Source organism: Kitasatospora sp. SC0581, from assembly GCF_048159585.1.
Taxonomy (GTDB): Bacteria; Actinomycetota; Actinomycetes; order Streptomycetales; family Streptomycetaceae; genus Kitasatospora.
The window spans coordinates 1-57,240 of sequence record NZ_JBLRWA010000013.1 but is presented as its reverse complement, the minus strand read 5'-3'; the positions used below and the strand labels follow the sequence as shown (position 1 = coordinate 57,240).

48 protein-coding genes (1 of these 48 only partly in view) are annotated in these 57,240 nt (G+C 72.8%); 33 read left to right on the top strand and 15 right to left on the bottom strand.

Going from position 1 to position 57,240, the window contains the following annotated elements; genetic code table 11:
* Nucleotides 1-2,990, top strand: partial view of an SdrD B-like domain-containing protein gene (locus ACLWS4_RS20925; RefSeq protein ID WP_416874889.1) — the 3' portion only. It extends 367 nt beyond the left edge of the window; 2,990 of the gene's 3,357 nt are visible here — the last part of the coding sequence; its start codon lies beyond the left edge, outside the window; the stop codon is at nt 2,988-2,990.
* Between the two features lie 98 nt (nt 2,991-3,088).
* Here ACLWS4_RS20925 and ACLWS4_RS20920 read toward each other — a convergent pair whose 3' ends face one another.
* A complete protein-coding gene (locus ACLWS4_RS20920) occupies nt 3,089-4,297 on the bottom strand; it encodes an MFS transporter (protein WP_416874888.1) in 1,209 nt (402 codons plus the stop codon).
* A gap of 486 nt (nt 4,298-4,783) precedes the next feature.
* On the opposite strand from ACLWS4_RS20920, the gene ACLWS4_RS20915 reads away from it, so the two are divergent.
* Complete coding sequence (locus ACLWS4_RS20915) at nt 4,784-6,130, top strand: dicarboxylate/amino acid:cation symporter (RefSeq protein WP_049655677.1); 1,347 nt, start codon at nt 4,784-4,786, stop codon at nt 6,128-6,130.
* Nucleotides 6,131-6,476: 346 nt separating this feature from the next.
* On the opposite strand, the gene ACLWS4_RS20910 is transcribed toward ACLWS4_RS20915, so the two are convergent.
* Entirely contained in the window at nt 6,477-6,680 is a 204-nt protein-coding gene (locus ACLWS4_RS20910; protein ID WP_045692393.1) for a cold-shock protein, read from the bottom strand.
* A 486-nt stretch (nt 6,681-7,166) separates the two neighbouring features.
* On the opposite strand from ACLWS4_RS20910, the gene ACLWS4_RS20905 reads away from it, so the two are divergent.
* The 7 genes from ACLWS4_RS20905 (at nt 7,167) to ACLWS4_RS20875 (ending at nt 15,481) form a co-directional block, all read left to right on the top strand.
* Entirely contained in the window at nt 7,167-8,087 is a 921-nt protein-coding gene (locus ACLWS4_RS20905; RefSeq protein ID WP_416874887.1) for a menaquinone biosynthetic enzyme MqnA/MqnD family protein, read from the top strand.
* Between the two features lie 274 nt (nt 8,088-8,361).
* Nucleotides 8,362-10,107, top strand: coding sequence for a protein kinase domain-containing protein (locus ACLWS4_RS20900; RefSeq protein ID WP_416874886.1), 1,746 nt, complete (start codon nt 8,362-8,364; stop codon nt 10,105-10,107).
* Between the two features lie 137 nt (nt 10,108-10,244).
* On the top strand, nt 10,245-11,465 hold the full coding sequence (mqnC, locus tag ACLWS4_RS20895) for a cyclic dehypoxanthinyl futalosine synthase (RefSeq protein ID WP_049651178.1): 1,221 nt from the start codon (nt 10,245-10,247) through the stop codon (nt 11,463-11,465).
* Between the two features lie 121 nt (nt 11,466-11,586).
* Nucleotides 11,587-12,300, top strand: coding sequence for an imidazolonepropionase-like domain-containing protein (locus ACLWS4_RS20890; RefSeq protein ID WP_416874885.1), 714 nt, complete (start codon nt 11,587-11,589; stop codon nt 12,298-12,300).
* Nucleotides 12,301-12,554: 254 nt separating this feature from the next.
* Nucleotides 12,555-13,142: a hypothetical protein gene (locus ACLWS4_RS20885; protein ID WP_074005515.1), complete on the top strand. Its 588-nt coding sequence runs from the start codon at nt 12,555-12,557 to the stop codon at nt 13,140-13,142.
* Between the two features lie 112 nt (nt 13,143-13,254).
* On the top strand, nt 13,255-13,950 hold the full coding sequence (locus tag ACLWS4_RS20880; protein ID WP_049651181.1) for a demethylmenaquinone methyltransferase: 696 nt from the start codon (nt 13,255-13,257) through the stop codon (nt 13,948-13,950).
* Nucleotides 13,951-14,191: 241 nt separating this feature from the next.
* Nucleotides 14,192-15,481 carry a geranylgeranyl reductase family protein gene (locus tag ACLWS4_RS20875; protein WP_049651180.1) on the top strand — a complete coding sequence of 430 codons (1,290 nt, stop codon included), beginning with the start codon at nt 14,192-14,194 and terminating at the stop codon, nt 15,479-15,481.
* 139 nt (nt 15,482-15,620) lie between these two features.
* Here the strand turns inward: ACLWS4_RS20875 and ACLWS4_RS20870 are convergent, their stop codons facing one another.
* From ACLWS4_RS20870 to ACLWS4_RS20860, 3 genes are all read right to left on the bottom strand, one after another.
* Entirely contained in the window at nt 15,621-15,977 is a 357-nt protein-coding gene (locus ACLWS4_RS20870; RefSeq protein WP_074005516.1) for a MazG-like family protein, read from the bottom strand.
* 108 nt (nt 15,978-16,085) lie between these two features.
* Entirely contained in the window at nt 16,086-16,793 is a 708-nt protein-coding gene (locus ACLWS4_RS20865; protein WP_416874884.1) for a peptidylprolyl isomerase, read from the bottom strand.
* 84 nt (nt 16,794-16,877) lie between these two features.
* Nucleotides 16,878-17,528: a TetR/AcrR family transcriptional regulator gene (locus ACLWS4_RS20860; protein WP_074005518.1), complete on the bottom strand. Its 651-nt coding sequence runs from the start codon at nt 17,526-17,528 to the stop codon at nt 16,878-16,880.
* A 94-nt stretch (nt 17,529-17,622) separates the two neighbouring features.
* Here ACLWS4_RS20860 and ACLWS4_RS20855 point away from each other — a divergent pair, with 94 nt between their 5' ends.
* Both ACLWS4_RS20855 and ACLWS4_RS20850 read left to right on the top strand, forming a co-directional pair.
* Complete coding sequence (locus ACLWS4_RS20855; protein ID WP_416874883.1) at nt 17,623-18,288, top strand: CatB-related O-acetyltransferase; 666 nt, start codon at nt 17,623-17,625, stop codon at nt 18,286-18,288.
* A 176-nt stretch (nt 18,289-18,464) separates the two neighbouring features.
* Nucleotides 18,465-19,481, top strand: coding sequence for a DMT family transporter (locus ACLWS4_RS20850; protein WP_375876372.1), 1,017 nt, complete (start codon nt 18,465-18,467; stop codon nt 19,479-19,481).
* 13 nt (nt 19,482-19,494) lie between these two features.
* On the opposite strand, the gene ACLWS4_RS20845 is transcribed toward ACLWS4_RS20850, so the two are convergent.
* Nucleotides 19,495-20,070 carry a hypothetical protein gene (locus tag ACLWS4_RS20845; RefSeq protein WP_416874882.1) on the bottom strand — a complete coding sequence of 192 codons (576 nt, stop codon included), beginning with the start codon at nt 20,068-20,070 and terminating at the stop codon, nt 19,495-19,497.
* Nucleotides 20,071-20,273: 203 nt separating this feature from the next.
* Between ACLWS4_RS20845 and ACLWS4_RS20840 the strand changes: the two genes are divergently transcribed.
* The 20 genes from ACLWS4_RS20840 (at nt 20,274) to ACLWS4_RS20745 (ending at nt 44,428) form a co-directional block, all read left to right on the top strand.
* On the top strand, nt 20,274-21,347 hold the full coding sequence (locus ACLWS4_RS20840) for a sensor histidine kinase (protein ID WP_416874881.1): 1,074 nt from the start codon (nt 20,274-20,276) through the stop codon (nt 21,345-21,347).
* A gap of 44 nt (nt 21,348-21,391) precedes the next feature.
* Complete coding sequence (locus ACLWS4_RS20835; protein ID WP_416874880.1) at nt 21,392-22,102, top strand: response regulator; 711 nt, start codon at nt 21,392-21,394, stop codon at nt 22,100-22,102.
* Between the two features lie 535 nt (nt 22,103-22,637).
* The gene (locus tag ACLWS4_RS20830) at nt 22,638-22,997 is read left to right on the top strand and encodes an NADH-quinone oxidoreductase subunit A (protein WP_416874879.1); all 360 of its coding nucleotides are present in this window, start codon (nt 22,638-22,640) and stop codon (nt 22,995-22,997) included.
* Nucleotides 22,998-23,124: 127 nt separating this feature from the next.
* A complete protein-coding gene (locus ACLWS4_RS20825; protein ID WP_074005520.1) occupies nt 23,125-23,679 on the top strand; it encodes a NuoB/complex I 20 kDa subunit family protein in 555 nt (184 codons plus the stop codon).
* On the top strand, nt 23,676-24,389 hold the full coding sequence (locus ACLWS4_RS20820) for an NADH-quinone oxidoreductase subunit C (RefSeq protein WP_074005521.1): 714 nt from the start codon (nt 23,676-23,678) through the stop codon (nt 24,387-24,389). Before ACLWS4_RS20825 ends, ACLWS4_RS20820 begins: the two co-directional genes overlap by 4 nt.
* Nucleotides 24,389-25,729, top strand: a complete 1,341-nt coding sequence (locus ACLWS4_RS20815) for an NADH-quinone oxidoreductase subunit D (RefSeq protein ID WP_049651167.1) — start codon at nt 24,389-24,391, stop codon at nt 25,727-25,729. Before ACLWS4_RS20820 ends, ACLWS4_RS20815 begins: the two co-directional genes overlap by 1 nt.
* Complete coding sequence (gene nuoE / locus ACLWS4_RS20810) at nt 25,726-26,571, top strand: NADH-quinone oxidoreductase subunit NuoE (protein ID WP_416874878.1); 846 nt, start codon at nt 25,726-25,728, stop codon at nt 26,569-26,571. The genes ACLWS4_RS20815 and nuoE overlap by 4 nt, the downstream gene beginning before the upstream one ends.
* Nucleotides 26,571-27,932: an NADH-quinone oxidoreductase subunit NuoF gene (nuoF, locus tag ACLWS4_RS20805; protein ID WP_049651165.1), complete on the top strand. Its 1,362-nt coding sequence runs from the start codon at nt 26,571-26,573 to the stop codon at nt 27,930-27,932. Before nuoE ends, nuoF begins: the two co-directional genes overlap by 1 nt.
* The gene (locus ACLWS4_RS20800) at nt 27,929-30,490 is read left to right on the top strand and encodes an NADH-quinone oxidoreductase subunit G (protein ID WP_416874877.1); all 2,562 of its coding nucleotides are present in this window, start codon (nt 27,929-27,931) and stop codon (nt 30,488-30,490) included. The genes nuoF and ACLWS4_RS20800 overlap by 4 nt, the downstream gene beginning before the upstream one ends.
* A complete protein-coding gene (gene nuoH / locus ACLWS4_RS20795; RefSeq protein ID WP_375876368.1) occupies nt 30,487-31,842 on the top strand; it encodes an NADH-quinone oxidoreductase subunit NuoH in 1,356 nt (451 codons plus the stop codon). The genes ACLWS4_RS20800 and nuoH overlap by 4 nt, the downstream gene beginning before the upstream one ends.
* Before the next feature lie 6 nt (nt 31,843-31,848).
* Nucleotides 31,849-32,457, top strand: coding sequence for an NADH-quinone oxidoreductase subunit NuoI (gene nuoI, locus ACLWS4_RS20790; RefSeq protein ID WP_387972607.1), 609 nt, complete (start codon nt 31,849-31,851; stop codon nt 32,455-32,457).
* Entirely contained in the window at nt 32,457-33,440 is a 984-nt protein-coding gene (locus ACLWS4_RS20785) for an NADH-quinone oxidoreductase subunit J (RefSeq protein WP_079272762.1), read from the top strand. Before nuoI ends, ACLWS4_RS20785 begins: the two co-directional genes overlap by 1 nt.
* A complete protein-coding gene (gene nuoK, locus ACLWS4_RS20780) occupies nt 33,437-33,736 on the top strand; it encodes an NADH-quinone oxidoreductase subunit NuoK (RefSeq protein WP_049652557.1) in 300 nt (99 codons plus the stop codon). Before ACLWS4_RS20785 ends, nuoK begins: the two co-directional genes overlap by 4 nt.
* A gap of 14 nt (nt 33,737-33,750) precedes the next feature.
* Entirely contained in the window at nt 33,751-35,646 is a 1,896-nt protein-coding gene (gene nuoL, locus ACLWS4_RS20775; protein ID WP_416874876.1) for an NADH-quinone oxidoreductase subunit L, read from the top strand.
* Nucleotides 35,647-35,680: 34 nt separating this feature from the next.
* The gene (locus ACLWS4_RS20770) at nt 35,681-37,300 is read left to right on the top strand and encodes an NADH-quinone oxidoreductase subunit M (protein ID WP_074005526.1); all 1,620 of its coding nucleotides are present in this window, start codon (nt 35,681-35,683) and stop codon (nt 37,298-37,300) included.
* Nucleotides 37,297-38,934, top strand: coding sequence for an NADH-quinone oxidoreductase subunit NuoN (nuoN, locus tag ACLWS4_RS20765; RefSeq protein WP_049652549.1), 1,638 nt, complete (start codon nt 37,297-37,299; stop codon nt 38,932-38,934). The genes ACLWS4_RS20770 and nuoN overlap by 4 nt, the downstream gene beginning before the upstream one ends.
* A 311-nt stretch (nt 38,935-39,245) precedes the next feature.
* Nucleotides 39,246-40,256 (top strand): polyprenyl synthetase family protein, encoded by a 1,011-nt coding sequence (locus tag ACLWS4_RS20760; RefSeq protein WP_049652569.1) that lies wholly within the window; start codon nt 39,246-39,248, stop codon nt 40,254-40,256.
* 182 nt (nt 40,257-40,438) lie between these two features.
* Nucleotides 40,439-41,101: a response regulator transcription factor gene (locus ACLWS4_RS20755; protein ID WP_049652547.1), complete on the top strand. Its 663-nt coding sequence runs from the start codon at nt 40,439-40,441 to the stop codon at nt 41,099-41,101.
* Nucleotides 41,102-41,378: 277 nt separating this feature from the next.
* A complete protein-coding gene (locus ACLWS4_RS20750) occupies nt 41,379-43,376 on the top strand; it encodes a 2-oxoacid:acceptor oxidoreductase subunit alpha (RefSeq protein WP_380718634.1) in 1,998 nt (665 codons plus the stop codon).
* Nucleotides 43,373-44,428, top strand: a complete 1,056-nt coding sequence (locus ACLWS4_RS20745) for a 2-oxoacid:ferredoxin oxidoreductase subunit beta (RefSeq protein WP_416874875.1) — start codon at nt 43,373-43,375, stop codon at nt 44,426-44,428. The genes ACLWS4_RS20750 and ACLWS4_RS20745 overlap by 4 nt, the downstream gene beginning before the upstream one ends.
* A gap of 71 nt (nt 44,429-44,499) precedes the next feature.
* Here ACLWS4_RS20745 and ACLWS4_RS20740 read toward each other — a convergent pair whose 3' ends face one another.
* From ACLWS4_RS20740 to ACLWS4_RS20730, 3 genes are all read right to left on the bottom strand, one after another.
* Complete coding sequence (locus tag ACLWS4_RS20740; RefSeq protein WP_049652540.1) at nt 44,500-44,889, bottom strand: VOC family protein; 390 nt, start codon at nt 44,887-44,889, stop codon at nt 44,500-44,502.
* Between the two features lie 179 nt (nt 44,890-45,068).
* Nucleotides 45,069-46,703 carry an LCP family protein gene (locus ACLWS4_RS20735; RefSeq protein ID WP_416874874.1) on the bottom strand — a complete coding sequence of 545 codons (1,635 nt, stop codon included), beginning with the start codon at nt 46,701-46,703 and terminating at the stop codon, nt 45,069-45,071.
* Nucleotides 46,696-47,154, bottom strand: coding sequence for a DUF6542 domain-containing protein (locus ACLWS4_RS20730; protein ID WP_049656675.1), 459 nt, complete (start codon nt 47,152-47,154; stop codon nt 46,696-46,698). Before ACLWS4_RS20730 ends, ACLWS4_RS20735 begins: the two co-directional genes overlap by 8 nt.
* 325 nt (nt 47,155-47,479) lie before the next feature.
* On the opposite strand from ACLWS4_RS20730, the gene ACLWS4_RS20725 reads away from it, so the two are divergent.
* Nucleotides 47,480-48,145, top strand: a complete 666-nt coding sequence (locus tag ACLWS4_RS20725) for a TetR/AcrR family transcriptional regulator (RefSeq protein ID WP_049656674.1) — start codon at nt 47,480-47,482, stop codon at nt 48,143-48,145.
* Between the two features lie 53 nt (nt 48,146-48,198).
* On the opposite strand, the gene ACLWS4_RS20720 is transcribed toward ACLWS4_RS20725, so the two are convergent.
* The 5 genes from ACLWS4_RS20720 to ACLWS4_RS20700 all read right to left on the bottom strand — a co-directional run bounded on the left by ACLWS4_RS20720 (nt 48,199) and on the right by ACLWS4_RS20700 (nt 54,652).
* On the bottom strand, nt 48,199-48,906 hold the full coding sequence (locus ACLWS4_RS20720; protein ID WP_416874873.1) for a hypothetical protein: 708 nt from the start codon (nt 48,904-48,906) through the stop codon (nt 48,199-48,201).
* 280 nt (nt 48,907-49,186) lie between these two features.
* On the bottom strand, nt 49,187-49,753 hold the full coding sequence (locus ACLWS4_RS20715) for an RICIN domain-containing protein (RefSeq protein ID WP_049656669.1): 567 nt from the start codon (nt 49,751-49,753) through the stop codon (nt 49,187-49,189).
* 35 nt (nt 49,754-49,788) lie between these two features.
* Nucleotides 49,789-50,634, bottom strand: coding sequence for a peptidoglycan-binding protein (locus tag ACLWS4_RS20710; RefSeq protein ID WP_416874872.1), 846 nt, complete (start codon nt 50,632-50,634; stop codon nt 49,789-49,791).
* Nucleotides 50,635-50,676: 42 nt separating this feature from the next.
* Nucleotides 50,677-51,585, bottom strand: coding sequence for a CAP domain-containing protein (locus tag ACLWS4_RS20705; RefSeq protein ID WP_380743890.1), 909 nt, complete (start codon nt 51,583-51,585; stop codon nt 50,677-50,679).
* A gap of 133 nt (nt 51,586-51,718) precedes the next feature.
* Nucleotides 51,719-54,652: an AfsR/SARP family transcriptional regulator gene (locus ACLWS4_RS20700; RefSeq protein ID WP_416874871.1), complete on the bottom strand. Its 2,934-nt coding sequence runs from the start codon at nt 54,650-54,652 to the stop codon at nt 51,719-51,721.
* A 118-nt stretch (nt 54,653-54,770) separates the two neighbouring features.
* Between ACLWS4_RS20700 and ACLWS4_RS20695 the strand changes: the two genes are divergently transcribed.
* Nucleotides 54,771-56,249 (top strand): BTAD domain-containing putative transcriptional regulator, encoded by a 1,479-nt coding sequence (locus ACLWS4_RS20695; protein WP_416874870.1) that lies wholly within the window; start codon nt 54,771-54,773, stop codon nt 56,247-56,249.
* Between the two features lie 65 nt (nt 56,250-56,314).
* On the opposite strand, the gene ACLWS4_RS20690 is transcribed toward ACLWS4_RS20695, so the two are convergent.
* Nucleotides 56,315-56,815, bottom strand: a complete 501-nt coding sequence (locus ACLWS4_RS20690) for a hypothetical protein (RefSeq protein ID WP_388049283.1) — start codon at nt 56,813-56,815, stop codon at nt 56,315-56,317.
* Nucleotides 56,816-57,240 lie beyond the last annotated feature (425 nt).

Here is a 57,240-nt window from a genome sequence, read left to right as displayed (position 1 = left end):
CCACCCCCAACGGCACCAAGGCCGTCAACTCGGCCACCCTGACCGCCGACGGCGAGCCCGAGCAGTCCGGCTCCGCCACCACCGGCGCCGTCGTCCAGCCCGACTACAAGGTCACCAAGGGCGTCCAGACCAGCAGCCAGGACGGCCGCTCGGTCACCTACCAGTTCAGCGCCTGCTCCACCAGCGGCGTCCCCAACGTCGACCTGGACGCGAGCCGGCTGGTCGACACCCTGCCGCCCGGCGCCGTCGTCGACACCGGCCGCTCGCCCGGCTGGACCCAGGACCCGGGCAACCCCGACCGCTGGGTGTTCGACATCGGCGCCTTCCGGGCCGGCAACGGCCAGGCCGGCTGCCGCAACCCCGGCGTCCTGGTCGTCAACTACCCCGACCCGGCGTTCCCCAGCGGCACCACCTCCACCAACTCGGTGGTCCTGCAGGGCGACCCGCTCGGCCCCGAGGGCATGCGCGACCTGTCCGACGCCACCGCCGTGTCCCCGGTCTTCAAGCCGCCGACCACCGGCATCCAGGTCACCGCCTCCAAGGTCTGGCAGGACCAGGTGGTCTCCGGCGACATCGCCTCCTTCAGCCTCCACGCCGTCAACACCGCCGGCCCCGTCACCCGCCTGGTGATGACCGACCCGGGCGGCGGCACCACCACCGGCCTCTACAACTGGCTGATCCCCCAGTCCATCCAGCTGGAGGCCTGGAACCCCGCCACCATCGGCCTCACCCTCCAGTACCGGCTCGACGGCGACCCGACCTGGCGGACCTTCACCCCCGGCAAGCCGTTCGACGGTTCGGGCAGCCGCCGGATCACCTTCGCCGAAGGCGCCGGGAACCCGGCGAACGACGTGCTCGGCCTCCCGGCCGGCCGCCGGCTCGACGGGCTGCGCTTCGAGTGGAACGGCCCCGTCCCCACCGGCTGGAGCCCCGGCAACGCCGTCCAGGTGCTCTCCCAGGTGGTCACCCCCGGCCACGACGGCCGCACCGCCCCCGGCCCGCTGCACAACTGCGTGGACGTGACCGGCACCGACGCGGCCGGCGCCACCGCCTCGGCGAACGCCTGCGCCGACACCACCGTCTCCGCCGCCACCAACCTGGGCGCCGCCAAGACCACCGTCTCCGGCGAGGTCCTCGCCCCCGGCGGCATCGCGACCTTCCAGCTCACCCCGTACAACCGCACCGGCCGCACCCTGGGCACCCCGCTGGTGATGTACGACCTGCTGCCGCCGGGCCTCGTCTACCAGGACGGCAGCGCCCGGCGCGACCCCGGCTACCCGGAGTCCGTCGCCCCGAGCTCCGTCCAGGTGCTGCCCGGACCGGACGGCCGCCAGTTGCTCAAGCTGACCTGGCCGGCCGGCGCGCCCGACATGACCTACCTCGACGACCACCGGGCCTACCGCACCCTGATCGACGTCCAGGTGGCCGGCAGCGCCAGGCCCGGGACCCTCACCAACGACGCGTACGTCACCACCGAGGGCGCCGGGGAACCCGTCGCCTGCTCCTACTTCGGCACCGACAGCGGTGTCCCGGACACCCACGACCTCGACGGCGACGGCAACACCACCGAGACCATGTGCCACGCCTCCTCCCGGGTCGAGGTGCAGGTCCCGGCCGTGCTGCGCTCCTTCAAGGAGGTCAAGGGCGACCTCGACCAGGACTACGCCACCACCGGCACCACCACGCCCGGCGGCGGCCTCTCCTACCGGCTGACCGTCCGCAACGACTCGCCGGACCCGGTCACCGACTTCGTCGCGTACGACAAGCTGCCCACCCCCGGCGACTCCTACCTGCTGCGCCCGGACGTCCCGCGCGGCTCCGCCTGGACGCCCTCGCTCACCCGGCCGCTGACCTCCAGCGACCCGACCGTGGCGATCGAGTACACCACCTCGCCGAACCCCTGCCCGACCGGGCCGATCACCGTGCCCGGGCCGTGCGACGCGAACGCGAAGTGGAGCACCGACTTCCCCGGGCCGGGCAACACCACCTGGTTCAAGGTCAGCCGGCCGGGCACCCTGCCGTCCGGTGGACTGTTCACCCTGACCTGGCCGATGGTCGCCTCGGTGGACGCCGGCAACGCCGACTTCGCGTGGAACAGCTTCGCCTACACCGCCACCGACTCCACCGGCAGCCCGCTGCTGCCGGCCGAGCCCGCCAAGGTCGGCGTCGGCGTCCAGGCGCCCGCGCCGCCGGACAACGCGCTCGGCGACCACGTCTGGGCCGACCGCGACGGCAACGGCGTCCAGGACCCCGGCGAGAACGGGGTCCCCGGCGTCCGGGTCGAGCTGCTGGACGGGACCGGACAGCCGGTCCGGGACAAGCTGGGCAAGCCGGTCACCACGGTGACGGACGCGGACGGGAACTACCTGTTCGACAAGCTGCCGGACGGGGAGTACGCGGTGCGCTTCGACCTGACGACCGCTCCGGCGGGCGCCAGGGCCACCACGCGGCACGCGGGGAAGGACCCGGCGCGGGACTCGGACGCCGACCCGGCCACCGGGACCACCCAGACCGTACGGCTGTCGGGCGGGGCCCGGGACCTGAGCCTGGACCTGGGGCTGGTGCCGGCGGACGAGCCGACGCCGACGCCTACTCCGACTGCGACGGGTTCGCCGACGCCGACCGGTTCCCCGTCTCCGACCTCGTCGCCGACTCCGACGAACTCGCCGTCCCCCACGGGTTCGCCGACGCCGACCGGTTCGCCCACGGGTACGCCCACGAGTACGCCCACCGGTTCGCCGGCACCGACGGACTCGACCTCGCCGTCGGACGGCCCCTCGAACGGCCCGTCGTCGAGCGAGCCCCCGAGCACGGGTGAGCCCGGCGCGCCGTCGCAGGATCCGCAGCGGCCGTCCCCGGACCGGGGCGGCGGCGAGCTGCCGCACACCGGTGGGCCCGGTCTGCTGCCGGCCGCTCTCGGCGCCGCTGCCCTGGGCCTCGGCGTGCTGTTCACGGTGGTCGCCCGGCGCCGTCGGGGCCGCCACAGCTGATCGCGCGTGGCTGATCACCCGTAGGTGAAGGACAGGAAGGACAAAGACCGCGCCCGCCGGCCAGACCACCGGCGGGCGCGGTCGTTCGTGGGGGCGGGTCAGCCCACCGGGACGGGCTGCTCGGCGGGGGCGGCCGGCGCCGGGTGGAACCAGCGCCGGGCGCCGAACAGCAGCAGCCCGCCGAGCGCGATGCCGCCCACCGCGCACAGGGCCACCGGGCGCAGCGAGTCCTCGGCGAGCTTGCCGGAGACGGCGTAGCCGAGCGAGTTGCCGGTGGCGAACAGCGTCACCAGCCAGGCGAAGGCCTCGGTGACGGTGCCGGTCGGCGCCAGTTCGGCGACCAGCACGAACGCCGCCGCCAGCAGCGGGGCCAGCATGATCCCGGAGAGGAAGGCCAGCGCGGCCATCGGGTACGGCCCGGGCAGGGTGATCAGCGGCAGGTAGGAGGCGGCCATCGCGAGGGCCATCATCCAGGTGCGGGTGGCCGTGGTCTGCCGCCAGCTGACGGCGCCGTAGGCGAGTGCGCCGAGCAGGCCGCCGAGCGCCGCCAGGGCGAGCAGAGTGCCTCCGCCGCCGGGCAGCGCGCCGACGTTCCGCTCGGCGTAGGCGATGAACAGCACGTTCTGCGCGCCGACGGCCCAGCCGGCCCCGGCCAGTCCGACCAGCAGCAGCACCAGCCCGGGGGAGCGCAGCGGTCCGAGCAGTCCGGCGGACTGTTCCCGGGCCGGGGCGCGCCAGGACCGGGCGGGTCCGGTGGTGGCCACGATCAGCGCGCCGGCCAGTCCGAGTCCGGCGGCCACCCAGAGCGCGGCGACCGGGCTGAACAGTCCGGAGATGGCGGCGACGGCCAGCGGGCCGGCCACGTAGAGGATCTGCTGGGAGGCGGAGTCGAAGGCGTACGCGGTGTCGAGCTGCTTCTCCTCGACCACGTCCGGCCAGAGCGAGCGCAGGCAGGGTTCCAGCGGGGGCATGGCGAGGCCGGCGATCGCGGCCCCGACCGGCGCGCCGACCGCGGAGCCGGGGGCGAGGGCGAGCAGCGCGTACCCGCCGCCGGCCACCACGGCGGAGGCGAGCAGGACGCGCGGCTGTCCGGTGCGGTCGATGATCCGGCCGAGCACCGGCCCGCCGACGGCGGCGGCGATCGCGTAGCAGGAGGTGGCCAGTCCGACCCGGCCGTACGCCACTCCGGCGTCGCGCAGCGCGAGGGCGATGACGAGGGCGGTCATGCCGGCGGGCAGGCGGCCGAGCAGGGTGCCGAATAGCAGGCGGGTGACGTGCGGGGCACGGAGCAGGGCGAGGTAGCCCATCGGCGTCCTCTCCGGGTGGGCAGGCAGGGGCGGGGACGCCGCCAAAGTTATACGTATAACCGCTCAGCGGTCAATCGGACTACCGAGTCGATCTGATGGGGCGTCAGCTTCGTTCGTGTCCGGAGCGCGGGTTCGCGGCGGGGTTCGGGTGGGCAGGAACTCTCCGTGACCTCAAACAAGTACTTTGAACATCTCAAACCTTTGCTGCTAACGTATCGGCCATGACAGCCTCAGACGCACTGCGGATGCACGGCCCGGGCCCGCTGCCCGGCGCCGCCCGCCCGTGTGCTCTGACCGGTGCTGTGGACAGTCCGCGCCGTTGTCGCGCCATGGGCCGTTGCCGCGCCATGCGCTGTACCGCCCCGAGCTGTACCGCGGCGGCACGCCCCTGACCGGGGGCCGACCCCTTCGTCCGGCCCCGCGCCGTGCCGCCTGCTCCGCCCCCACCTCACCGTCAGCAACGCCCTCCCCCGGAGACGCTCCCCCATGTCCACAGCGCCCGAGGCGACCTCGTCGCCGTCCGTGCTCGCCCGCATCCGCAAGACGCCCTTCTGGGTGCAGATCGTCGCCGGCCTCGTGCTCGGCGTCGGCCTCGGCTACCTGGCCCGCGCCGCCGACATCTCCTGGCTGGCCACCACCCTGGAGACGATCGGCAAGATCTTCGTCCAGCTGCTCAAGGTCGCCGTCCCGCCGCTGGTGTTCACCGCGATCGTGGTGAGCGTCGCCAACCTGCGCAACGTCACCAACGCGGCCCGCCTGGCCACCCGCACGCTGCTCTGGTTCATGATCACCTCGCTGATCTCGGTCGGCATCGGCATCGGCCTGGGCCTGCTGACCAACCCGGGCGAGGGCACCAACCTGAAGACCGAGGGCCTCAAGGCGCTCGACTCCAAGGGCACCTGGATCGACTTCCTGACCGGGATCTTCCCGACCAACATCGTCGACTCGTTCGCCAAGGTGAACGTGCTCCAGATCGTCTTCCTGGCGGTCGTGGTCGGCGCGGCGATCATCAAGCTCGGCGCCAAGGCCGAGCCGGTCCTCAAGCTCAGCGAGTCCGTGCTGGAGCTGACCCAGACCGCCCTGTGGTGGGTCATCCGGCTCTCCCCGCTCGGCACCCTCGGCCTGATCGGCAAGTCCGTCGCCAAGTACGGCTGGGACCTGCTCAAGCCCTTCGCCACGCTGACCCTGGACATCTACCTCGGCTGCGCGCTGGTGCTGTTCGTCGTCTACTCGCTGGTGCTGCGCTTCGCCGCCGGGCTCAACCCGCTGCACTTCTTCAAGGGCGCCTGGCCCGCCATCCAGCTGGCCTTCGTCTCCCGCTCCTCGGTCGGCACCCTGCCGGTCACCCGCCGCGTCACCGAGCGCCTCGGCGTCCCGAGCGAGTACGCGTCCTTCTCCGTGCCGTTCGGCGCCACGACCAAGATGGACGGCTGCGCCTCGATCTACCCGGCCGTCGCCGCGATCTTCGTCGCCCAGGTCTTCAACATCGAGCTGGGCATCAAGGACTACATCCTGATCGCCTTCGTCTCGGTGGTCGGCTCGGCCGCCACCGCGGGCCTCACCGGCGCGATCATCATGCTGACGCTGACCCTGTCCACCCTGGGCCTGCCGCTGGAGGGCGTCGGCCTGCTGCTCGCCATCGACCCGATCCTGGACATGATGCGCACCGCGACCAACGTCGCCGGCCAGGTCGTCGTGCCGATCGTGGTCGCCGCCCGGGAGAAGATCCTGGACGTCGCCGCGTACAACAACCCGTCCGGGGACCTGTACGAGGAGGACGCCAAGCCGGCCGTCGTCGCCGCCCAGGGCGGAGCGGCCACGGCCGCGGCCTGAGGCTCGTTCGGCCTCCGGTCCGGCCGCTCAGCCGGGGGCCGAATGCCCGATCGGACGCCAGAGGGGACGTCCGATCGACCGGACGGAAAGGGCCCTCTCCCGGTGACGGGGGAGGGCCCTTTCCGCATTCCTTTTCTCCGCACCCGAACTTCCCGGCCCGAACCGCCCGTTCGATGTTCGAGTGACGTTCGAGTGGAGTTCGGCCGGAAGGCGTTCGAAAAAAGGCAGGGGGCCCGCCGGACGGGCGGGCCCCCTTGGGTACTGCTCTTGTGCTCATGGTGGCGGCTGTCGGGAGCCGCCGGCGGACCCGTCGGGGTCCACGAGCGATCAGATCATCAGAGGATGGTCAGACAGCGGTGACGTTCTCCGCCTGCGGGCCCTTCGGGCCCTGGGTGACGTCGAAGGTGACCGCCTGGTTCTCCTCCAGCGAACGGAAGCCGTTCGCGTTGATGGCGGAGTAGTGGACGAAGACGTCCGGGCCGCCGCCCTCCTGGGCGATGAAGCCGAAGCCCTTCTCAGCGTTGAACCACTTGACGGTTCCCGTGGCCATGCCGTTCTCCTTGCGAGGCGTGTCGGGGGCCACACCGTGTGGCACCCGGTCCGCTGCGCTGATCGCCCTGCCTCCGGACGTGTCCGAAATTTTTCGATATTGCTGAAAAACTACAAAAAGCCTGCGGTTACATGCTCCGCAGGCTTCAAGTACTGCAAGGGGAATCAAACTGCAACTGAGGGCAACGCTAGCATGCGGCCGCTGTGACGACCAGAGGTCACTTACGGCGTGGAAGGCGCGTGTCGTAGGGCGGTCCTGAGGCGCTCACAGGGGCCGGGCGCAAGGCTGTTGCGGGTGTTCGCCGGGTCGGTTGCCGGGTGGCCGTCGGCCGGTCGGGAGGGTGTGCGTCAGGCCGTTCGTCAGGGTGGGGGCGGGCGCGGAAAGGCCCGCCGGCGGCGCGTGAGGGCGTGTCGGGTGGCCGGTGCGAGCCACCGCCGACAGCAGGCATACGCTGCGGGGAGGCACGAACAGCAAGGGAGCGGCGCAGTGGCAGCACCGGAAGCACGAACACCGGACGCGCGGACGCGGGAGCCCCGGCAGGACACCCCGGTCAGGCCGCGGGTCGGCCACATCCAGTTCCTGAACTGCGTCCCCCTCTACTGGGGGCTCGCCAGGACCGGCAACCTGCTCGATCTGGATCTCACCAAGGACACCCCGGAGAAGCTGAGCGACCAGCTCGTCGACGGAGCCCTCGACATCGGCCCCATCACCTGCGTGGAGTACCTGCGCAACGCGGACGACCTGCTCGTCCTGCCGGACATCGCGGTCGGCAGCGACGGCCCGGTGATGTCCTGCCTGATCGTGAGCAAGGTGCCGCTCGCCGACCTCGACGGCCGCCGGGTCGCCCTCGGCTCCACCAGCCGCACCTCCGTACGGCTCGCCCGGCTGCTCCTGGAGGAGCGCGAGGGCGTGCGCCCGGACTACTTCAGCTGCCCGCCGGACCTCAGCTCCATGCTCGCCGAGGCCGACGCCGCCGTCCTGATCGGCGACCCGGCCCTGCGCGCCTACCTCGGGCAGGCCGCCGACCTCGGGCTGACCGTCCACGACCTCGGCGAGATGTGGAAGGAGTGGACCGGACTGCCCTTCGTCTTCGCGGTCTGGGCGGTGCGGCGCGAGTTCGCCGAGCGCGCCCCGGAGATGACCGCCGCGGTGCACCGGGCCTTCCTGGAGTCCCGCGACCTGTCGCTGGTGGAGGCCACCAAGGTCGCCGAGCAGGCCGCCCGCTGGGAGACCATCGGGGCGGACGTGCTGGAGCGGTACTTCAGCGAGGCGCTCGACTTCTCGCTCGGCGAGCGGCAGCTGGCCGGGGTCACGGAGTTCGCCCGGCGGGTCGCGCACGACAGCGGGTTCGCCCCGGACGTCGCGGTGCGGCTGCTGGAGCCGGCGGCGCTGCCGCTGGGGTCGTAGGGCCCGTCCTCGCCCCCGCCCGCGGGGCGACGGGAGTGTGACGACGGCCCCCAGGGGCGCGCGGTCCGGCTCCTGGCCCCGTTCCGGTCCGCGGGCCGGGCGGGGCCCGGCCGGGCCCGGTACGGTCTGCACCCGAGGCGCGTCCGGCTGACGGTCGGTCGGCTGGCCGACCGGACGGCCGACCCGGGTGGTCGGCCGGCCGGGTGGCCGCTCGGCCCCCGGCGGTCGGCGGTCGGCGGCGCGCGTGGCCGAGCGGGCGAGGGAGCGTACGGGGATGCGGGCACTGGGGTCGGACGATCCGCGCCAGGTGGGCGGCTACCGGCTGCTGCGGCGGCTCGGCGCGGGCGGGATGGGCCGGGTCTACCTCGGCCGGACGGCCGGCGGGCGCACCGTCGCCGTCAAGGTGGTGCGGTCGGAACTCGCGGACGACGCCGAGTTCCGCGCCCGGTTCCGGCAGGAGGTGGCCGCCGCCCGGCGGGTCGGCGGCGCGTGGACCGCGCCGGTCCTGGACGCCGACACCGAGGGCGGGCAGCCCTGGGTCGCCACCGGCTACGTGGCGGGCCCCGCGCTCGGCGAGGCCGTCCGGACGTACGGGCCGCTGCCCGAGCCGGCCGTGCGCTCGCTCGGCGTCGGACTCACCGGGGCGCTGGCCCACGTCCACGGGCTCGGCCTGGTGCACCGGGACGTCAAACCCTCCAACGTGCTGCTCACCTTGGACGGGCCCCGGCTGATCGACTTCGGGATCGCCCGGGCACTGGACGCCGCCGGCGGCCTCACCCGTTCCGGTTACGTGGTCGGTTCGCCCGGCTTCATGTCACCCGAGCAGGCGAACGGGCAGGCGGTCGGGCCGGCCGGGGACGTCTTCTCGCTCGGCGCCGTCCTCGCCTTCGCCGGGACCGGCGTGCACCCCTTCGGAGAGGGGGTCAGCGCGGCCGTGCTGCTCTACCGGGTGCTGCACGAGGAACCGGACGTGGCCGGACTGCCCGAGCCGCTGCGGGGGACCGTCCTCGCCTGCCTGGCCAAGGACCCGGCCGCCCGCCCCACTCCGCGGCAGCTCCACGACCGGCTGGACCCGGACGGCACGGCCGCCACCCGGCTGTCGCACGGCGGCTGGCTGCCGGCGGAGCTGGCGGCGGGGGTGGGGCGCAGTGCGGTGGGGCTGCTGGACCTGGACCTTGACTTGGACCCGGACTCGGACCCGGAGGGGATTCCGGGGGCTTCGGGGGAGCCGGTTTCGGGTGGGGCGGCTCCGGAGGCGGGTGCTCTCGGGGTGGTGCGGGCTCCGACCGTCGCATCCGGGGGCGGGCCGGAGGGCGAGGGGGATCGGCAGCCGCTGTGCTCGGGTGTCTGGGACGAGCCGGCGGGGGCGCGGCCGCGGCGGGTCCGGACCAGGGTGGCGGTCGCGGTGGCCGTGGCGGCGCTCGCGGTGCTCGGGGGCGGCGGGTACGGGCTGTACGAGTGGCTGCACCGGGCCGAACCGGCGGCCTCGGGGCCGTCGCCGACGGTGGGGCCGCTGCCGGAGGTGTCGGTCGATCCGAGCCAGGCCGTCCTGCCGAGTGGGGCCTTCGGCTCCGGGGTGGCGTCGGCCCCCGGTGCTCCGGGGAGCGCGACGCCGTCCGCCCCGGGCGCGGTGCCGCCGGGGACGGGCGGGCCGAGCGTGGTGCCCGCCGCCTTCCTGGGCACCTGGAGCGGGGACATGGTCACCGACAAGGGGCTGCCCGCCGGGACCACCACGCTCACCGTCCGTCCGGCGGCGATCGGTCAGGAGAGCACCACCAGCCGCAACGCGGCCTCCGGGCTGATCTCGATCAGCTGCGAGGGCGCCTGGACGCTCAGGTCGGCCTCCGCCACCGCGCTGGTGTTCCAGTCCCGGCTGGTCCGCTCCTCGATCCCCGGCGCCTGCACCGGCGGCTCCAACGCGGAGACGCTCACCCTCCAGTCCGACGGGACGGTCCGGTTCACCTCCGCCGACCCGCCGGCCGGGAACCCGGCGGGCACGATGCGCAGGGCGAACGGCTGAGACGTGGTCCGAGCTGCTCGGGTCTGGTCCGGGGTGCTCCACGCGCTGTTCAGCGGGCTGACGCGGGCGGCGGAATGTGCTGGCGTAGGCTGGTTCGGCCGTACCCGAGTAGCACTTGAGAGAGAGAAGGCCGCCAGGTGACCGAGCTCGCAGCGACCACCCTCGATGCGTCCAGCACCGACCTGAAGGCCGTGCTCGACCGGGCCGCCGCCGGCGGCCGGATCACCCCGGAGGAGGCGCTGGAGCTCTACCGCTCAGCGCCGCTGCACGCGCTCGGCTCCGCCGCCGACGCGGTGCGCCGCCGCCGCTACGCGGGTACCGAGCACATCGCGACGTACATCATCGAGCGCAACATCAACTACACCAACGTCTGCGTGACGGCGTGCAAGTTCTGCGCCTTCTACGTGCCGCCGAAGAGCGACAAGGGCTGGTCCCGCGAGCTCGACGAGATCCTGCGCCGCTGCGCCGAGACGGTCGAGCTGGGCGGCACCCAGATCATGTTCCAGGGCGGCCACCACCCGGACTACGGCGTGGAGTACTACGAGCGCGCGTTCTCGGCGATCAAGGCCGACTTCCCGCAGCTGGTGATCCACTCGCTGGGCGCCTCCGAGGTCGAGCACATGGCGCGGATCTCGGGCGTCTCCGTCGAGGAGGCCATCACCCGGATCCACAAGGCGGGCCTGGACTCCTTCGCCGGCGCCGGCGCCGAGCTGCTGCCGGAGCGGCCGCGCAAGGCGATCGCCCCGCTGAAGGAGTCCGGCGAGCGCTGGCTGGAGATCATGGAGATCGCCCACGGCCTCGGCGTGGAGTCCACCTCCACCATGCTGATGGGCACCGGCGAGACCAACGCCGAGCGGATCGAGCACCTGCGGATGATCCGCGACGTGCAGGACCGCACCGGCGGCTTCCGGGCCTTCATCCCGTACACCTACCAGCCGCAGAACAACCACCTGAAGGGCTCGACCCAGGCCACCGTCTTCGAGTACCTGCGGATGATCGCGATCGCCCGCCTGTTCCTCGACAACGTCGCCCACATCCAGGGCTCCTGGCTCACCACCGGCAAGGAGGCCGGCCAGCTGTCGCTGCACTACGGTGCGGACGACCTCGGGTCCGTGATGCTGGAGGAGAACGTCGTCTCGGCGGCGGGCGCCAAGCACCGCTCCAACCTCACCGAGCTGATCCACCTCATCCGGGCCGCCGACCGCGTCCCGGCGCAGCGCTCGACCACGTACGAGCACCTGCGGGTGCTGGACGACCCGGCCAACGACCCGGTCGACCCGCGGGTCGCCTCGCACATCGCCTCCACGGCGATCGAGGGCGGCACCGCGCACCCCGAGCTGAAGATCCTGGACAACTGAGTCCTCGTTCCTCCTCCCTTCTTGTCGTGCCGGTGCCGGTGCCGCTGATGGCGGTGCCGGCGTCGGCGCTGTTGCCGTTGCCGTTGCACTTGCCGTTGTTGTCGAAGTCGAAGGCGCTGTTGTGCTGACTCTGCACCGGGCGGCGTTCGTGCTGCCCGACCCGGCCGATCCCACCGCCCCGTCCATCGCCGACGGGGCGGTGGTGGTGCGTGGCGAGCTGGTCGAGGCGGTCGGGCCGTACGGGGAGCTGGCGGCCGGGTACCCGGGCGCGCGGGTGCGGGACTGGGGGGCGGCCGTGCTCGCCCCCGGGCTGCGCAATCCGTACGGGCACTGGCTGTTGGAACGCGCGTACCATCCGGATCCGCGGGAGGAGGTCGGCGTCGAACCGGTGGCGGACGGGCTGGCCGGGTCCACCGACGAGGCGCGGTGCGGGGCCAGTGCCCGGCGGGGGCTGCAGCGGATGCTCGGGTACGGGGTGACGGCGGTGGCCGGGCCCTTCGAGCGGGCCTCGGTGCGGACGGCGGTGGCGCGGTCGGGGGTCGTGGGGCTGCCCGGTTCCGCCGTGTCGTCCGCTGTGGCGTCCGCTGTGTCGTCCGGCGGGGTGGACGGCGGGCCGGAGGGCAGCGGGCCGCTGGACGGTGGCGCGCGGCCGTTGGATCCGCTGGCCGTCCTGCCGTTCGCCGAGGCCGTGTACGGGCGGGTGGCGGTCGGGGGCCGGGCGGACTTCGCGGTGTTCGCGACGGCCGCGGTCGCGGGGGGCGGGGGCGCGCAACCGGTGGCCGGCGGGTGCCTGGCCACGGTGCTGGGCGGGCGGTTGGTGTACCGCCGACGCTGAGACAGGCGTCACGGCGGGTGTGACGTACTCGTCAGTAGCCGGATTTCCTTGTGGCGCACGGGACTTCCTTCGTGTGCACCCGAACTCCGGGGCCGGTACCGGAGAGTGATTGTCCCTTCATCGTGACCTGAGGGCCCGCCAGCGGATACGATCCCGGACAGCTCACCCACTCCGTACCCTCACCACACCACCGCCCGCGCCCGCGGGTGGCGGGGCCGTGTCCCCGGCCCCGAAGGCAAGCCAGGACAGGAACCATGCGAACCGCGACCGTTCCCCCGCCGCGCACCCCGCGGATGGGCCGTGGTTGGTACCTCGCCGCCGTGCTCAGCGCAGTGCTGGCCGTCGGCATGTGCCTGCTGGGTTGGCGCCAGGCCGACCAGGCCGACCGGATCGAGGCGCACCCGGTGAGAGTCGAAGGGGTCGTCACCCAGCTCCCGACCGGCGGCGGCACCTACAGCGCCGTCAGCTACCGGGCCGACGGGGAGCCGCACACCGCGGCCGCGCTGCCGCTCTCGGACAGCGCCAAGGTCGGCGACGCGGTCTGCCTGGAGCACGCCGCCGACGACCCGGGCGCGGTACGGATCTGCGGCGACACCTACCCGCAGCCGGTCGGTGTGGGCCTGGCCCGGTTCAGCGTGCCGGTGGCCCTCGTGTTCTTCGTGATCTGCGTGCTGCGCATCCGGCGGCACCACAAGGCCCTCGCGGTCCGCAGCGGGCAGGGGGCGCTGGCCGCCAACCTCGCGCTGGCGGCGGGGGCGCTCGCGGACGGGATGCCCGCGATAACCCACGGCAAGCGGTCCCGGCGGCGGCGCCGCGCGGGCGGGCGGCGCGCCCAGCACTGACGGGGGCGTGCGGGTACGGCCCGGCCGGTGAGGTCCGTGGGGGCGGCCGGTGAGGTCCGTGGGCGCGGCCCCGTTGGTCGGGGTGTCCGTGCGAGGGTGAACAATGGGGGGCGTGACCCGAGCCTCTCTGGACAAGCAGCCGCACGAAGTCGCCGCCATGTTCGACGACGTCGCGGCCAAGTACGACCGCACCAACGACGTGCTCTCCCTCGGCCAGGCCCGCGCCTGGCGCCGGGCGGTGGCCGAGGCGGTGGCCGCCGGGCCGGGAGACCTCGTGCTCGACCTCGGGGCCGGCACCGGCACCTCCTCGCTGCCCTTCGCCGAGGCCGGGGCGAAGGTCGTCCCGTGCGACTTCTCGGTCGGCATGCTCACCGAGGGCAAGGGCCGCCACCCCGAGCTGGCGCTCACCGCCGGCGACGCCACCCGGCTGCCGTTCGCGGACGACACCTTCGACTCGGTGACGATCTCCTTCGCGCTGCGCAACGTCCAGGACACCGACGAGGCGCTGCGCGAGATGCAGCGGGTCACCAAGCCCGGCGGCAAGCTGGTGATCTGCGAGTTCTCCACCCCGACCTGGACGCCGTTCCGGACGGTCTACACCGAGTACCTGATGCGCGCGCTGCCGCCGGTGGCGACCGCCGTCAGCAGCAACCCGGAGGCGTACGTCTACCTCGCCGAGTCCATCCGGGCCTGGCCGGACCAGCCGGGGCTGGCCGCCAAGCTCCAGGACAACGGCTGGTCGAAGGTCGCCTGGCGGAACCTGACCGGCGGGATCGTCGCGCTGCACCGGGCGTACAAGATCGCGTAGCCGGGTTCGGTGGGCTCGGGGCTCGGCGGGCCCGCGGCCCGGTCGCTCGGCTGCCCGGCTGCCCGGCTCGGGTTGGTGGTTGGGGCGGTCGGGGCTGGCGGTCGGGGTTGACGGGCGGAGCCGGAGGTCGGGGGCGGGGGCGCATCCGGTGGCGTGAGCGGAACTAGACTGCCGGAGACAAAGCCGCCGTCCCCCGCCGCAGTTCCAGGAGTGTGTCCACGTGTCCGAGACCGCAGCCGATCTGACGAAGCCGGACAGCCCCGTCGAGAGCACGGCCGACGTCATCGTGGTCGGCGCGGGCCCGGCCGGCGCCACCACCGCGTACTACCTGGCCCAGGCCGGGCTGGACGTGCTGCTGCTGGAGAAGACCGCCTTCCCGCGCGAGAAGGTGTGCGGCGACGGCCTGACCCCGCGCGCCACCAAGCAGCTGGTGGACATGGGCATCGACGTCTCCACCGAGAACGGTTGGCTGCACAACAGGGGCCTGCGCATCATCGGCGGCGGCGTCCGCCTGGAGCTGGACTGGCCTGAGCTGTCCTCCTTCCCCGACTACGGCCTGGTGCGCAAGCGCGCCGACTTCGACGAGCTGCTCGCCCGTCAGGCCGAGAAGGCCGGCGCGCGGCTCTACGAGCGCTGCAACGTCAGCGGGCCGGTCCTGGACGAGCGCACCGGCCGGATCGTCGGCGTCACCGCCAAGCTCGGCGACGAGAAGCGGCCGGTCACCTTCCGGGCCCCGCTGGTGGTCGCCGCCGACGGCAACTCCACCCGGCTCTCGCTCGCCATGGGCCTGCACCGGCGCGAGGACCGCCCGATGGGCGTCGCCTACCGCACCTACTTCACCTCGCCGCGCCACGACGACGACTACCTGGAGTCCTGGCTGGAGCTGTGGGACACCCGCGACGGCGACCGCAAGCTGCTGCCCGGGTACGGCTGGGTCTTCGGCATGGGCGACGGCACCTCCAACGTGGGCCTCGGCATCCTCAACTCCTCGCCGGCGTTCGGCGAGCTGGACTGGCGCGAGGTGCTCAAGGCCTGGTGCGCCAACATGCCGGAGGAGTGGGGCTACACCCCCGAGAACATGACCGAGCCGATCCGCGGCGCCGCGCTGCCGATGGCCTTCAACCGGCAGCCGCACTACACCCGCGGCCTGCTGCTCGTCGGCGACGCGGGCGGCATGGTCAACCCGTTCAACGGCGAGGGCATCGCCTACGCGATGGAATCCGGGCAGATCGCCGCCGGGGTCATCGTGCAGGCCCTCGCCCGGGTCACCGACGGCGGCCGCGAGCGCGCCCTCCAGGCCTACCCGCGCATCCTCAAGGACGTGTACGGCGGCTACTACACGCTGGGCCGCGCCTTCGTGAAGCTCATCGGCAACCCCAAGGTGATGCAGATCGCCACCCAGCGCGGCCTCACCCACCCGATGCTGATGCGCTTCACCCTCAAGCTGCTCGCCAACCTCACCGACCCGCAGGGCGGCGACGCGATGGACCGCGTGATCAACGGTCTCGCCAGGGTCGCGCCGAACGCCTGACGGCTGGTGTCTGGCGCCTGGTGCCTGACGGCTGGTCTCTGGCGCCTGATGCCTGGCGGCTGACGCCGAAGGGCCGGACGCCGAACGCCTGGCGCGGACCGGGTGTTGGGGCCGGTGGGGATGTCCGTCCCCGCCGGCCCTACGGCTGTTCGGCCGCCCGGGGTGCCTCCGGCGCCCGGCGGGAGGCGGCGGAGCGCTGCTCGACGTAGGCGAGACGCTCGTCGAAGATCCGGGCCGCGTCGGGGGTGAGGGTCCTCAGGGCGACGAGGGCGGTGAAGACGACGTCGCAGAGCTCGTGCTGGACGTCCTCCCAGGTGTGGGTGACCCCCTTGCGCGGGTTCTGGCCGGTGGCGCCGATCACCGCGGCACCGACCTCGCCGACCTCCTCGGAGAGCTTGAGGATCCGCAGCAGTCGCTCCTCCTGGGGCGACTGCGTGCTCTGCTCGTCCAGCCGTGCGACCAGGTCGTCGACGCTCTCCCAGATCCGGCTGTCCATGCGGCGTTGCTCCTGCTCCCACGCGGTGTCGTTGGTGTTGCCACCGTACGGGAGCGGGGGCGGGCGGGAGCGGGCCGGGGCTGTCCGGCCCGCCGGGGACGAGCAGCCTCAGCGGGCGCTGATCTTCACGTTGCGGATGTTCACCGGGAGGTTGGGGAAGCCGTCGCCCGGGTTGTTCTGGTCGTCCTCGCCGCCGGCGGCGATCTTCTGGAGCACGTCCAGACCGCCGGTGATCCGGCCGAAGGGGGTGTAGGCGGGGGAGAGCTTGGTGTCCTTCCAGACGAAGAAGAACTGGCTGCCGTTGGTGTTCGGGCCGGCGTTGGCCATGGCCACGGTGCCGGCCGGGTAGGTGGCGCCGGTCAGGTTCTCGTCCGGGAACGAGTAGCCGGGACCGCCGCTGCCCGTGCCGGTCGGGTCGCCGCACTGGAGGACGTAGATCCGCTGGGTGGTGAGGCGGTGGCAGTGACTGCGGTCGAAGTAGTCGTGCTCGGCGAGGAACCGGAACGAGAAGGTGGTGCAGGGCGCCTTGTCGGTCAGGGCCTCGAAGCTGATCTGGCCCTGGCTGGTCCGCAGTGTCGCGCGGTAGGGCTTCGCCGCCTTCTTGGCGTCGAACACCGGGATGCCCTTGAAGTTGTCGGCCGGGACGGCCGGTGTGTAGGCGCAGCCGGTAGCGGGGGTCGCGGCCGCGGGGGTGTCCGCGATGGCGGTGCCGGTGCTCGCCACGAGCGGGAGGACGGTGGCGGCGGCGACCAGCGCCCAGTGCTTGCGCTTCACGTGACGGGCCTTCCGGGGGGTGATGGACGGCGGTGTTGTCATGGGTGCATCATCCACGGCCGGATGGGGATGCGGTAGGGGTTGGGGCGGCCGTGGCTCCCCGGGCGGCGACAGTGTGATGGTTTGTCAGTTCTGCTCCGGGGTGGTCGTGGTGGGTGTGAAGAGTCCCGCGCGGGCGGCCAGGGCCGCGGCGTCGGCGGCCCGCTCGGCGGTGCGGGCGTCCAGCGGCTCGCCGGAGACGAAGAGGCGGTAGTAGAGCGGCGCGGTGGCGGCCCGGACCACCTCGGTGCCGTCCGTCCCGGCGGGCAGCTCGCCCCGGGCGACGGCCCGTTCGGCCACCTCGGCGGCCTGGCGGTGGCGGGCCGCGAAGAAGGCGCGCAGGGCGGCCGCGCCGGTGTCCGAGCGCTGGGCCGCGGAGATCAGCGCGGTGGGCGTGGGGCCGAGCTCCGGATCGGTGAAGACGCTGAACACCTCCTGGGTGATCCGGCGGAGGTCCTGCCGGAGGTCGCCGGTGTCGGGCAGGGGCCAGGGCTGGTCGGCGGAGGCGGTCAGGGCGTCGGCGACCAGGCCGTCCACTCCGCCCCAGCGCCGGTAGAGGGTCGCCTTGTGGACGCCGGAGCGGGCGGCGACCGCCTCGACGGTGAGCCCGTCGTACCCCTTCTCGGCGACCTCGGCGAGGGTGGCGGCGACCACCTCCGCCCGGACCCGGGTGCTGCGGCCGCCCGGGCGCGGGGTGGGGGTGCGGGGCTCCGGTGCGGGGTGGGTTGCTCCAGTCAAAGTCGACTCCAGTCGCATTAAGGCTTGCTGTGGGGTGGCGGCCGTGCCATGCTCATCGTAATGCGACTTGCGTCGCATTACGAGAGGAGCCCGCGTGTCCGCCACTGCCGTTCCCGACCCCACCGTCCTCCACCCGCTCGCCGGCCACGACCGGGTCGTCCTGCTGCGCCCGCTCGTCACCGACCCGCGGATCGAGGTAGGCGAGTACACCTACTTCGACGACCCCGACGGTGCCACCCGCTTCGAGGAGTGCAACGTCCTCTACGCGTACGGCCCCGAGCGGCTGGTGATCGGCAGGTACTGCGCGATCGCCACCGGCACCCGCTTCCTGATGGCCGGCGCCGCCCACCCGACCGTCGGCGTCTCCACCTTCCCCTTCACGATGTTCGGCGGCAGTTGGACCGAGCGGACCCTCGACATCGTCACGGGCCTGCCCAGCCGGGGTGACACCGTGGTCGGCAACGATGTCTGGTTCGGCCACGGGGCCACCGTCCTGCCCGGCGTCCGGATCGGCGACGGTGCGATCATCGCGGCCGGGGCGATGGTCACCGCCGACGTCGAGCCCTACACCGTCGTCGGCGGCAACCCGGCCCGCCCGATCCGCCGCCGCTTCGACGACGCCGACATCGAGCGTCTGCTCCGTGCGGCCTGGTGGGACTGGCCGGTGGAGCTGGTCACCGAGCACGTCCGCGCCATCATGTCCGGCACCCCGGCCGACATCGAGGTGATCGCCGCGGCGAACGGTCTGCTCTCCGCCTGATCCAACCGTGCCCGTGGAGGGCATTGATCATCGGGGGCCCGGTGCGCGAAGATGGCGCCCCCTTGCTCCGCGCACCGCCCCGTCCACTGCCGGGCCTTCCGCCCGGCTCCTGGGTCCGTCCGACGCCGTACGGTACTCGCGCCCGCCGGTTCCGTTCGTTCGGAGGGATCTTTCGCATGCCAGCCTCCTTGTCCGACCCGTCCGAGGGTTCGTCCTCGTCGGTCCTTCGCGATCTTCCGGTCCTGCTCGTGGCCGTGGTGTGGGGATCGAGCTTCCTCGCCGTCCAGCGGGTGGCCGAGCCCGGGACGGTCGTGGCGATGCTGGTGCTGCGGTTCGGCCTGGTGCTGCCGCTGCTCGGGCTGGTCGCCTGGCGTGCCCTGCGGAGGCTGAGCCGCGCCGAGTGGCTCGGCGGCGCCGCACTGGGGCTGGTGCTCAGCGGGATCTTCCTGCTGGAGACCTACGGAGCCGTGCACACCTCCGCGACCAATGCCGGGCTGATCATCAGCCTCGCGATGGTGCTCACGCCGCTCGGCGAGAGCGCCCTCGCCCGGACCGCGCCGCCGAAGGCCTTCCTCGCCGCCGCCGGGCTGGCCGTCCTCGGCGTCGCCCTGCTCACCGGGGACGGTGGGCTGCGCCCTCCGGCACTCGGTGACCTACTGGTGCTGGGCGCCGCCCTCGTCCGCTCGGCGTACGTCCTCGCGATGGCCCGCACCCGGGCCGTCCGCGACACCGATGTGCTCGCCGTCACCTGGGTCCAACTCGCGGTGGCCACCGGCGTGTTCGCCGCCGTCGCGTTCCTGGTCGGACCCGCGCCGTGGACGGTCGCGCGTTCGTACGGGGCCGGCCAGTGGGGCTGGCTGCTGCACCTGTCCTTGTTCTGCACCCTGTTCGCCTTCTTCGTCCAGATGTGGGCCGTGCGGGCCACGTCGCCCTCGCGGGTGAGCCTGCTGCTCGGGACCGAGCCGCTCTGGGCCGCCGTCTTCGGCATCACCGTGGCCGGGAACCGCATGGGCCCGCTCGCCCTGCTCGGCGGAGCCCTGGTGCTGGTCGCGACCGAGTGGGGCCGGCGCACCGCCCCCGTACCCGCCCCCGCCCCGGCTGTCGCCCCCGCTCCGGCGCCGCGCCCGACCGGGGGCGAGTGCGAGAGCGGGACCGACGCGGTGGGGCCGGGCGCGGAGCCGGCTCCGGTGTGACCCGCCGTCCTCGTCACCGGCGCCGCCGCAGCGTCCGGCGGGCGTAGTCGAGGGCGACCGCGCCGAGCAGCGGGCCCCAGGCGACCAGGGGCAGGTAGGCGAGCGTCATCACCACGGCGGCGAAGCCGTGCGGGGAATCCGGCTCGGCCAGGTTGTGCGCCCAGCCGCCGAGCAGTGCGGCCGTGCCGATGTAGGTGAGGACCGCCGAGCCCAGCAGCGCCGGGACGATCGCGGCGAGCGGCCGGACCCGACGGCCGCCTATCAGGGGGATCCACCGGGGCGCCACCAGCCCCCAGGGCCGGACCAGGCCCAGGGTCAGGAAGGCCAGCGTTTCCGCCAGGGCGCTCAGCGCCACGCAGTAGACCGTGCCCCAGCCCGGCTGGTGCGCGCCGTACGCCGCGGCCGTCGCGCCGGAGAAGCCGACCGGGACGCCGAAGCCGAAGGCGATCCGCCACAGCCCCGAGGGGATGGTGCTGAGGACTGCGGCCCCGGCGGCGAGCCGGGCCCAGCGCGGGGCGGGCGGGACGTTCGGGGCCGCCGCCGCGGCCCGGTGGGCGGTGCCGCGGGCGGTGATCACGAGCTTCGACATGGTGGTGGACTCCCTTCGGCTCCGGCCTCCGTGGCCGGTGCGATGACTCAAGACTGGAGGCCCGCCAGGGGTTCGCGGCAGATGCCGATCGGGCTGTTCCTCCTGCTCAACCGGCCTTTGAAATATGCCGATCGGCACAGGCGCGCCGCCCGGGCGGCGTCGTAGTGTGACGGCAGTCGAAGGGTCGAGAAGGGGTGATGACGATGACTCAGATCCTGTCCGGGATCGTCCTGGTCCTGGTGCCGCCGGCCTGGGTGGCGCGGGGGCGGTACGGGGCGGCGGCCGTCACCATGGCGCTCGGGGCGGCGTCGGTCGTGGTCACGGTCGCCGTCTGGCTCCTCGGCCGCTGGACGGAGGGGCAGCGGTGGGCCGGGCTGGCGGGCCTGGTCGAGCTGGCCGTCCTGCTGCTGTCGGTGGTCGTCAGCCTGCGCGCCGAGGACGGCCCGCGGTGCGCGGCGGCGGCCTGGACGGCCTGCGGAGCGGTCGCCCTCTGGCCGTCCCGGTTCGCGTTCGTCGAGGGGCCCGCGGACACGCTCACGCTCTTCGGGTTCGGATCGATGCTCTCCCTGCCGGCCGTCCTGGTCGGGCTCTACCTGCGGGGCCTGGACGAGGGGCGCCGCGAGGCGGTGGCCGAGGCCAGACGGGCGCAGCGGCTCGAACTGGCCCACGACCTGCACGACTTCGTGGCGCACGATGTCAGCGGCATGGTCGCCCAGGCCCAGGCGGGGGCCTATCTGGCGGGGATCGATCCGGCCGGCGCGGCCGAGATGTTCCAGCGAATAGAGCAGGCCGGGCAGCGGGCGCTGGCCTCGCTGGACCGGACGGTACAGCTGCTGCGCAGCGAGGAGCAGGGCGGCCGCGGTCCGCAGCCCGGACTCGCCGAACTCGCCGAGGTGGCCGAGCGGTTCACCGCGACGGGCGGCGTGAACGTCCGCCTGGAGCTGCCGGAGGAGCCGGTGCCGCGCGAGGTGGAGGGCACCGTCCACCGGATCGTGGTCGAGTCCCTGACCAATGTCCGGCGGCACGCTCCGGCCGCGCGGGCGGTCGAGATCCGGGCCCGCCGCAGCGGTGGACGGCTGGAGCTGACCGTGACCAACGACGGTCGGGCACCGGGCCCGGCGGGGCGGCCGCGCCGGGGCGGCGGCAGCGGACTGCCGGGGTTGGCGGCCCGGGTGGAGGCCCTCGGCGGTTCGCTGGAAGCCGGCCCGTACGAGCGGGAGGCCTGGCGGGTGACGGCGGTGCTGCCGCTGGAGGAGGCCGGCACGGGGTCGGCGTGATCGTAGGAGCCGACGAAGGTCGGCAACGGGGAGAGGTGCGGGACATGGGCAGTGGCACAGGGCCGGTTCGGATCCTGATCGCGGACGACCAGGCGGACGTCCGCAGCGCGTTCCGGATGATCCTGGACGTCCAGCCGGACATGGTGGTGGTCGCGGAGGCGGCGGACGGCGCCGCGGCGGTGGCGGAGGCACGGAGGCTGCGGCCGGACGTGGTGCTCGCGGACATCCGGATGCCGAAGTTCGACGGCCTGGAGGTGACACGCCAGTTGGCCGACCAGTGCAAGGTGATCGTGGTGACCACCTTCGACCTGGACGAGTACGTGCACACGGCGCTGCGGCACGGAGCGGCCGGGTTCCTGCTGAAGCGCTCGGGGCCGGTGCTGCTGATCGAGGCGGTCCGGGCGGCGATGGCCGGGGACGCGTTGATCAGCCCGCAGGTCACCGTCCGGCTGCTGCGGCACATGGCACTCCCGGGCGCGGAGTCGAAGCCGGCGCTGAGGTCGGGGCCGGGCGCGAAGGCGGCCGCGGCGGCTCCGCAGCCGACAGCCGGGCCGACGGAGGAACTGACCACGAGAGAAAGGGAGATCGCCGAGCTGGTGGCAGACGGTGCGACCAACGCCGAGATCGGCGCAGGGCTGTTCATCTCACCGGGGACGGTGAAGAACCACCTCGCCAACGTCCAGCGCAAGATCGGCGCCCGCAACCGGGTGGGCATCGCGGCCTGGGTCTGGGAGCAGACGGCCGGCCGCCAGTAGCGGGCCCCGCCCCGGAGCACGAGGGCCCGCGGCTCCGGCGGGCACCGCCGGAGCGGGACGGCGGGCGCGCGGGAGAGGGGGAAGGGAACCCCGCCCGACGGCAGGCTCGCGCGCTTGTGAACGAAGGGTCAAGCGAGCGTTCGGGCCCCGCCACCCCTGCGAGTGAGCCGCTATAACACGTCAACATGACGTCTGAAAATTTGCTCCCTACGACGCATAGTTGATATAGGAACACGCCCCTGACCTGCCACTTCACAAGTAAATGCGACCGCTTGTGATCGTTTGACTGCTTTGCGTCGACAAATCTGGGCATGCTCACATTCGACCCCATTTACAGGGTGTCGTAGATCACAAAGATGGCGTTGAACTGCGTGTCGCAGATCACAAGCCGACGGGCATAAGATGCGCTCGTTCCAGGCTTTGTGAACTGCCTCACATGAGGTGGATCTCGGGAACCGGAACGCGGGTTCACCTCAGTGTGACCTGCCGGTTCCGATCTGCAGTCAAGGACGACTGGACGGAGGGAGCGGGGGCTATGAATGCCTACGCGCCGATCCTCGTACTCGGTGCCATCGCGGCGGCGTTCGCGGTCGGCTCCGTCGTGATGGCCTCACTCACCGGCCCCAAGCGCTACAACCGGGCCAAGTTGGAGGCGTACGAGTGCGGCATCGAGCCGACCCCGCAGCCCGTGGGCGGCGGTCGGTTCCCGATCAAGTACTACCTGACGGCGATGCTCTTCATCGTCTTCGACATCGAGATCGTCTTCCTCTACCCCTGGGCGGTGACCTTCGACGCCCTGGGGATCTTCGGGCTGGTCGAGATGCTCCTGTTCATCGCCACCGTCTTCGTCGCGTACTCCTACGTGTGGCGGCGCGGCGGTCTGGAGTGGGACTGAGCGCGGGGTGGTCAGAGCGCGGGGTGGTGGCCCACCCGTCCGCCGGCTGAGCACCCGCTTGTGAACGAGCGGACAAGCCAGAACCGGCCCACGTATCAGAGGACTTGAGGGCATTGAGAGGGATCTGATGGGAATCGAGGAGAAGCTGCCGAGCGGCTTTCTGCTCACGACCGTGGAGACGGCCGCCGGCTGGGTGCGCAAGGCGTCACTCTTCCCGGCCACCTTCGGTCTGGCCTGCTGCGCGATCGAGATGATGACCACCGGGGCGGGCCGCTACGACCTGGCCCGGTTCGGCATGGAGGTCTTCCGGGGCTCCCCCCGGCAGGCCGATCTGATGATCGTGGCGGGCCGGGTGAGTCAGAAGATGGCCCCGGTGCTGCGCCAGGTGTACGACCAGATGCCCAACCCCAAGTGGGTCATCTCGATGGGTGTCTGCGCCTCGTCCGGCGGGATGTTCAACAACTACGCGATCGTCCAGGGCGTCGACCACATCGTCCCGGTGGACATCTACCTGCCCGGCTGTCCGCCCCGTCCGGAGATGCTGATGGACGCCATCCTGAAGCTGCACGACAAGATCCAGCACGAGCCGCTGGGCGTGAACAGGCGCCGGGCCGAGGAGCTCGGCGAGGCGCTCGCCCTCAAGGCCACCCCGATCAGCGAGATGCGGGGGCAGCTGCGATGAACGAGCAGGTACCCGAGACCCGCCGCGAGCAGCCGGTCCGCGAGATCCCGGTCGAGGTGGTCGGCCGCCGCCAGGGCATGTTCGGTGCCGAGGGCAGTGGCGACACCTCCGGCTTCGGCGGTCTGGCCGCCCCGATCGTGCTGCCCGGTCCGAGTGAACGCCCGTACGGCGGCTGGTTCGACGAGGTCGCCGACGAGCTGGAGGGCGCCCTGGAGGAGCAGGGCCTGGACCCGGTCGAGGTGATCGAGAGGACGGTGGTCGACCGCGGCGAGATCACCTTCCACATCGAGCGCGACCACCTGCTGAGGACCGCCCGGATCCTGCGCGACGACCCGGCGCTGCGCTTCGAGCTCTGCCTGGGGGTGAGCGGCGTGCACTACCCCGGCGACAAGGGCCGCGAGCTGCACGCGGTCTACCACCTGCGCTCGATCACCCACGGCCGGCTGATCCGGTTGGAGGTCACCGCGCCCGACGCCGATCCGCGCGTCCCCTCCGTGGTGAGCGTCTACCCGACCAACGACTGGCACGAGCGCGAGGCCTACGACTTCTTCGGCCTGGTCTTCGAGGGCCACCCGGCGCTCACCCGGATCATGATGCCGGACGACTGGCTGGGCCACCCGCAGCGCAAGGACTACCCGCTCGGCGGCATCCCCGTCGAGTACAAGGGCGCCCAGATCCCGGCTCCCGACCAGCGGAGGTCGTACAGCTGATGAACACCCAGCACTATGGAGAGACCGAGGAAGCCGACGCCCGCGAGACCACCGAGGGCCGGGTCTTCACCGTCACCGGCGGCGACTGGGGCGAGGTGGTCGAGGCGGTCGGCCGGGCCGACGACGAGCGCATCATCGTCAACATGGGCCCCCAGCACCCGTCCACCCACGGCGTGCTGCGGCTGATCCTGGAGATCGACGGCGAGACGGTGAAGGAGGCCCGCTGCGGCATCGGCTACCTCCACACCGGCATCGAGAAGAACATGGAGTTCCGCAGCTGGGTCCAGGGCACCACCTTCGTGACCCGCATGGACTACCTGACCCCGCTGTTCAACGAGACGGCCTACTGCCTGGCGGTCGAGAAGCTGCTCGGCATCACCGGCGACGTCCCGGACCGCGCCAACGTCATCCGGGTGATGATGATGGAGCTCAACCGGATCGCCTCGCACCTGGTCTGCCTGGCCACCGGCGGCATGGAGATCGGCTCCACCACCCTGATGATCTACGGCTTCCGGGACCGCGAACTGATCCTGGACGTCTTCGAGCTGGTCACCGGCCTGCGCATGAACCACGCGTACGTGCGCCCCGGCGGCCTCGCCCAGGACCTGCCGCCCGGCGCGGTCGACCAGATCCGCGAGGCGGTCAAGGTCTTCCGCTCCCGGATGCACGAGTACGACAAACTCGCCACCGGCAACCCGGTGTTCAAGGCCCGCCTGGTCGACGTCGGCTTCCTGGACCTGCCCGGCTGCCTGGCCCTCGGCGCCACCGGCCCGATCCTGCGCGCCACCGGCCTGCCGCACGACCTGCGCAAGACCGACCCGTACTGCGGGTACCAGGACTACGACTTCGAGGTCGCGATCGCGGAGAGCGCCGACTCCTACGGCCGCTTCCTGATCCGCCTGGAGGAGATGAAGCAGTCGCTGCGGATCGTCGAGCAGTGCCTGGACCGGCTGCGGCCCGGCCCGGTCATGGTGGCCGACAAGAAGATCGCCTGGCCGGCCCAACTGGCCGTCGGCCCGGACGGGATGGGCAACTCCCTCGACCACATCCGCAAGATCATGGGCACCTCGATGGAGGCCCTGATCCACCACTTCAAGCTGGTCACCGAGGGCTTCCGGGTCCCGGTCGGCCAGGCGTACGCGGCGGTCGAGTCGCCCAAGGGCGAGCTGGGCGTGCACGTGGTCAGCGACGGCGGGACGCGTCCGTACCGGGTCCACTTCCGGGACCCGTCGTTCACCAATCTGCAGACGATGGCGGCGATGTGCGAGGGCGGCCAGGTGGCCGACGTGATCGTCGCGGTGGCCGGGATCGACCCGGTGATGGGAGGCGTGGACCGGTGACCAACGTCGAACTCGGACTGCCGGCACTGCCGGCCGCACCGTACCCCGAGGAGGTGCGTGCCCGGCTGGCCGCCGACGCCGCCGAGCTGATCGCCCGCTACCCGCAGGCCCGCTCGGCGCTGCTGCCGCTGCTGCACCTGGTGCAGGCGGAGGAGGGCTTCGTCAGCCCGACCGGGATCCGCTTCTGCGCCGAACAGCTGGACCTCACCACCGCCGAGGTCACCGCGGTCGCGACCTTCTACACCATGTACCGGCGTCGCCCGGCCGGGAAGTACCACGTCGGGGTCTGCACCAACACCCTGTGCGCGGTGCTCGGCGGCGACCAGATCTTCGCCGAGCTCCAGGAGCACCTGGGCGTCCGCAACAACGAGACCACCGAGGACGGCGAGGTCTCGATCGAGCACATCGAGTGCAACGCGGCCTGCGACTACGCGCCCGTGGTGATGGTCAACTGGGAGTTCTTCGACAACCAGACCCCGGACAGCGCCCGGCAGCTGGTCGACGACCTGCGGGCCGGCCGAGAGGTCCGCCCCACCCGCGGTGCCCGGCTGTGCGGCTTCAAGGAGACCGCCCGGATCCTGGCCGGCTTCCCCGACGAGCGCCCGGGGGCCAACGACGAGTCCGGCGCCGGCGGCGCGCCCTCCCTGGCCGGCCTGCGGCTGGCCCGCGGCGAGGCGCTGCCCGGCACCCCCGGCACCAAGGTGGTCGCCCCGCGCCCCGAATCCCCCCGCCCCGACGCACCCCGCCCCGAGGCCAACGGCCAGGCAGGCAACGGCCAGGCGGCCAACGGCCAAGCGGGCACCACCCAGGCGGGCAACGGCCAGGAAGGGAGCGAAGCGTGATGACCTCCGCCGAGCCGGCCGAGAAGCTGCTCACCCCGGTCCTGTCCGACTCCTGGGACGACAGCCGCCCCTGGACGCTCGACACCTACCGCCGCCACCACGGCTACGAGGGCCTCAAGGCGGCCCTCGCCATGCCGCCGGACGACGTGATCGCCCTGGTCAAGGACTCCGGCCTGCGCGGCCGCGGCGGCGCCGGCTTCCCCACCGGGATGAAGTGGCAGTTCATCCCGCAGAACGACGGCAAGCCGCACTACCTGGTGGTCAACGCGGACGAGTCCGAGCCGGGCACCTGCAAGGACATCCCGCTGCTGTTCGCCAACCCGCACGCGCTGATCGAGGGCATGATCATCGCCTCCTACGCGATCCGCTGCGACCACGCCTTCATCTACCTGCGCGGCGAGGTCGTCCCGGTGCTGCGCCGGCTGCACGCGGCCGTCGCCGAGGCGTACGGGGCGGGGCTGCTGGGCCGGAACATCCTCGGCTCGGGCGTCGACCTGGACATCACCGTGCACGCCGGCGCCGGCGCCTACATCTGCGGCGAGGAGACGGCGCTGCTGGACTCGCTGGAGGGCCGCCGCGGCCAGCCCAGGCTGCGGCCCCCGTTCCCGGCCATCGCCGGCCTGTACGCCTGCCCGACGGTGGTCAACAACGTCGAGTCGATCGCCTCGGTGCCGCCGATCCTGTCCCGCGGCAAGGAGTGGTTCAAGGCCCTGGGCACCGAGAAGTCCCCCGGCTTCACGCTCTACTCGCTCTCCGGCCACGTCACCAACCCCGGCCAGTACGAGGCCCCGCTCGGCGTCACGCTGCGCCAGCTGCTCGACCTCAGCGGCGGCGTCCGCGCCGGGCACCGGCTGAAGTTCTGGACCCCAGGCGGCTCCTCCACCCCGATGTTCACCGACGAGCACCTCGACGTCCCGCTGGACTACGAGGGCGTCGGGGCGGCCGGCTCGATGCTCGGCACCAAGGCGCTCCAGGTCTTCGACGAGACCACCTGCGTGGTGCGGGCCGTCACCCGCTGGACGGAGTTCTACGCCCACGAGTCCTGCGGCAAGTGCACCCCCTGCCGCGAGGGCACCTACTGGCTGGTCCAGCTGCTCAAGCGGATCGAGGCGGGCCAGGGCGTCGACGGGGACCTGGAGAAGCTCCTCGACATCGCCGACAACATCAACGGCAAGTCCTTCTGCGCCCTGGGCGACGGCGCGGCCAGTCCGATCGTCTCCTCGCTCCAGCACTTCCGGGCCGAGTACGAGCAGCACCTGGCCGAGCGCCGCTGCCCGTTCGACCCGGCCGCCTCCACCGTCTGGGCCGACGGCCCCCGCCCCGGCCACCAGTCCGCCACCGAAAGGGAGGTGCACGCGTGACGATCACAGAGCCAACGGCCTCCGAGACAGCGGTCGAACTGGTCACGCTCACCATCGACGGCGTCGAAGTGCGGGTCCCCAAGGGAACGTTGGTGATCAGGGCCGCCGAGACCATCGGCACCCAGATCCCGCGCTTCTGCGACCACCCGCTGCTCGACCCGGCCGGCGCCTGCCGCCAGTGCATCGTCGAGGTCGAGGGCCAGCGCAAGCCGGTCGCCTCCTGCACCATCCCGGTGGCCGAGGGCATGGTGGTGCGCACCCAGCTCAGCTCGCCGGTGGCCGAGAAGGCCCAGCGCGGCGTGATGGAGCTGCTGCTGATCAACCACCCGCTGGACTGCCCGGTCTGCGACAAGGGCGGTGAGTGCCCGCTGCAGAACCAGGCGATGAGCAGCGGCGCCGCCGACTCCCGCTTCGAGGGGATGAAGCGCACCTACGAGAAGCCGGTGCCGATCAGCAGCCAGGTGCTGCTGGACCGCGAGCGCTGCGTGCTGTGCGCGCGCTGCACCCGCTTCTCGCAGCAGATCGCCGGGGACCCGTTCATCGACCTGGTGGAGCGCGGGGCGCTGCAGCAGGTCGGCACCGGCGAGGGCGACGACTTCGAGTCGTACTTCTCCGGGAACACCATCCAGATCTGCCCGGTGGGCGCGCTCACCTCGGCGGCGTACCGGTTCCGCTCGCGCCCCTTCGACCTGGTCTCCTCGCCGAGCGTGTGCGAGCACTGCGCCTCGGGCTGCGCGCAGCGCACCGACCACCGGCGCGGCAAGGTGCTGCGCCGGCTGGCGGGCGAGGACCCGGCGGTGAACGAGGAGTGGAACTGCGACAAGGGCCGCTTCGCCTTCCGCTACGCCCAGCAGCGCGACCGGCTGACCACCCCGCTGGTGCGGGTGGACGGCGAGCTGGTGCCGGCCTCCTGGCCGGAGGCGCTGGCCCGGGCGGCCGAGGGGCTGCGCGGGGTCCGGGCGGGGGTGCTGGCCGGCGGCCGGGTGACGGTTGAGGACGCCTACGCGTACGGGAAGTTCGCGCGGGTGGTGCTGGGCACCAACGACGTGGACTTCCGGGCCCGCCCGCACAGCGGCGAGGAGGCGGACTTCCTGGCCGCGGCGGTGGCCGGGCGGGGCGTCGACGTGGACGGCACCGGGGTGGCGTACGAGGACCTCGACCGGGCTCCGGCGGTGCTGCTGGCGGGCTTCGAGCCGGAGGAGGAGTCGCCGATCGTCTTCCTGCGGCTGCGCAAGGCGACCCGGGCGACGGGCCTGAAGGTGTTCTCGGTGGCCGCGTTCGGCTCCCGGGGCCTGGCGAAGCTGCGCGGGGCGCTGCTGCCGGCCGCCCCCGGCACCGAGCCGGAGTGGTTCGCGGCGCTGGCGGCGGACGAGCCGCTGAACGACGACGCGGGCCGGGCGGCCGAACTGTTGCGCACCCCGGGCGCGGTGATCCTGGCGGGCGAGCGGCTGGCCGCCGTCCCGGGCGGGCTGACGGCGGTGCTGCGGCTGGCGCACGCGACGGGCGCGAGGCTCGCCTGGGTGCCGCGCCGGGCCGGTGAGCGCGGGGCCGTCGAGGCGGGCGTGCTGCCGGGCCTGCTGCCCGGCGGGCGTCCGGTGGCCGTTCCGGCGGCCCGGGCGGAGGCGGCGGCGGTGTGGGGCGGGGCCGAACCGCCGTCGCGGCCGGGCCGGGACACCGACGGGATCCTGGCGGCGGCCGTGGCGGGCGAGTTGGACGCGCTGCTGGTCGGCGGCGTGGACCCGGACGACCTGCCGGATCCGGCGCTGGCCGACGAGGCGCTGGCGGCGGTGCCGTTCCTGGTGTCGCTGGAGCTGCGGCCCTCGGCGGTGACGGCGCGGGCCGACGTGGTGCTGCCGGTGGCGGCGGTGGCGGAGAAGGCCGGCACCTTCCTGGACTGGGAGGGCCGGGTGCGGATGTTCGAGTCGGCGCTCAAGCCGGACCAGCAGATGGGCCGCCACCTCCAGCCGGACCTGCGGGTGCTGGGCATGCTGGCCGACGCGCTGGGCCACCGGCTGGGCCTGCCGGACGTCCGGGCGGCCCGGCTGGAGCTGGACCGCTTCGCCCCCTGGGAGGGCGACCGCACGGCCGACCCGGCGGCGCACCCGGGCCTGCTGCCCCGACCGGCCACCGGCCAGGCGGTGCTGGCGGGTTGGCGCCTGCTGCTGGACAACGGCGTGCTGCAGCAGGGGGACCCGCACCTGGCGGGCACCCGGCACCGGGCGGTGGCCCGGATCTCGGCGGAGACGGCCAAGGAGATCGGCGCCGAGGCGGCCGAGGAGCTGCGGCTGACCGGTCCGGCCGGATCGCTGACCCTGCCGCTGGAGGTCACCGACTCGATCCCGGACCGCACGGTCTGGGTCCCGCTGGACTCCACGCCGGGCGGTGCCCACCGCGCGCTCGGCACCACCGTCGGCCACCTGGTCACGATCGCCGCGGCCGAGTCGGAACCCGAGTCCGAAGTCGGACCCGGACCCGAAGTCGGACCCGAACCCGGGGCCGGCTCCGAACCCGGGGCCGCGGACGAGACCGCCGACGACGGCACAGGGGAGGACCGATGACGTCGCAGCCGTACGAGACGCTCCACTTCTTCGGGCAGGACCCGTGGTGGCTGGTGCTGCTGAAGGCGGTGTTCTGCTTCGCCTTCCTGGTCCTGACGGTGCTGATCGCGATCGTCTGGGAGCGCAAGGTGGTGGCCTGGATGCAGCTGCGCATCGGGCCCAACCGGCACGGCCCGTGGGGCCTGCTGCAGTCGCTGGCGGACGGCGTGAAGCTGGCGCTGAAGGAAGACCTGGTGGTCAAGGGCTCGGACAAGGTGGTCTACATCCTGGCCCCGATCGTCTGCGCCATCCCCGCGTTCATGGCCTTCGCGGTGATCCCGTTCGGTCCGGCCGGCAACGAGGTGTCGATCTTCGGCACCCGTACGCCGCTCCAGCTGACGGACTTCCCGGTCGCGCTGCTGTACGTCCTGGCGACGGCCTCGGTGGGCATCTACGGCATCGTGCTGGCCGGCTGGTCCTCGGGTTCGACGTACCCGCTGCTGGGCGGGCTGCGCTCGTCCGCGCAGATGATCAGCTACGAGATCGCGATGGGCCTGTCCTTCGCGGCGGTGTTCATCTACTCGGGCTCGATGTCGACCTCGGAGATCGTGGCGCACCAGCAGCCGACCTGGTTCGCGGCGCTGCTGCCGGTGTCGTTCATCGTCTACATCATCGCGATGGTCGGCGAGACCAACCGGGCGCCGTTCGACCTGCCGGAGGCCGAGGGCGAGCTGGTCGGCGGCTTCAACACCGAGTACTCCTCGCTGAAGTTCGCGATGTTCATGCTGGCCGAGTACGTGAACATGGTGACGGTCTCGGCGGTGGCCTCGACCCTCTTCCTGGGCGGCTGGCGGGCCCCGTGGCCGGTGACGACCTTCTGGGAGGGCGCCAACCACGGCTGGTGGCCGATGCTGTGGATCACGCTGAAGATCCAGCTGCTGCTGTTCTTCTTCATCTGGCTGCGCGGCACGCTGCCCCGGCTCCGCTACGACCAGTTCATGAAGCTGGGCTGGAAGGTGCTGATCCCGGTCTCGCTGGTGTGGCTGGTGCTGATCGCGAGCGTGCGGGCGCTGCGCAACGAGGGCTACGGCTTCGGCCAGGTGGTGCTGTACGTGGGCGCCCCGGTCGGGGCGGTGCTGCTGCTGGCGCTGCTGCGGGACTTCCTGAGGAAGCAGCCGGAGTCCGGGGAGGCCCCGCCCGGCGCGGGCCCGGCCCGGCCGAAGGACGGGGGGGAGTTCGACCCGATGGCGGGCGGCTACCCCGTCCCGCCGCTGCCCGGCCAGGTGCTCCCGCCGGTGCCGCGCCGCCGCAGCCGTGCCCCGAAGCAACTCCAGGACGCCCTCAACGGGGCCGACCATTCCGAAGGGAGCTGAACCGAGATGTCCGACCAGTCCGATCGAACGGGCCACGCCGAACGGGGCGACCGTCCGTCGATCCTCGGCCCGGCCGCCGGCTTCGGCGTGACCTTCAAGGCCATGTTCAAGAAGCGGCTCACCGAGCAGTACCCGGAGCAGAAGAAGCCCACCGCTCCGCGCTTCCACGGCCGCCACCAGCTGAACCGGCACCCGGACGGCCTGGAGAAGTGCGTCGGCTGCGAGCTGTGCGCGTGGGCCTGCCCGGCCGACGCGATCTACGTGGAGGGCGCGGACAACCGGGACGAGGAGCGCTACTCCCCGGGTGAGCGCTACGGCGCGGTGTACCAGATCAACTACGCCCGCTGCATCCTGTGCGGGCTGTGCATCGAGGCCTGCCCGACCAGGGCGCTGACCATGACCAACGAGTACGAGCTGGCCGACTCCTCCCGACGGGACCTCATCTTCACCAAGGAGCAGCTGCTGGTGGGCCTGTCCGAGGGCATGGTCGACACCCCGCACGCGATCTTCCCGGGCACCGACGAGGGCGCGTACTACCGGGGCGAGGTCACCTCGGCGGCGCCGGGGACGGTCCAGCAGGAGCGCACCGAGCGGGACAAGGAGGTGCAGCAGTGATCGCGCGGCTGGCGGAGGCGACCGGGACGACCTCGACGGGCGAGGCCGTCCAGTTCTGGGTGCTCGCGGTGATCGCGGTCGGCGGTGCGCTCGGCATGGTGCTGATGCGCAAGGCCGTGCACAGCGCGCTCTGCCTGGCGGCCACCATGATGGCGCTGGCGGTCTGTTACATGGCCCAGGGCGCGGTGTTCCTGGGCGTGGTGCAGATCGTGGTCTACACCGGCGCGATCATGATGCTGTTCCTGTTCGTGGTGATGCTGGTCGGCGTCACCGGCGAGGACTCGCTGAAGGAGCAGCTGAAGGGCCAGCGGTTCGCCGCGGCGCTGTGCGGGCTGGGCTTCGGCGTGCTGCTGATCGCCGGGATCGCCAACGCGAAGCTGGACCACTTCACCGGGCTGTCCGAGGCGAACGCCGAGGGCAACGTGCCGGGCCTGGCCCGGCTGATCTTCACCCGCTACGTGTGGGCCTTCGAGGTCACCGGCGCGCTGCTGATCACCGCGGCGATCGGCGCGATGGTGCTGACCCACCGGGAGCACGTGAAGGCGCCGAAGACGCAGCGCGAGCTGGCGGCGCAGCGGGTTGTGGACAACATCCAGCTGCCGCCGCTGCCGGCGCCGGGCGTGTACGCCCGGCACAACGCGGTGGACGTGCCGGGGCTGCTGCCGGACGGCACGATCGCCGAGGACTCGGTGATGGCGACGCTGCGCGAGCGCGGCCAGGTCCGGGACGTCAGCCAGGCGATGCTGCGGCGGATGGCGGAGCTGGAGAACAGCACGGCGGACTGGCTGGGCCGTCCGTCCTCGGAGCGGCCGGCCGTGAAGGCCCCGCGCAAGTCGCTGGAGCCGGTGCCGGCCAACGGCGCCCCGCTGCCGGCGAACGGCGGGGCGGTGACGGCGAAGGGGTCGGCGAACGGGCCGGCGAACGGCGGGCCGGTGCCGGCGAACAACGTGAAGCACCCGGCCGACGAGGAGGGCGCGGAGTGAACCCGGTCAACTACCTCTACCTGTCGGCCCTGTTGTTCACCATCGGAGCGGCCGGGGTGCTGGTCCGACGCAACGCGATCGTGCTGTTCATGTGCGTGGAGCTGATGCTGAACGCCTCGAACCTCGCCCTGGTGACCTTCTCCCGGCTGCACGGGACCTTGGACGGCCAGATCATCGCGTTCTTCACGATGGTGGTCGCGGCGGCCGAGGTCGTGGTCGGCCTCGCCATCATCGTCTCCATCTTCCGGACCAGGCACTCCGCTTCGGTCGACGACAGCAACCTGATGAAGCTGTAGGCGGAGGGCCCTCGGTGAAATCTCTCATTCCGCTGCTGGTGGCGGCTCCACTGGCGGGCGCCGCCCTGCTGCTGCTCGGCGGCCGGGCGCTGGACCGCTTCGGCCACTGGCTGGCCACCGCGCTCGCGGCGCTCTCGTTCGGCTTCGGCCTGGCCCTGTTCTCGGACATGCTCGGCCGTGACGCCGAGCACCGGGCGGTCACCCGGCACCTGTTCAGCTGGATCCCGGTGAACGGCTTCCAGGCCGATATCTCCTTCCGGCTCGACCAGCTGTCGATGACCTTCGTCCTGCTGATCACCGGTGTCGGCACGCTGATCCACCTCTACTCGGTCGGCTACATGGCGCACGACGAGCGCCGGCGCCGCTTCTTCGCGTACCTGAACCTGTTCCTGGCCGCCATGCTGCTGCTGGTGGTCGCGGACAACTACCTGCTGCTGTACTTCGGCTGGGAGGGCGTGGGCCTGGCCTCGTACCTCCTGATCGGCTTCTGGCAGCACAAGCCGAGTGCGGCGACGGCGGCGAAGAAGGCCTTCATCGTCAACCGGGTCGGCGACATGGGCCTGTCCATCGCGATCATGCTGATGTTCGCCGAGTTCGGCTCCTTCGCCTTCGACCCGGTCTTCGGCGGTGCCCACCAGGCGAGCGAGGGCAAGCTGACGGCGATCGGCCTGATGCTGCTGCTGGCGGCCTGCGGCAAGTCGGCGCAGGTGCCGCTGCAGTCCTGGCTCGGGGACGCGATGGAGGGCCCGACCCCGGTGTCGGCGCTGATCCACGCGGCCACCATGGTGACCGCGGGCGTCTACCTGATCACCCGCTCCTCGGCGGTCTTCGACCTGGCGCCGGACGCGCAGACCGCCGTGGTGGTGGTCGGCGCGGTCACGCTGCTGTTCGGTGCGATCGTCGGTTGCGCCAAGGACGACATCAAGAAGGCGCTGGCCGGCTCGACGATGTCGCAGATCGGCTACATGGTGCTGGCGGCCGGGCTCGGCCCGATCGGCTACGCCTTCGCGATCATGCACCTGGTGACCCACGGCTTCTTCAAGGCCGGGCTGTTCCTCGGCGCCGGGTCGGTCATGCACGGCATGAACGACGAGGTGAACATGCGTCACTACGGCGGCCTGCGGAAGTACATGCCGGTCACCTTCGTCACCTTCGGTCTCGGCTACCTGGCGATCATCGGCTTCCCGGGCCTGTCCGGCTTCTTCTCCAAGGACAAGATCATCGAGGCGGCCTTCGCCAAGGGCGGCACCGAGGGCTGGATCCTCGGGGGGTGCGCGCTGGTCGGCGCGGCGGTCACCGCGTTCTACATGACCAGGGTCATGGTGCTGACCTTCTTCGGCGAGAAGCGCTGGCAGCCGGACGCGGCGGGCAACGCCCCGCACCCGCACGAGTCGCCGCGGACGATGACCGTCCCGATGGTCCTGCTGGCCTTCGGCTCGGTCTTCGCGGGCGGACTGTTCGCCTTCAACGACTCCTTCCTGAAGTGGCTGGAGCCGGTCACCGGGCACGAGGAGGGCAACTCCCCGCTCGCCCCGCTGACCGTCACCCTGCTGACCACGGCCTGCATGCTGGCCGGCGTCGGCCTCGCGTACCTGGTGTACGGGCGCTCGCCGGTCCCGGTGGTGCCGCCGGTCGGCTCCCCGCTCACCCGGGCCGCCCGCCGCGACCTGCTGCAGGACGACTTCAACCACGCGGTGCTGGTGCGGCCGGGCTCGGCGCTCGCCGCGGCGCTGGTCTTCTTCGACAGCCGCGGCCTGGACGGCGTGGTCAACGGCCTGGCCGCCGGGATCGGCGGGCTCTCCGGCCGGCTGCGGCGGGTCCAGAACGGCTACGTCCGCTCGTACGCGCTCTCCATGTTCGGCGGCACGCTGGTGCTGGTCGCCATGACTCTCCTGATGAGGTCCACGTGATGACTCGTCCTGATATCCGTTGGGGGGCCAGGCCATGAGCTTCCTGTTGACCGCCACGTGCGCCGTCCCGGCGGCCGGCGCGGTGCTGACGGCCGCGCTGCCCGCCGGGTCCTCCGAGAGCCGGCGCAGGACCACCAAGGCCGTCGCGCTGGGCGCCTCGGCCGTCACCCTGGTGCTGGCCGCCGTGGTGGCGGCCCGGTTCGACCCGCACGGCGCCCGCTTCCAGCTGAACGAGTCGTACAGCTGGATCCGCTCCTTCGGCATCACCTTCTCGCTCGGCGTGGACGGCATCGGCGCGGTGCTCGCCCTGCTCACCGCCGTGCTCGTGCCGCTGGTGATCCTCGCCTCCTGGCACGACGCCGACCCGGCGCCGGCCGGGCCGGACGGCACCTTCGAGAACAAGCGCCGCACCCAGGCCTTCTTCGCCCTGATCCTGGCGGTGGAGGCGATGGTGGTCGTCTCCTTCTACGCCACCGACGTCTTCGTGTTCTACGTGTTCTTCGAAGCCATGCTGATCCCGATGTACTTCCTGATCGGCGGCTTCGGCGACCGGGCGGGCGGCCCCGAGTCGGCGCGTCAGCGCTCCTACGCGGCCGTGAAGTTCCTGCTCTACAACCTGCTCGGCGGCCTGGTGATGCTGGCCGCCGTGATCGGCCTGTACGTGACGGCGCAGGACCAGGGCTTCGGCACCTTCGACCTGCCGACGCTGACCTCGGCGATCGCCGACGGCCGGCTCCAGCTGACCGGCACCGCCGAGAAGGCGCTGTTCCTGGGCTTCTTCTTCGCCTTCGCGGTGAAGGCCCCGCTCTGGCCGCTGCACACCTGGCTGCCGAACGCGATGGGCGAGTCCACCGCCGGCACCGCGGTGCTGATCACCGCGGTGGTGGACAAGGTCGGCACCTTCGCGATGCTGCGCTTCTGCCTCGGGCTGTTCCCGAACGCCTCGAAGACCTTCGCCCCGGCGATCCTGGTCCTCGCGCTGATCGGGATCGTCTACGGCGCGCTGTTGGCGATCGGCCAGAAGGACATCAAGCGGCTGGTGGCGTACGCCTCGATCTCGCACTTCGGCTTCATCATCATGGGCGTCTTCGCCCTGACCAGCCAGGGCCAGAGCGGCGCGACCCTCTACATGGTGAACCACGGCCTGTCCACGGCGGCGTGGATGCTGGTGGCCGGCTTCCTGATCTCCCGTCGCGGCTCGCGGCTGATCGCCGACTACGGCGGCGTGCAGAAGGTCGCCCCGGTGCTGGCCGGGACGTTCCTGATCGGCAGTCTGGCCACCCTGTCGCTGCCCGGGCTGGCCCCGTTCGTCAGCGAGTTCCTGGTCCTGGTGGGCACCTTCACCCGCTACCCGGCGATCGGGATCGTGGCCACCTTCGGCATCGTGCTGGCCGCGCTGTACGCCCTGCTGCTGTACCAGCGCACCATGACCGGCCCGGTGAAGGACGGGGTGCGCACGATGCCCGACCTCAAGGCCCGCGAACTCGCCGTGGTAGGCCCGTTGGTGGCGCTGACCATCCTGCTCGGCGTCTACCCGAAGCCGCTCACCGACCTGGTCAACCCCTCGGTGAACGCGACGCTCTCGCAGGTCCACCAGACCGACCCGGCGCCGGCCCACCCGGTCGCCGCCACCTCAGGAGGTGAGCAGAAGTGAGTGCCACCGCAGTGCTCGCCGCCGCCGGCGGCAACACCCCCAGCATCCCGGCGCCGCACATCGAGTACGGCCAGCTCTCCCCGATGCTCGTGGTGTTCGCGGCCGCCGTGGCCGGCGTCCTGGTGGAGGCCTTCGTGCCCCGCCGGTACCGGCACTGGACCCAGGTGACGCTCGCCCTGGCCGGGCTGGTCGGCGCCTTCGTCGCCGTGGTGGTGCTGGCCGTGCAGAGCCACGGCTTCACCCGGATCGACCTGCTGGCCATGGAGTCCGTCGCGATGGACGGCCCGGCGCTGTTCCTCCAGGGCGTGATCCTGCTGGCCTCGGTGGTCGCGGTGCTCACCTACGCCGAGCGGAGGCTGGAGCCCAAGGCCGGCGGCCTGCCCGCCGACGCCTTCGCCGCCCAGGCCGCCGCCACCCCCGGCGGCGAGCAGGAGCGGGCCGCGGTCCGGGCCGGCTTCGCCACCAGCGAGGTCTTCCCGCTCACCATGTTCGCGGTCGGCGGCATGCTGCTGTTCCCCGCCGCCAACGACCTGCTGACCATGTTCGTGGCGCTGGAGGTCTTCTCGCTGCCGCTGTACCTGCTGTGCGCGCTGGCCCGGCGCCGCCGGCTGCTCTCCCAGGAGGCGGCGGTCAAGTACTTCCTGCTCGGCGCCTTCGCCTCGGCGTTCTTCCTGTTCGGCACCGCGCTGCTGTACGGCTACGCGGGCAGCGTGAAGCTCGGCGACATCGGGGACGTCATCTCCGGCAAGGCGATGACCACCCCCGCGCAGCTGAGCACCACCCAGAGCGACGCGCTGGTGCTGACCGGACTGGCGATGCTGGCGGTCGGCCTGCTGTTCAAGGTCGCCGCGGTGCCCTTCCACTCCTGGACCCCGGACGTCTACCAGGGCGCGCCGACCCCGGTGACCGGTTTCATGGCGGCGGCCACCAAGGTCGCGGCCTTCGGGGCCTTCCTGCGGCTGTTCTACGTGGCCTTCCCGGGCCTGCGGCTGGACTGGCGGCCGGTGATGTGGGGCGTCGCGATCCTCACCATGGTGGTGGGCGCGGTGCTCGCGGTGACCCAGCAGGACGTCAAGCGCCTGCTGGCGTACTCCTCGATCGCGCACGCGGGGTTCATCCTGACCGGCGTGATCGCCGTCAACAAGCAGGGCATCTCCTCGGTGCTGTTCTACCTGCTGGCGTACTCCTTCGTGACGCTCGGCGCGTTCGCGGTGGTGACGCTGGTGCGCGACTCCAAGGGCGAGGCGACCCACCTGTCCAGCTGGGCCGGCCTCGGGCGGCGCTCGCCGCTGGTGGCGGCGGTGTTCGCGCTGTTCCTGCTGGCCTTCGCCGGGATTCCGCTGACCTCCGGGTTCACCGGGAAGTTCGCGGTGTTCCAGGCCGCGGCCAGCGGCGGGGCGACCCCGCTGGTGGTGGTCGGTGTGCTGAGCTCGGCGGTGGCCGCGTTCTTCTACATCCGGGTCATCGTGCTGATGTTCTTCTCGGACCCCCAGCCGGGGGGCCCCACGGTGGCGGTCCCGAGCGCCTTCACGGCGACCGCGATCGGGGTGGGGGTGCTGGTCACGCTGGGTCTCGGACTGCTGCCGCAGTACTTCCTCGACCTCGCCTCCAAGGCCTCGCTGTTCGTGCGCTGACCTTTACGCCCACCGCCTCCGACCAGGGCCCCGTCCGGGCCGCGCTCAGCCCGCGCGGCCCGGACGGGTCTGTGTCGGGTGCCGGGGTCGGGGGAGTTCCGGGGGCTCTCCCACCTTTATTACCAGCCGAATTCGCCCCCACCGCCGTCCGGCCCGCGCAGCCGCCCTGACCAGGGCATCAAGCCCGATCATGACAGGATCCGCACGCCCGTGCAGTGATCCACTCGCGACCGGATACCCTGCCTGTATGGCCAGCGGCGGCACTCAGGGACCAGGCCGCTAGATCGACCAGGGACAGAGGAGTGGTCTTCGTGACCGTCGTGGAACCCTTCGGGCTCAGCGTGCAGGACCGCGACCTGACCCGGGACGTCCAGGCCGGACTGGACGCTGTGGAGGCGGCGCTCGGTGAGGCCGTCAAGAGCGACGTCCCGTTCATCACCGTCACCGCCAGTCACCTCCTCGAGGCCGGCGGCAAGCGCTTCCGCCCGCTGCTCCTGCTGCTGGCCGCCCAGTTCGGCGACCCGGGGGCGCCCGGCGTGGTGCCCGCCGCCGTGGTGGTCGAACTGACCCACCTGGCCACGCTCTACCACGACGACGTCATGGACGAGGCGCCGGTGCGCCGGGGCGCCCCGAGCGCCAACTCCCGCTGGGACAACTCGGTCGCCATCCTCACCGGCGACTTCCTGTTCTCCCGTGCCTCCCAGGTGCTCTCCGACCTCGGCCCGGAGGCCGTGCGGATGCAGGCCGAGGCCTTCGAGCGGCTGGTCACCGGCCAGATCCTGGAGACCCGCGGCCCGGGCCAGGACATGGACCCGCTGCTGCACTACCTGGACGTCCTGGAGGGCAAGACCGGCTCGCTGATCGCCGTCTCCTGCCGGATAGGAGCGCTGATGGCCGGTGCCGAGCGCGAGCTGGTGGACACCCTCGGCGAGTTCGGCGAGCGGATCGGCATCGCCTTCCAGCTGGCCGACGACGTGCTCGACATCGCCAGCGACGGCCACGAGTCCGGCAAGACCCCCGGCACCGACCTGCGCGAGGGCGTGCCGACCCTGCCGACCCTGCTGCTGCAGCAGATGCCCGCCGACCCGGCCGACCCGGACGACGCCCGGCTGCGCGAACTGCTCGACCAGGACCTCTCCGACGACGACCTGCACGCCGAGGCGCTGCGCCTGCTGCGGGCCCACCCCGCGCTGGAGCGCGCCCGCGCCGAGACCCTGCGCCGGGCCGAGGAGGCCCGGGCGCTGCTCGCGCCGCTGCCGGACTGCGCCGCGAAGGCCGCCCTGGAGGGCCTCTGCGACGCGGTGGCGATCCGCACGATGTGAGGCCCCGCTCCGGGGAGGACCCCGCTCCGGGTGAGGCCCCGCACGATGGGGGACCCCGCGCCGGGCGGGACCGCCGGGAGCCGTCCGGGCCGGGCCGAGAGGTGGCCCGTCCCGGACCCTCCGCCCGCCCCGGGATGGGGGAGACTGACTTCCGTCAGCACACGCCTGCCCGGAAGGTCGTTATGCGTCGCGTCGTCATCGCCGAGGACTCCGTACTGCTCAGGGAGGGGCTGACCCGGCTGCTCACCGATCGCGGCCTGGAGGTCGTCGCCGGGGTCGGTGACGGAGACGCCCTGGTGAAGACCATCCACGACCTGGCCGCCGCCGACGCCCTGCCGGACGTCGTGGTCTCCGACGTGCGGATGCCCCCGAACCACACCGACGAGGGCCTGCGCGCCTGCGTGGAACTGCGCGCCCGTTACCCGCAGCTGGGTGTGCTGGTGCTGTCGCAGTTCGTGGAGGAGCGCTACGCCTCGGAGCTGCTGGCCGGCTCGACCCGGGGCGTGGGGTACCTGCTGAAGGACCGGGTCGCCGAGGTGCGCGAGTTCGCCGACGCGGTGGTCCGGGTCGCCGAGGGCGGCACCGCGCTGGACCCGGAGGTGGTGCAGCAGCTCCTCAGCCGCAGCCGCAAGGGCGACGTTCTGGCCAATCTCACGCCGCGCGAGCGCGAGGTGCTCGGTCTGATGGCGGAGGGCCGCACCAACGCCGCGGTGGCCAAGCAGCTGGTGGTCTCCGACGGCGCGGTGGAGAAGCACGTCAGCAACATCTTCCTCAAGCTGGGACTGGCTCAGAGCGCCGAGGACCACCGCCGGGTGCTGGCCGTGCTCACCTACCTCAACTCCTGACGCCCTCCGGTTCCGTCGCCCCGGCGCCCGGGGCGCGCCCCCGGGAGCGCATCTCGGCCATGCGCCCGTGAGGTGCTCGCGCCCGCCCGTCCGAGCCGGAATGATCTCCGGCGGGCGGGCGTTGACGTTCATGTGCGGTGCAGCCGCGGGCCGGTGAAATAACTGCCGTGCTTCCGGTCGCCGTCGGGTCGGCCCGCATAGGATGCGAGAGGTGCACCAGGCGGACGGGGCACGGGGCCGCGCCCGCGGTGGTGCGCCCACGAGGAGGTCCGCGGCAGTGACCAGTCAGGTCGATCAGTCAGAGGCAGTGGACGGCCCGGACGGCGACGAGGCCCGCGCCGGGAGCGGAGACGCGCACGCGGGTGCGGACGCGTCCGCCGGACCGCCCGGCCCGGGCGGCCCTCCGGTGAAGCCGGGCAAGCCCATCCGCAGACTCGATCGGGTGATCATTCGCTTCGCCGGCGACTCCGGTGACGGCATGCAGCTGACCGGTGACCGTTTCACCTCGGAGACGGCGTCCTTCGGCAACGACCTGTCCACGCTGCCGAACTTCCCGGCCGAGATCCGGGCGCCCGCCGGCACCCTGCCGGGCGTCTCGTCCTTCCAACTGCACTTCGCGGACCACGACATCCTGACCCCGGGCGACGCCCCGAACGTGCTGGTCGCGATGAACCCGGCCGCGCTGAAGGCGAACGTGCCGGACCTGCCGCGCGGTGCCGAGATCATCGTCAACACCGACGAGTTCACCAAGCGGGCGCTGGCCAAGGTCGGTTACCCGGCGGACCCGCTGGGCGACGGCTCGCTGGACGGCTTCCACCTGCACAAGGTGCCGCTGACCACGCTGACCCTGGAGGCGCTCAAGGACAGCGGCCTGGCCCGCAAGGACGCCGAGCGGGCGAAGAACATGTTCGCCCTGGGCCTGCTGTCCTGGATGTACCACCGGCCCACGCACGGGACGGAGTCGTTCCTGCGCACCAAGTTCGCCAAGAAGCCGCAGATCGCCGAGGCGAACATCACCGCCTTCCGGGCGGGCTGGAACTTCGGCGAGACCACCGAGTCCTTCGCCGTCTCCTACGAGGTGCCGCCGGCCAGGCTCCCGGCCGGGCGCTACCGCAACATCTCCGGCAACCTGGCGCTGTCCTACGGGCTGATCGCCGCCTCGCGGCGCTCCGGCCTCCCGCTGTACCTGGGCTCCTACCCGATCACCCCGGCCTCGGACATCCTGCACGAGCTGAGCCGGCACAAGGACTTCGGGGTGCGCACCTTCCAGGCGGAGGACGAGATCGCCGGTGTCGGCGCGGCGCTCGGTGCCGCCTTCGGCGGGGCGCTCGGGGTGACCACCACCTCCGGGCCGGGTGTCGCGCTGAAGTCCGAGACGATCGGCCTGGCCGTCTCGCTCGAACTGCCGCTGCTGGTCGTGGACATCCAGCGCGGCGGCCCGTCCACCGGCCTGCCGACCAAGACCGAGCAGGCGGACCTGCTGCAGGCGATGTTCGGGCGCAACGGCGAGGCGCCGGTGCCGATCGTCGCCCCGGCCACGCCCGCGGAGTGCTTCGACGCGGCGCTGGAGGCGGCCCGGATCGCGGTCACCTACCGCACCCCGGTGTTCCTGCTCTCGGACGGCTACCTGGCCAACGGCTCGGAGCCCTGGCGGATCCCCGAGGTCGACGAACTGCCGGAGATCGACCCGGAGTTCGCCACCGGCCCGAACCGCGAGGACGGTGCCTTCTGGCCGTACCTGCGCGATCCGCGGACCCTGGCCAGGCCCTGGGCGCTGCCCGGCACGCCCGGCCTGGAGCACCGGATCGGCGGCATCGAGAAGCAGGACGGCACCGGCAACATCTCCTACGACCCGGCCAACCACGACTTCATGGTCCGCACCCGGCAGGCCAAGGTCGACGGCATCACGGTGAAGCCGGTCGAGGTGGACGACCCGAGCGGCGACGCCCGGGTGCTGGTGCTCGGCTGGGGCTCGACGTACGGGCCGATCACCGCCGCGGTGCGCCGGGTGCGCGCGGACGGCGGCGAGGTCGCCCAGGCGCACCTGCGCAACCTCAACCCGTTCCCGGCCAACCTGGGCTCGGTGCTGCGGAGTTACGAGAAGATCATCGTTCCCGAGATGAACCTGGGGCAGCTGGCCCTGCTGCTGCGGGCGAAGTACCTGGTGGACGCCGAGTCCTACAACCAGGTGCGCGGACTGCCCTTCAAGGCGGCCCAGTTGGCGGACGTGCTGTGGGCCGCGATCGGCACCCTGGACGAGGAGGACCACCGATGAGCGAGCGTGCCTTCCCGTCCCTGCGACTGGTGCCCAAGGCCGAAGGCCCGCAGAGCGCCCGGGACTTCAAGACCGACCAGGAGGTGCGCTGGTGCCCGGGCTGCGGGGACTACGCGATCCTGGCGGCGGTGCAGTCCTTCATGCCGGAGCTGGGCATCAGGCGCGAGAACACGGTGTTCGTCTCCGGCATCGGCTGCTCCTCGCGCTTCCCGTACTACATGAATACCTACGGGGTGCACTCGATCCACGGCCGGGCGCCGGCGATCGCGACCGGGCTGGCCACCTCGCGCCAGGACCTGAGCGTCTGGGTGGTGACGGGTGACGGCGACGCGCTGTCGATCGGCGGCAACCACCTGATCCACGCCCTGCGGCGGAACGTCAATTTGAAGATCCTGTTGTTCAACAACCGTATCTACGGCCTCACCAAGGGCCAGTACTCGCCCACCAGTGAGCTCGGCAAGATCACCAAGTCCACCCCGATGGGCTCGCTGGACGCGCCGTTCAACCCGCTGTCGCTGGCGATCGGCGCCGAGGCCACCTTCGTCGCGCGCACCATCGACTCGGACCGCCAGCACCTCCAGTCGGTGTTGCGGGCGGCCGCCGAGCACCAGGGCACGGCGCTGGTGGAGATCTACCAGAACTGCAACATCTTCAACGACGGCGCCTTCGAGGTGCTGAAGGACCCGGGCAGCCGGGACGAGGCGCTGATCCGGCTGGAGCACGGGAAGGCCGCCCGCTTCGGCACGGACCTGGCGAACGGCGTCTTCCGGGGCCCGGACGGCGAGCTGTTCACCGCCCCGGTCACGGCGGACAACGAGGCGGACGTCCTGGTCCACGACGCGCACGCGGCCAGCCCCGCCACCGCCTTCGCGCTCTCCCGGATCGCCGACGCGGACACCCTGCACCACACGCCGATCGGCGTGCTGCGCAGCGTCGAACGGCCGGTCTACGACGAGCTGATGGCGAGCCAGCTGGCCACCGCCACCGACGGGCGCGGCCCGGGCGACCTGGCCACGCTGCTCGCCGGCAACGACACCTGGACGGTGGACTGACCGTCCGACCGTCCGTCGGAGCGAGCGACGCCCCCTGTCCCGACCGGGACAGGGGGCGTCGTCGCCTGCTCCTACTGCTCCTGCCGCTCGGCCCACTCGACCAGTTCGACGACCACCCCGTTCGGGTCGACGACCTGGAAGAGCTTCTCGCCCCACGGCTCCTCGCGCAGCGGCAGGGTGATCACGACCCCCTCCTCGCGCAGCCGCCGCTCCTCGGCGGCGATGTCCTCGACGACGAACGCCAGGATCACGCCGTCCGCGATCCGGTGGCGCTGGTCCTCGGGGAGGACTTCGAGGCCGCGCCGCAGGTAGACGACATTGACCCCGCCGCCCGGGTGCGCGAGCGAGACGAAGCCGTCGGCCGACATCTGCTCGGTGTAGCCGAAGTGCCGCTGGAGGAAGGCGGCGGAGGTGGTGACGTCCTCGACGGTCAGGGAGACGGCGGTCGTGGTGATCTGCAAGGCGGAGAACCCTCTCGTCGGCATCGCACGGTTATCCCGTACGCAGTACACTATACATAGTACGGAGAATTGCGCCAGGGGTCTCCGCGGAATCCGGGACGGGGCCGGAAACGACGGAGGGAGGCTCCCCGGGCGGGGGAGCCTCCCTCAGGAGGTCGGCGAGGCCGGTGCGGCGCGCGTCAGTAGACGCAGGGGATGCCGCCGTCGGACTGGGCGTCGACGGCCGGGCCCTGCATCGGCAGGTTGGCGGCCGGGTCGGCCGGGGCGCCGCCGGCGGGGGCGGCGGGCTTGTCGGCGGCGACGCCGGTGAAGCCGGTGCCGAGGGTGACGACGACGTGGTCGGCGGCGGTGGCGGCGGACGCGGTGGCGGTCACGCCGTAGCGGGCCGCGACCTGCTCGGCGGCCTCCTTGGCGCCCTTGCCGTAGGTGACGGTGGTGGTCTTCGGCCGGGTGGCGGCCGAGCCGGTGCGGCCCTCCTTGAAGCCCAGGCCGGCCAGCGCCTTGGCCTCGTCGACGGAGGTGACCCCGGCCGCGGAGGAGGCGTTGAAGACGTCCACGGTGACCGGCCCGGCGGCGGCCGGGGGCGTGGTGGCGGCCGACGGCGCGGCGGGGGCCTGGGTGGCGGGCGCGCCGGAGGCGGCGGCCGGGTCGGCCGGCGCGGGGGCGGCGTCGGCGTAGCCGAAGAGCTGCTTGACCACCTTCTGGACCTTCGCCGGGGTCACCAGGTTGACGTCCTGGCCGTTCTTGGTGCCGAACCCGTCGAAGGTCAGGGTGTTGAACTCGACGTTGCCGCCGGTGAGGTTGGGGGCCTGCTGGGCGAAGTCGAGCACGTTCCACTCGTTGTCGATCACCAGGTCCTTCTGCATCACCCCCATCAGCTCCTGCATCTTGCCGAGGTCGCCGATGACGCCCTTCTGCTTGAGGTTGTGCACCACCGAGGAGATGAAGGCCTGCTGGCGGTGGGTGCGGGCGAAGTCGCCGGTGTTGCCGTCCGGGCCGTCGAGGTTGTGGCGCTGGCGGACGAAGGAGAGCGCCTGGGAGGCGTTGAGCTTGTTGACGCCCTTGTGGAAGTCGGCCCCGGAGCCCTGGCCCTCGATGGCCGGGTCCTTGGTGTCGTGGGTGAGGCAGACCTCGATCGGCTGGAGGGCCTTGGCGATGTCGTAGAAGCCCATCAGGTTGACCTCGGCGATGTGGTCGATGGGCTGGTCGAGGAACTTCTGCACGGTGCGGATGGTGGCCGCGCGGCCGATGTCCCGGCCGGCCTTCTCCAGGTCGGCGCCCTTGAGGCCCTTGGCGCGCAGACCGGCGTCGGCCTTGTCCTTGGCCGCGCCGTAGGCCTCCTTGATCTTGGCCATGCCCATCTGGGAGCCGTTGGCGTCGTAGGTCATCACGTAGTCGTCGCGGGGTATCGAGACGGCCTGCACCTTGCCGCCGTTCGCCGGGATGTGCAGCAGGATCAGCGAGTTGGTGTTGTAGCCGCCGATGTCGGAGCTGTGGCCGGCGTGCAGCTCGTCCTGGACGAACTCGGGTGGGAGGTCCGTGCCGTCCATGTTCTTGCGGCTGTCCAGGCCGATCAGCAGCAGGTTGACCGAGTTGTCGAGGTGCTTGGGGGCGTCCTTCTTGGTCTCGGCGATGACGCCGGAGGTGGTCATCCCGTCGGTGAGCTGCTTGTACTCGTACCAGACCACCCCGCTGGCGGCGAACACCGCCAGGCCGACGGTGCAGGCCACCACCCGGCCCGCGACCAGGGCGGGTGAGGGGCGGCGGGGGCGGCGGGCCTCGGCGCCGCCGTCGGTCCCGGGGTTGTCAGCCATGCTGCCTCCTCCTCGCCCGGACCAGCCGGACCGCGATCACGATGACGGCCGCGGCCGCGGCCTCGGCCATCACGGGAAAGCCGTGCACCACCCACTTCGCGGCGCCGGTGGCCAGGCCCTTGCCCTGGTACCGGTCGCGGTGGGCGGTGAACTCGACGACGGCCGTCACGCCCAGGACCACCAGCGGCGAGGTGGCGAGCACCCACCACCAGCCGTTGCGGCTGCTCAGTGCCGCCGCCAGGCCGGTGCCGAGCACCGCGGCCACGGCGAAGACCAGGCCCATGCCGGGGCCGGAGAGCTCGTCGACCGCGGCGCCGGCCAGCGGTAGTCCGAGGGCGAGGGCCGCCGGCAGCGCGGGGCCGCCGGGCAGCGGGCGTATGTGCCCGGCCGGTTTGTCCGCCGCCCGTCGGCGCGTCCGCTGGTCGGCCGACCGTCCTCGCTGCCCCGCCACGCCCTCACCCCGGTGTTCCCGTGTTCCGCGCGCCATGGTGGCGCCTGCGCCGCGTGCCGTCCGTCGGTTTCGTCGGTCCGGAACTCTGTTCGTGGCGCTGCCAGTTCCGGACGCCGGTTGCCGGTCGGCCGGTTCCCGTGCGGGGGTCCGGCCACCCGTGATCGGGGGAGGCGCTTCCCAATGTCTTCTACACGGGTGTAGAAGTCGTACGCAGCATAGAGCACGTCCGTTCGGCGGGACGTCCGGGTCTTCCGTGGCCTGGATAAACTACACCGGGCAGTTTCTGAGAGGGTCGGCCGGTGCGCCGACGGAAGAGGAGAGGGCCGTGGCGACGACGGGCGGAGCGGGACGGCCGGAGAAGCGCGAGGCGATCACCCGGGCCGCGACGGTGGTGTTCGGCCGCGAGGGGTACGTCCGGGCCAGCATGGACGCGATCGCGGCCGAGGCCGGGGTGTCCAAGCGGACGGTCTACAACCACTTCGGCGACAAGGAGACCCTCTTCCTGTCGGTGGCCCTGCGGACCTCGGCGGAACTGACCGAACGCATCGACGGGTTGATGGCGACGTACCTCGGCCGGGTGGTGGACCTGCGCCGGGACCTGATCGACTTCGCCGTCGAGCGGGCCCGCGCCGTGCTGTCGGCCGGGGAGCACGGGGCGCTCGGCCGGGCGATCCGGGCCGAGGTGGCCAACATCCCGGCGGACGTCCTGGAGGCCTGGCTGGAGGCCGGCCCGGTCGCCTCCCAGCGCGCGCTCGCGCAGCACGTCGAGGCGCTCGCCGGGCGCGGGCTGCTCGCGGTCGAGGACGCCGCCCTGGCCGCCGAGCAGTTCACCCTGCTGACCTTCCACGGCGTCGCCGAGCGCTCCTTCTGGGGCGCGCTCCCGGTGGCGGACGAGGAGGTCGAGCGGATCGCGACGGCCGGCGTGGACGCCTTCCTGCGGATCCACGGCGCGCCGGAGGCGGCGGAGGCGTCCTCGGCGGCACGGGGCTGAGCCCGCCCGGGCGGGAGCGGCCGGCCGCCGCCCCCGCCCGGACCACCCGTGGATCACTTCCAGTTGAGGCCCTTGCCGAGGGTGTACGGCTCGCCCCAGTACTCGGCGCCCGCGACCTTGGAGGCCTCCGGGGACATCGCCACCGCGCAGGAGGTGGCGGACTGGCCGTTGGTGAAGCCCTTGGGCAGCGACTCGCTCTTGCACTTGGCGAAGGAGCCGATGACCATCAGCTCCTGCGCCTCGCTGCCGTCCGCCAGCAGGCCCTTCATGTGGCTGACGCTGGTGTAGGACAGGTCGGTGCCGCCGGCGTTGGTGACCTTGTAGTGGATGTAGTACGGCACCAGGCCCTTGGCCTTGTCGCCCAGGTTGAGCGGGGCGAGGTCGGCCGGGTCGCCCTTCTCGATCGAGGTGACCGCGAGCGCGATGGTGCCCTTGGTGCTGCCCGAGCTGAACGGGACGGTGGCGGCGTCGCCGAGCTTCAGCGTGGTCCCGGCCGCCGGGGCGCTGCCGGCCGGCGCGGGTGCGGTGGCCGAACCGGACCCGGCGCCGCCCGCCGGGACGGAGGCCGAACCGGAGGCGGCCGGGGTGGTGGCCGCGGTGCTCGGCGAGGCGGCCTGGGTGGCGGGCGCACCGGTCGCCGGCGGGGTCTTGGCGGTGTCGGACGACGAGGCGTCGTCGTTGCAGGCGGTCAGGGTGAGCGCGCCGACCGTGGCCAGTGAGGCCAGGGCCAGGGCGCGACGACTGCTGCGGATGGGCTTCACGTGATGTCCCCCGTGGTAGCGGACCCCCGGTGCCGGTGGTCCTCCTGAGGGACGTTCATAGCGCAGCGCGAACGAGCGGGGCCATGGCTTCGACGCGTCCTTGACACGGTCGTGACGAGTCCCTCGCGCCACCGTGACAAGGGATGCCGAGTCGTGATCAGCCGCCCGGACGGGGGCCGGCGAGGGGCCGACCGGCGTCGGCGCGGGGGGCCGTGGGGCACCCGGAGGAGACCGGGCCCGGTCCGCTCGGCCTGGAGAGCGGACCGGGCCCGGTGGTTCGTCAGCCGAGCAGCCAGCGCTGGGCCGGGGCGGCGGGGTCGCAGGAGGCCACCCCGGTGGCCTGGCCGCCGCCGTTGGAGGTGAGGCACTGCCCGGTGGCCGCGTTGCGGACCAGGTACCAGCCGTGGTCCTCGTCGGTCAGCCGCCACTTCTGGTTGGCGGGCATCCAGTCGCCGGCCGGCCGGTTGAGGCCGTCCAGTCCGCCGGGGGTGTCCCAGAGGTGGACGGCGCCCGAACCGGTGTCGAGGTCGATCACCTTGCCCTGCCCGTGCGCGATCGCCGTGGTGCCGTCGCAGTACTTCCAGAACGACCAGGTCTGCGCGGGCGACTGGTTGGCCTGCCAGACGATGATCGGCTGACCGTTGGCCTCGACGTTGTGGAAGAGGTCGAGCGCTCCGGCGCCGGAGCCGTTGTTCACGGCCGCGAAGGCTCCCACGGACGGCGACAGGTCGCAGGCGCCGGCCTGTGCCGCCTGCGCCGCCGGCGCGCCGGCCACGACCGCCCCCGCGACGGCAGTGACGGCCCCGAGCGAGGCGAGGAGCCTGCGGGTACGGGTGGTGGTTCTCATCGGGTCTCTCCTTCTGGTGTGGTGGGCGGGCCGGCTCAGCCGCGCGGGACCGCGAGCGCGGCCCACTGCTTGGGGCCGGGGACGCCGTCGGCGTCCGCGCCCGAGTCGCCGAGCTTGTGCTGCCAGTTGCGGAAGGACTCGCGGTCCGCGTCGGACCACTCGGGGCCGGGGCCCTCGGCGTAGGCGGAGCAGCCCTCGGCGACGAGGCGCTCGCCCATCCGGGTGATGACGTCGCTGTTCTGGCCGTCGTGGAAGAAGTCGGCGCCGGGGAAGGGCTCGTAGCCGCCGCCGCCCGCCGGAGCGGCGCCGCCGGACGGGGCCCCGCCGTCGGGGCTGTCCTCCGCGGAGGCCTCCTGCCCGAAGTAGAGCGCCCCGGGCCGGTCCTTCCACTCCGGGTCGGCGAGGACCGCGCCCTCGGCGAAGTCCGGGATGCCGTAGCCGTAGACCCAGTCCGAGCGGCGCTCACGGGTCTTGAGGTAGACGCCGTCGCCCTCGGCGCTGCCGCCGTCGTTGGTGTTGCCCTCGACGGTGGTGATGGTGGAGCTGGTGTAGGCGATGCAGATGCCGGTGTGGCTGCCGCCGCCGGGCCCGAAGAAGACCTGGCCGCCGATCACCGGGTACTCGGTGAAGCGGTCGCGCTCCTTGAACCAGGCGACGCCCTCCGCGCAGGAGGCGGTCACCGGGAAGCGCCCGGCGTTGCCGGACTGCTCGGCGCACCAGGAGACGAAGGTGGCGCACCAGGCCTCGCCCTGGGACCACTCCAGGCCGGCGACGGCGGGGGAGAACTTCTGGATGTTGTTCCAGTGCCCGCCGCTGCGACCCTCGTGGTAGCCGACCTCGTCTCGGGCGATGCGGATCAGGTCCGCCGCGTTCGAGGACATGGGTGTGGACTCCTTGTTCGTGGAAGGGTGCCGGTCGGGGTCTCAGGCCTTGCCGAAGGTCTGCACGTAGCGGCCCCAGTTGCCGCGCTGGCGGGGCGCGTAGCCGATGCCGATGTAGTTGTAGTCGGGGTTGAGGATGTTCACCCGGTGGCCCGGGCTGTTCATCCACATCTGCATCGCCTCCGGCACGCTGTTGCTCGGGGTGACGTTCTCGGCGGAGGAGCGGGAGACGAAGCCGGCGGCCGCGATGCGGTCCCAGGGGGAGCTGCCGTCGGTGCCGTTGTGCTGGGTGAGGTCGTGCGAGGCCATGTCGTTGGCGTGGCGCTGGGCGGCCGCGCTGAGGCGGTCGTCCAGGCGCACCGGCGGGGCGCCGACCCGGCCGCGCTCGGCGTTGACGGCGTTCAGCATCTCGGAGCGGAAGTCGCCGCCGCCGCCACCGCCGGGCTGGGGCTGCGGCTGGGGCTGGGGCTGCTGCTGGCCGCCGCCGCCGCTGATGCCCCCGGCCGGGACGAGCTGCCAGCGCTGCGCCGGGTTGCCGTCGTCCTGCCTGGAGAGGGTGAGCGGCGAGCCGGGGGCGGCCGCGGTGAGGTAGAGCATGCCCTCGTTGGTGCGGGTGGTGCGGATGCGGACCCAGTCGTTGTCGAGGGGCTCGAAGCACCAGTGCTGGTTGGGCTGGTTGTGCTCGTTGTACAGCCAGGCCTGGCCGGTGGAGTAGTTGAAGTCCATGACCATGGCCTGGCCGCCGACGTGCTTGCCGGTGGTGAGCTGGGTCTCCAGGAGGAAGCTGCCGTTCTCCTTGGCCCAGAAGGTCCAGCCCTGGGCGGTGGTGCCGTTGGAGCCCCAGGACTGGACGGCGGTGCCGGCGGCGGTCTGGCTGGAACGGACGTCGGCGACGGTTCCGTTGGCGGACTTGATCGTCCAGGTCTGGCCGTGCTGCGGGAGCGTGGGCATGGTGGCGCCTCTCGTCTGTGGTGTCGCCCCGGGCCGCAACCGCTGCGGCCCGGGGCCTGACGAGAGAGACGTTCCTGCACGGCGGTAGACGGCCGGTCAACACGCTTGGCCGGTGCCGCCGTTGATGCCGTGTCTACCGCGCCAGAAGGGCCCTGACCTGCGCCGATTCCTCGGTGAGCCCCAGCCGCTCGTACACCTCCAGGGAGTCCGTCAGACAGGCCCGGGCCTGGCTCGGGCGGCCGAGGCCGGTGAGCGCGGTGCCGAGGGTGCGCAGCAGGGCGCCCTCCAGGGCGGGGCTGGTGCGCCGGGCGAGCGGGAGGACGGCCTCGGCCGCGTCGACGGCGAGCAGCCAGCGGCCGGCCTCGGCGTGGACGCGGGCGGCGAGGTCGCCGGACGCGGCGGCGAAGACGGTGACCTGGAGGGCGGTGAACTCGTCGCGGGCGCCGACGGCGTGGTCGAGCGCCGCCTCCGGGTCGCCGCACAGCCGCAGCACCCGGGCGAGGTAGTAGCGGCCGATCGCGGCGGAGACCGGCCCCGAGTCGCGCATCAGGCGGGCGCTGCGCTCGGCGGCCTCCCGGGCCTCGTCGAGCCGGCCGGTCTGGGCGCAGCTGAAGGCGAACTCGCCGAGCGCGCTGCCCTCGGAGCGTCCGGCCCCCAGGCGGTGGAACAGCCCGGCGGCCCGGCCGGCGTGTTCGGCGGCCTCGGCGTAGCGGCCGTGCACGCGGGCGTTGCCGCCGAGGGTGAGCAGGGCCTTGGCGAGCACCCGGTCGGTGCCGGTGGTGGTGCAGACCTCGACGGCCCGGCGGATCTCCTCCACGGACTCGGCGTAGCGGTTGACGTGCCAGAGCATGCTGCCGCGCACGTACCGGGCGAGGGCGAGCGGGCCGTGGTCGCCGCGCGCCTCGGCCTCGCCGGCCAGGCGTTCGGCGAGGTCGGCGATGACGGTGGTCTGGGTGCGTTCGGCGAGCACCGCGCCCATCCGGTCGGCGAGTTCGACGGCGCGGTCGAGCGGCAGGGCAGGGTCGGCGCAGCTCAGGGCGATGACGGCGGCGTGCACCTCGGCCTGCTCGCGCATCCAGCGCACGGCCTCCGTGCCGTCGGCGACGGGCCGGCCGGGGTGCGGCACCGGCACGTCGAGCAGGCTGAGTTCGACCGGGTCGGGCTTGCGGGCGGCGACGTCGGCGTTGCGGGCGGTGGCGAGGCAGAAGTCGAGCAGCCGTCCGGTGGCCGCGGTGCGTTCGGCGGGGCCGTCCTCGGCGGCGAGCCGGCCGCGGGCGTAGGCGCGGACCAGGTCGTGGTAGCCGTATCGGCCGAAGCGGGGGGACTGCAGGAGGTTGAGGTCGACGAGGGTTTCGAGGAGTTCGTCGGTCTCGGCCTCGGTGCGGTCGAGCAGGACGGCGGCGCAGGGCAGCGGGATGTCGGGGGCGTCGGGCAGGGCGAGCAGCCGGAAGGCGCGGGCCAGTTCGACGTCGAGGCGGTGGTAGGAGAGCGCGAAGCTGGCCTCCACCGTCCGTTCGCCGTCGCTGAGTTCGGCCAGCCGGTGCTCCCGGCGCAGGCCCTCGGCGAGGGTGGCCAGAGTGAGCGCGGGGTCGGCGGCGAGCCGGGAGGCGACGATGCGGACGGCGAGCGGCAGCAGCCCGCAGGCCCGGACGACCTCCTCGGCGGCCCCGGGCTCGGCGGCGACGCGCTCGGCGCCGACGATCCGGGTGAGCAGTTCCAGCGCCTGCCCGGGCGGCAGGGTGTCCAGGCGCAGCTGGTGGGCTCCGGCGAGGCCGGTCAGCCGGTGGCGGCTGGTGACGAGGACGGCGCAGCCGGGCGAGCCGGGCAGCAGGGGTTCGACGTGGCCGGGGGTGGCCGCGTTGTCGAGGACGACCAGGACGCGCCGCCCGGCCAGGGCCGAGCGGTAGAGCGCGCTGCGCTCCCCGGTGTCCGGGGGGATCTCGCCGGGGGCGACGCCGAGGTCCCGCAGGAAGCCGGCGAGCACCGTGCCGGGGTCGGGCGGGGTGCGGTCGGCGCCGCGCAGGTCGGCGAAGAGCTGCCCGTCGGGGAAGCGGTCGCGGGTCCGGCGGGCCACGTGCACGGCGAGGGTGGTCTTGCCGACGCCGCCCATGCCGTCCAGGGCGGAGACCACGACGGCCCGTCCGCCGGCGCCGGCGAGGCGGTCGGTGAGGGCCTCGACCTCCTCGGTGCGGCCGGTGAAGTCGGGCAGGCCGGACGGCAGCTGGTCGGGCGCCCGCCAGGTGTCGGCGGCGCCGGGGGCGTCGGCGGCGGGCCCGGCCTGGGCGGCGCCGGCGGGCAGCAGGGCGGCGTCCTCACGCAGGATCCGCAGCTGGAGCTCGGCGGGGGCGTCCTCGCCGGGCGGGAGCGAGGCGCGGGCGTCCTCGTACACGGCGAGCGCCTCGGCCTTGCGCCCGGCCTGGTAGAGGGCGCGCATCAGGACGGTGGTGAGCCGGGGGCGGCCGGGGTGCTCCAGGGCGAGGGCGGCGATCGCCGCGGTGAGGTCGGTGCGGTCGCCGAGGTCGGCGTCCAGCTCCAGTTCCGTCTCCTTGGCCGAGACCCGCTGTTCGGTGAGGCGGGTGCGGACGGCCTCGGCGTGCGGCCCGGGCAGTCCGGCCAGCGCCTCGCCGACCCAGAGCCGGTGGGCGCGGCGCAGCACCTCCCGTACCTCCCGCGGCGGGGCGCCCGCCTCGCGCAGCCGCTCGGCCTCGGCCAGCAGCGCCTCCCAGGCGGCGGCGTCCACCTCGCTGCCGGGCGCCCTGAACGCGTAGCCGTCGCCGACGCGCACCAGCGGCATCCGGTCCGGGTCGTCCCCGGCGTACGGCCGGAACGCGGTGCGCAGCCGGGAGACGGCGAGCTGGACGGCCTTGCGCGGGTCGGCCGGCGCGGCCCCGCCCCACACCCCCTCGACCAGCACCGGGACCGACACCGTGCGCCCGGCGGCGGCCAGCAGCACGGCGAGCACGGCCCGCTGCTGCGGCCGGCCCAACTCCAGTTCCAGCTCCCCGTACCAGGCCCGCAGCGGTCCCAGCAGTCCGAACCGCAGCCCGGAACCCCCCATGTCACCCATCTACCCGTCCCCGAAAGTCGTCCTGCGCCGGGATCCCGCCAGTTCCGTCCGGACGGTGGGCCCCCATACCCCGGCGGCCTATGCTCTGTCACAGATTGTGCACCGGATCGTGCACAGGTTGTGCACCGGGATCGAGGGCTTCGAGGGGTGGGCCGTGGGGCTCGTTTTCAGCCTGCTGGGGCCGCTGCGGGCCCGACGCGACGGTCGTGAGCTCGACCTCGGCCGACCGCAGCAGCGGGCCGTGCTCGCGGCCCTGCTGGTCCCGCCGGGGCAGCTGGTGTCCACGGATCGGCTGGTCGAGGACCTGTGGGGGGCGGACGAAACCCGCTGGCCGAAGGATCCGGTCGGGCAGATCGGCACCCACGTCCACCGTCTGCGGCGGGCCCTGGGCGAGCCCGGGCTGCTGGTCGGGGCGGCGGGCGGCTACCGGCTGGAGGCGCCGCGCACGGCGGTGGACCTCTTCCGTTACGAGGCCGAGGTGGCGGAGGCCGTCGCGCTGCGTCACCAGGATCCCCTGCGGGCGCGCGAGTCGCTGGCGCGGGCGCTGGGCGCCTGGGAGGGGCACCGGGCGCTGGACGGGGTGCCCGGGGCGTTCGCCGAGCGGGTCCGGGAACGGCTGGCGGCCGGGCGGTTCGCGGCGGTGAAGACCCTGCTCGACCTGGACCTGTCGCTCGGCCGGCACGCCGAGGCGCTGGAGCCGCTGGCCGGGCTGGCCGCCTCGCACCCGCAGGACGAGGAGGTGCACCGGCTGCACCTGCTGGCGCTGCACCGCTGCGGCCGGACGGCGGAGGCGCTGGCGGGGTACGAGGCGCTGCGTGAGCGGCTGGACGGGGAGCTCGGTCTCGAACCCGCCCCGGCACTGGTCGAGCTGGCCGGGCAGATCCGGCGCGGCGAGGCCCCGGTGCTGCTGCGGCGGCTGCCGAGGCCGAGCCAGCTGCCGCCGGACATCCCGGACCTGGTCGGGCGGGCGGCGCAGGTGCGGCAGGCGGAGCGGGTGCTGCGGGCGGCCGGGGCGCCGGTCCTGGGGCTGTCCGGTCCGGCGGGCTGCGGCGCGTCGGCGCTGGCGGTGCACGTGGCGCACACCGTCCAGGACGCCTTCCCGGACGGCCGGCTGTACGCGGGCGGCGGCGGGGCCGGTGTGGTGCTCGCCGGCTTCCTGCGGGCGCTGGGGGACCGGCCGGCGGCGGGCGCGGACGTCGAGGAGCTCGGCGCGCGCTACCGAGGGCTGCTCGCCGGGCGCCGGGTGCTGGTCCTGCTGGACGGGGTGGCCGAGCCGGGCGTACTGCTGCCGTCGGTGCCCGGCTGCGCGGCGGTGGTGGCGGGCGCCGAACCGGGCACCCTGCCCGACGGCGCCGTACGGCTCGCGGTGGGACCGCTGGAGCCGCACGACGCCTATGAACTGCTGGCCCGGATCGCCGGCGCGGACCGGGTCCGGCGGGAGCCGGAGGCGGTGGCCGAGGTGGCCGCGCTCTGCGGCCACCTGCCGGTCCTGCTGCGCACGGCGGCGGAGCGGCTCGCCTCCCGGCCGCAGTGGTCGGTGGCCGACCTGGTGCGGTGGCTCGCCCTGCGGGCCGACGGGCCGGGGCGGGCCCAGTAACGCCGGCTCTCCCGGCGACCCTGACCCTCCCGGCAACCCTGGCCTTCTCGGTAACCGGGGCCGGTTCAGTAGAGGTCGGAGGAGAAGAAGACCGAGCCGGAGCCGGGGATGGGGCCGGGGTTGGAGGAGTGGGGGAGACGCGGGATGCCGCCGCCGTTCCAGTAGACGCCGGAGGTGCCGCCGGCGGTGACGGTCAGCTTGGCGTGCGGGTGGCCGTAGGTGCCGGACGACCAGCAGGCGTCGCCGTTGGCGGAGTAGACGACGAAGTTGCCGTCGACCTGCATGACGGCCTTGTAGCCGCAGCCGACGGTGCCGCTGGCCATCTTGACCTGGGTCCCGTACTGGTAGACGACGAAGTTGCCGTCGGGCTGCATGATCATCCGGGTGGAGCCGGACTCGATGTACCAGCCCTGGTAGAGCGGCTCGTCGTCCCAGATGGAGACGTGGTCGACGGCCCGCTCGATCGCGGCCTCCGCGGTACCGGTCGACGCCACGGTCCCGGCCAGGGCGAGCGCGGTGGTGGCGGTGGCCAGGGCGATCTGCCGGAGGGTCTTCGTCGTCTTCATGTACCCGTGCCTCGTGGTTCTCTCGTGCGTTCGCGCCCGCCAGGTCCTCGGGGCGCGGTGTGGCACGACCTTGGCGGAAGGCGGTAGACAAACGATGAACGCCGCCGTTTAACGGGGTCCGGGGGCCGGGCCGGCGGGCCGGGGCCCACGGCGGGACCAGGGGCATTTGGCTTGGGCCCGGAGTGGGAGTAGTGTCTCCTAGTCGCCTGACAGGGAGCACCGGACACGCAGCCGCGCGGACGGTCCCGGGGTGGCCAATCCTCTGAAACACCCACTTCCCGGTCCGGGCCGGGTCGCTTCGTCGTTTTCGCGTCGCGGCCTGGTGCGCATTCGGTGTGCATGTTTATTGGGTTGCGGTCGGATTCGCTTTTCGGAGCGGGGATCGGCTAGAGTTTGAAACGTCGGACAGGGCGTCAAACCCCGGA

What these genes read in the sequence shown, in the direction of transcription:
- ACLWS4_RS20715 (WP_049656669.1), bottom strand. Translation starts at nt 49,753, where the DNA reads ATGAGAACCACCACCCGTACCCGCAGGCTCCTCGCCTCGCTCGGGGCC.
- ACLWS4_RS20835 (WP_416874880.1), top strand. Translation starts at nt 21,392, where the DNA reads ATGGGCAGTGGCACAGGGCCGGTTCGGATCCTGATCGCGGACGACCAG.
- ACLWS4_RS20815 (WP_049651167.1), top strand. Translation starts at nt 24,389, where the DNA reads ATGAACACCCAGCACTATGGAGAGACCGAGGAAGCCGACGCCCGCGAG.
- ACLWS4_RS20830 (WP_416874879.1), top strand. Translation starts at nt 22,638, where the DNA reads ATGAATGCCTACGCGCCGATCCTCGTACTCGGTGCCATCGCGGCGGCG.
- ACLWS4_RS20900 (WP_416874886.1), top strand. Translation starts at nt 8,362, where the DNA reads ATGCGGGCACTGGGGTCGGACGATCCGCGCCAGGTGGGCGGCTACCGG.
- ACLWS4_RS20700 (WP_416874871.1), bottom strand. Translation starts at nt 54,652, where the DNA reads ATGGGTGACATGGGGGGTTCCGGGCTGCGGTTCGGACTGCTGGGACCG.
- ACLWS4_RS20870 (WP_074005516.1), bottom strand. Translation starts at nt 15,977, where the DNA reads ATGGACAGCCGGATCTGGGAGAGCGTCGACGACCTGGTCGCACGGCTG.
- ACLWS4_RS20885 (WP_074005515.1), top strand. Translation starts at nt 12,555, where the DNA reads ATGCGAACCGCGACCGTTCCCCCGCCGCGCACCCCGCGGATGGGCCGT.
- nuoH (WP_375876368.1), top strand. Translation starts at nt 30,487, where the DNA reads ATGACGTCGCAGCCGTACGAGACGCTCCACTTCTTCGGGCAGGACCCG.
- ACLWS4_RS20770 (WP_074005526.1), top strand. Translation starts at nt 35,681, where the DNA reads ATGAGCTTCCTGTTGACCGCCACGTGCGCCGTCCCGGCGGCCGGCGCG.
- ACLWS4_RS20850 (WP_375876372.1), top strand. Translation starts at nt 18,465, where the DNA reads ATGCCAGCCTCCTTGTCCGACCCGTCCGAGGGTTCGTCCTCGTCGGTC.
- ACLWS4_RS20920 (WP_416874888.1), bottom strand. Translation starts at nt 4,297, where the DNA reads ATGGGCTACCTCGCCCTGCTCCGTGCCCCGCACGTCACCCGCCTGCTA.
- ACLWS4_RS20690 (WP_388049283.1), bottom strand. Translation starts at nt 56,815, where the DNA reads ATGAAGACGACGAAGACCCTCCGGCAGATCGCCCTGGCCACCGCCACC.
- ACLWS4_RS20735 (WP_416874874.1), bottom strand. Translation starts at nt 46,703, where the DNA reads ATGGCTGACAACCCCGGGACCGACGGCGGCGCCGAGGCCCGCCGCCCC.
- nuoI (WP_387972607.1), top strand. Translation starts at nt 31,849, where the DNA reads ATGTCCGACCAGTCCGATCGAACGGGCCACGCCGAACGGGGCGACCGT.
- ACLWS4_RS20755 (WP_049652547.1), top strand. Translation starts at nt 40,439, where the DNA reads ATGCGTCGCGTCGTCATCGCCGAGGACTCCGTACTGCTCAGGGAGGGG.
- nuoF (WP_049651165.1), top strand. Translation starts at nt 26,571, where the DNA reads ATGACCTCCGCCGAGCCGGCCGAGAAGCTGCTCACCCCGGTCCTGTCC.
- ACLWS4_RS20840 (WP_416874881.1), top strand. Translation starts at nt 20,274, where the DNA reads ATGACTCAGATCCTGTCCGGGATCGTCCTGGTCCTGGTGCCGCCGGCC.
- ACLWS4_RS20845 (WP_416874882.1), bottom strand. Translation starts at nt 20,070, where the DNA reads ATGTCGAAGCTCGTGATCACCGCCCGCGGCACCGCCCACCGGGCCGCG.
- ACLWS4_RS20825 (WP_074005520.1), top strand. Translation starts at nt 23,125, where the DNA reads ATGGGAATCGAGGAGAAGCTGCCGAGCGGCTTTCTGCTCACGACCGTG.
- ACLWS4_RS20820 (WP_074005521.1), top strand. Translation starts at nt 23,676, where the DNA reads ATGAACGAGCAGGTACCCGAGACCCGCCGCGAGCAGCCGGTCCGCGAG.
- ACLWS4_RS20910 (WP_045692393.1), bottom strand. Translation starts at nt 6,680, where the DNA reads ATGGCCACGGGAACCGTCAAGTGGTTCAACGCTGAGAAGGGCTTCGGC.
- ACLWS4_RS20865 (WP_416874884.1), bottom strand. Translation starts at nt 16,793, where the DNA reads ATGACAACACCGCCGTCCATCACCCCCCGGAAGGCCCGTCACGTGAAG.
- ACLWS4_RS20705 (WP_380743890.1), bottom strand. Translation starts at nt 51,585, where the DNA reads ATGCCCACGCTCCCGCAGCACGGCCAGACCTGGACGATCAAGTCCGCC.
- ACLWS4_RS20745 (WP_416874875.1), top strand. Translation starts at nt 43,373, where the DNA reads ATGAGCGAGCGTGCCTTCCCGTCCCTGCGACTGGTGCCCAAGGCCGAA.
- ACLWS4_RS20915 (WP_049655677.1), top strand. Translation starts at nt 4,784, where the DNA reads ATGTCCACAGCGCCCGAGGCGACCTCGTCGCCGTCCGTGCTCGCCCGC.
- ACLWS4_RS20710 (WP_416874872.1), bottom strand. Translation starts at nt 50,634, where the DNA reads ATGTCCTCGAACGCGGCGGACCTGATCCGCATCGCCCGAGACGAGGTC.